This is a genomic window from Streptomyces sp. NBC_01334 (genome assembly GCF_035983595.1).
Lineage (GTDB): Bacteria > Actinomycetota > Actinomycetes > Streptomycetales > Streptomycetaceae > Streptomyces > Streptomyces coriariae.
In genome coordinates, this window is sequence record NZ_CP130718.1 from 628,574 (window position 1) to 686,244 (window position 57,671).

Here is a 57,671-nt window from a genome sequence, read left to right on the forward strand (position 1 = left end):
ACCGCGTTGAACCACTTGCGGCAGCCCGCCGCGTGGCTCCACCGTTCGGCGAACGGGCCCTTGGGGTTGTCGCGGAAGAAGAGGTAGCGCGCCCACTCCTCGTCGGTGAGGGCGGCGGGGTCCTCGGGGTAGGGCACGTGCGCCTGGCCGCCGTAGTGGAACTCGGCCTCGTCGCGGGGCCCGCACCACGGGCAGGAAATGAGCAGCATCGTTCGGCTCCCTAGTGGGCCACCGCGGCCGCGCCGTGCTCGTCGACGAGCGCGCCGGTGGTGAAACGGTCGAGCGAGAAGGGGGCGTTGAGGGAGTGGGGGGTGTCGTGGGCGATGGTGTGGGCGTAGACCCAGCCGACGCCCGGAGTGGCCTTGAAACCGCCCGTGCCCCACCCGCAGTTGAGGTAGAGGTTGCCGACCGGGCTGAGGCCGACGATCGGCGAGGCGTCCGGGCTGACGTCGACGATGCCGCCCCAGGTGCGCAGCACATGGGCGCGGGCGAAGACCGGGAAGAGTTCCAGGGCGGCGGACATCTGCTCTTCGATGATGTGGAAGGCGCCGCGCTGGGTGTAGGAGTTGTAGGCGTCGATGCCGGCGCCCATCACCAGTTCGCCCTTGTGCGCCTGGCTGACGTACACGTGGACGGCGTTGGACATGACCACCGTGGGGTGGACCGGCTCCAGGAGCTCGGAGACCAGTGCCTGCAACGGGTGACTCTGGAGGGGGAGTTCGATGCCGGCCATGGCGGCGAGGACCGAGGTGTGGCCGGCCGAGCACAGGGCCACCTTGCCCGCGGCGATGGGTCCGCGCGTGGTCTGTACGCCGACCACCCGGCCGCCGACCACGTCCAAGCCGGTGACCTCGCAGTTCTGGATGATGTCGATGCCGGCGGCGTCCGCGGAGCGGGCGAATCCCCAGGCGACGTAGTCGTGTTTGGCGATGCCGGCGCGCGGCTGGTAGGTGCCGCCGAGGACCGGATAGCGCACGTCGGGCGAGATGTTGACGATCGGGCAGACCTCTTTGACCTGCTCGGCGTCGAGCCACTCGGCGTCGACGCCGTTGAGCCGGTTGGCCTCGACCCGCCGCACACTGTCGCGGACGTCCTGGAGGCTGTGGGCGAGGTTCAGCACGCCGCGCTGGGAGAAGAGGATCGGGTAGTCGAGCTCTTCCGCCAGCCCCTCCCAGAGTTTGAGGGCGTGCTCGTAGATGCCGGCGCTCTCGTCCCACAGGTAGTTGGAGCGGATGATCGTGGTGTTGCGGGCCATGTTGCCGCCGCCCAGCCAGCCCTTCTCCAGGACCGCGACATTGGTGATGCCGTGGTTCCTCGCCAGGTAGTGGGCGGTGGCCAGACCGTGACCGCCGCCACCCACGACGATCACGTCGTACGACCGCCTGGGCTCGGGGTTGCGCCAGAGCCGGTCGGGGTGGTCGGGGAGATCGGCGCCGGGGGTGCTGGGGCTCATCGGACAGCTCCGTCGTGCGAGGGCGGATAGAGCGGGTGCTGGGCCACGAGGGCCTCGATGCGGGCGGTCGCCCTGCCGTCAGGCAACAGTGCGGTCACTGACCGTGCTCCTTCCTGCGAGCCTGTGCTGCAACGCCCCAAGGGACGCGGGGAACTGCGCGACCGGCCACGACGGACCCGCAGCGCAACGACGACCCGTCGCGGGCATCCCCGATGCATCGCTCAGCCACGGAGGCGGGACATCGTCGGGTCGAACAGCGGCTCCTCGGCCACGACCGCCTCCACCCGCCGGTCGAAGTAGCCGATGTGGACCGCCGTCCCGGGGACGGCGAGTTCCGCGGGGAGCCAGGCGTAGGCGATGCCCTTGCCGATCGTGTAGCCGTAGGCGGCACTGGTGACGTAGCCGACCGCGCGGTCGCCGTCGTAGACCGGCTCCTTGCCCAGGACGACCGACCGCGGGTCGTCGATGGTGAGACAGGTCAGCCTGCGCCGGACGCCTTCCTTGCGGCGCTCCAGGGCGGCCTTGCCGAGGAAGTCGCCCTTGTCGAGCTTGACGGCGAAGCCGACGCCGGCCTCGTAGGGGTCGTGCTCGAAGGTCATGTCGGTGCCGAAGGAGCGGTAGCCCTTCTCCAGGCGGAGGCTGTTGAAGGCGCCGCGGCCGGCGATGACGCCACCGAGCGGCTTCGCCGCCCGCCACAGGGTGTCCCACAGTTTCAGGCCCTGGTCGGCGGTGGTGTAGAGCTCCCAGCCGAGCTCGCCCACGTACGACAGCCGCATCGCGGTGACGGGCACCGAGCCGATGTAGGCGCGCTTGGCGCGGAAGTACTTCAGGCCGTCATTGGAGAAGTCCTCGTCCGTCAGCGGCTGGAGGACCTTGCGGGCCAGGGGGCCCCACAGGCCGATGCAGCAGGTGCCGGGGGTGATGTCGCGCACCTGGACGGTGCCGTCGGCGGGGAGCCGGCGCGCGAACCAGTCGAGGTCCAGGTTGCCGTTGGCGCCGACCTGGAAGAGGTCGGGGGCCAGGCGGGCGACGGTGACATCGCTGCGGATGCCGCCGTCCCGGTCCAGGAGCAGGGTGTACGTCACCGAGCCGACCGACTTGGCGACCTTGCCGGTGGTCAGCCCCTCCAGGAAGTCCGCGGCGCCCCGGCCACTGACCTCGAGCCGCTTGAGGGCGGTCATGTCGTACATCGCGACGGTCTCGCGGGTGGCCTGTGCCTCTGCGCCGACGACGGGCGACCAGTACCGCGCGGCCCAGTCGTCGGGCGTGGGGATGTTGCGGCCCTCGGCCAGTCCCGCGTTGGCCTCGTACCACTGCGGGCGCTCCCAGCCGTTGGCCTCCAGGAAGAACGCGCCGTGCTCCTGCTGGCGGGCGTGGAAGGGGCTCGTGCGGATCGGACGCGGGTCGCCCGAGGGCTGGAGGGGGTGGAGGATGTCGTAGACCTCGACGAAGTTGCGGCAGTCGCGGGCCAGGACGTACTCCGGGGACAGCTGGTGCGGCTCGAAGCGGTTGACGTCGCACTCGTGCAGGTCGAAGGACGAGCAGAAGCCGTCGACCAGCCATTCGGCCATGGCCCGGCCGACGCCCGCCGAGTGCGTGACCCAGACCGCCTCGGCCACCCAGAAGCCCTTGACGTCCGGGGACTCGCCCAGCAGCGGGAAGTTGTCGGTGGTGAAGGAGAACAGGCCGTTGATGCCCTCCTCGACCTTGGCCTCCTGCGTCGCGGGGAGCAGGGACCGGGTCTCGGTCCAGGCGTCGGCGAAGTCGTCCTCGGTGAACTTCAGGACCGACGGCATGTCGTCGGCCTCGTCGACGGAGAGGATGTCGTCGGCCGAGACGGGCATCGGCCGGTGCCCGTAGTAGCCGATGCCGATGCCGTCGAAGCGCTCGCGGTAGTAGAGGTCGGCGTCCTGGTGGCGCAGGATCGGCCGCACCGCCTCCTGCGTCCGGCCCGCGAGCGCCGGGATCGGGCCGGTCCAGGCGAGCTGGTGGGCGAGCGGGGTCAGCGGGAGGTTCATGCCGACCATGCGGGCGATCCTCGGGCCCCAGATGCCGGCGCAGCACACCACGATGTCGGCCGCGATCTCGCCGCGGTCGGTGAGGACACCGGTCACCCGGCCCTCGCTCTGCTGTATGTCCAGCACTTCGTGGCGGGCCAGGAAGGTGACGCCGCGCTCGGTGGCCCGGCGGATCTGCGCCTCGACGGCGAGGACGGCCTTGGCGATCCCGTCGGTCGGGATGAGGAGGCCGCCGAGGATCCGGTCCGGGTCGACCAGCGGGTGCTGCTCGACGCACTCGGCGGCGCTGAGCAGGCGCGCCTCGATGCCCCAGGCGGTGATCCAGCCGAGGCGGCGGTGCAGCTCCGCGAGGCGTTCGGGGGTGGTGGCCACTTCGAGGCCGCCGACCTGGAGGAAGCAGGGCTTGCCGTCGACGTCGAGGGAGCAGAACTTCTCGACGGTGTAGCGGGCCAGCTCGGTCATGGTCTTGGAGGAGTTCGTCTGGAAGACCAGGCCCGGGGCGTGCGACGTGGAGCCCCCGGTCGCGGGGAGCGGGCCCTGGTCGACCACGGTCACATCGGTCCAGCCGCGCGCGGAGATCTCGTCCGCGAGTGCCGCTCCCACGACGCCCGCTCCGATGATCACCACTCGGGGTCCCGCCATCGCCGCACCTCCGGATCGAAAACCAGTCGAGTTGCTTTCTGCGCAACATAGTTCAGGTTGCGCAACTCAATGTGCCTGTCGCGGACAGGGGGTGTCAAGAGGTCCGGTGACGTCGGGAAACAGCCCGAAACGCGGCAATGCCCGGCGGGCGGCGCACACAGGTGCACACCGCCCGCCGGGCATCTCCGACCGTCCTGCCGACGTGGGTTACTTGATCCAGGCGTCGACCTTGGCGCGGTTGGCCTCCACCCACTTCTTGGCCGCAGCGTCCGGCGACAGCTTGTCCACCGCGATGTACTTGGCCACGGTGTTCTGGTCGTCGTTCGTCCAGTTGAACTTCTTCACCAGGTCATAGGCCGGGCTGCCGGACTTGGCGAACTCGGCGCTGACGATCTTGTCGAGGTCGTAGACGGGATAGTCGCAGGCGATCTTCGCCGCATCGGCGTCGCACCCCGTCGTGTAGGCGGGCAGATCAACCTTGACCAACGGCACCTCGGACAGGAACCACTGCGGCTCGTAGAAGTAGCCGATCACCCATTCCTTGTTCTTCTCGGCCTTGCGGAAGGACTGGATGAGCGCGGTCTCGCTGCCCGCGTACACCACCTTGAAGTCCAGCTTCAGGTTCTTCACCAGCGCCTCGTCGTTGGTGACGTACGACGGGTCCCCGTCCAGCAGCTGGCCCTTGCCGCCGGACTCGGAGGTCTTGAACTCGGCCGCGTACTTGTTGAGGTTCTTCCAGTCGGTGATGTCCGGGTGCGCCTTGGCCAGCCACGGCGGCACGTACCAGCCGATGATGCCCTTGTTGCCGGTCGAGCCGGCCGCCACGGCGGTCTTCTGGTCGGTGATGTACTTCTTCTTCAGATCGTCGTGGCCCCAGTTCTCCAGGACGGCGTCGACCTCGCCCGTCCCGAAGCCCTGCCAGGCGATCTCCTCCTTCAGGTCCTTCTTGTTGACCGTACAGCCGAGGTCGTGCTGCGCGACGTAGGCGACGACGGCCGCGTCCGCCTCGTAGCCCACCCACGGATTGACGGCGAGGTTGAAGGTTCCGCACTTGCCCGAGCTGCCCGCATCCGCGGAGTCGTCACCGACCTTCGCGCCGCCGCAGGCGGTGAGGGTCAGCCCGATGACAGTCACGACGGCTATGCCGGCCACGCCGGTTCTCCACGGTCGTACTTGTGTTGCCATGCTGGTGCTCCTTAAGCGCTCGCGCGTCGCGCCGCTGCCTGGGTGATCCGGTCGAACATGACTCCGAGAAGGACGATGGCGAGTCCCGCCGCGAGCCCCTTCCCGTACAGCTGCCCCTGCGAGAAGCCGGCCACGACGTCGTAGCCGAGGGCGCCCGCTCCTACCAGGCCGCCCACAACAACCATCGACAGCACGTAGATCAGGCCCTGGTTGGTCGCGAGCGTCAGGGCACTGCGTGACATCGGCAGTTGAACCTTGGTGATGATCTGCCAGGTGTTGCACCCGGCGGACGTGGCCGCCTCGACGGTGGTCTCGGGCACGGCCCGCACCCCATCGGCGATGATCTTGATGGCGACCGGCGCCGCGTAGACGATCGCGGCGACGATGGCCGTGAAGCGGGTCGCGCCGAACAGCGCCAGGAACGGCACGAGGTAGACGAACGGCGGCATCACCTGCGCCGCGTCCAGCGTGGGCCTCAGCAGCCGGTCGACGAGCGGACTGCGCCCCATCCACACCCCCAGGACCATGCCGAGCAGCATGACCAGCACCGTTGCCACGAGGGTCGACGCCAGCGTCGTCATCGCGTCCGACCACAGGCCGGTGCCGAGCAGCAGGCCCAGGCAGACGGCCGTGGTGATGCCGGCCCGCCCGCCGCCGAGCACGGTGCCCAGCGCGATCAGCACTGTGGCGACGAGCCACCACGGTGAGTCGGTGAGCAGCGACTGGAACGGGTTGAGCAGGCCGTTGGAGATGCCGTCGCGGAAGGCGTTGGTGAGGCCCGACAGGTTGTCCTGCGCCCAACCGGTCGCGGTGTCGGCCGCGCTCGCGATGGAGCTGCCGGTGCCGCCGTCGCCGGGGAACTCCGCCGCCCAGAGATAGGTGTGCGACAGATAGACGAGGACGGCCGTGACCGCCGCGCCCGCACCCAGCAGCGGCCTGCGCCACTTGAGGAAGCGGTTCTTCGAACGCCGGGCCGTCTCCGCACGGGCGCTGGCCGCGGTGGTGACCCGGTCGAGGACGATCGCCATGACGACGATGGCGAGCCCCGCGTTGAAGGCCGTTCCCACGTCGAGCGACTGAAGAGCCTGCACGACGGTCTTGCCGAGGCCGGGCGCGTCGATCAGCGCCGCGATGGTCACCATGGCCAGGGCGGCCATGATCGACTGATTGACACCCATCACCACGGTCCGCTTGGACATGGGCAGCAGGACCTTGAGCAGTGCCTGCCGTCGGGTCGCACCCAGCGATTCGGCGGCCTCGACGGTGGTCTCCGGCACGGAACGGATGGCGTGCGCCGTGATGCGGATCGCGGGCGGTGCCGCGTAGATCACGGTGGCGATCGTCGCGGAGGCCCCGCCGATCAGGAAGAACAGGGTCAGTGGGGCGAGGTAGACGAAGGTCGGCATCGTCTGCATGAAGTCCAGAAACGGCGTCACGATCCGGTTGACCCGGTCCGAGAGCCCCGCCCACACACCCAGCGGGATCGCGAACAGCAGCGCCACGAAGACCGCGGAGAGCGTGAGCGACAGGGTGTCCATGCTCTCCTGCCACAGACCCTGCAGGCCCAGGAAGGTGAAGCCCGCGACGGCCAGCAGGGCGACCCGCCAGTTGCCCACGGCCCAGGAGACGTAGCCCACGATGCCGACGACGCCGAGCCATCCGATCTGCGGAAGGGGGCGGCCTGCGGAGGGTTGTGAGATCAGGTGCTGGATGAAGGTCACCAGGTTGTCGATGACCAGGCGGATCTCGTTGAAGAAGTAGAGGAACAGCGGGTTGGAGTTGCGGTCCGCGCCGATCGAGTCGTTGACGTCGTTGAACCACCGGTGCAGGTCGGTGAGGTCCGCCGCCGCCAGGGTCAGCGTCTGCTTTCCGCGCAGGACGACGAAGAGGAGCAGCCAGGCCACCAGGATCGCGGCCACCACCGTGCGCCGGCGGACCTTGCGCACGGCGGCCAGGGGAGCGGACTTCTCCAGGGCGACGGCCATCACGCCCCGCCTTCGTGCCCGGCGACCACTGCGAGGATCTCCTCGTCACCGACGATGCCGAGCAGCTTGCCGTCCTCCACGACCTTGACCGGCCTGTCCGCCGCCAGCACCGCCCGGGTGGCCTCCTTCACCACGACGTCCGGGCCCAACTCGGGACCGTCCAGGGCGTCGTCGGGCTCCGCCGGGCGCATGATCCACCGCAGGGTGAGCACATCGCCGCGCGGCACGTCCTTGACGAACTCGCGTACGTAGTCGTCGGCCGGGGCGCCCACCAGCTCGTCGCCGGTGCCGCACTGGACCATCTTGCCGTCGCGCATGATCAGGATGCGGTCGCCCAGCTTGAGCGCCTCGGAGAGGTCGTGGGTGATGAACACCATGGTCTTGCCGACCTCGTGGTGCAGCCGGATGACCTCGTTCTGCATGTCGCGGCGGATCAGCGGGTCGAGCGCCGAGAAGGGCTCGTCGAAGAAGAGCACGTCCGGGTTGCCGGCCAGCGCCCGGGCCAGGCCGACGCGCTGCTGCATACCGCCCGAGAGCTGGTCGGGGTAGGAGTTCTCGTAGCCGGAGAGGCCGACCAGTTCGACGACCTCCAGGGCCCGCTTGTTGCGTTCGGCCCGGCTCATGCCGCGGATCTCCAGGCCGAAGGCCACGTTGTCGACGACCCGGCGGTGCGGCAGCAGTCCGAAGTGCTGGAAGACCATGGAGAACTTGCGGCGCCGCAGGTCGCGCAGGCGTCTGGGGTCCGCCTCGCGGATGTCCTCGCCCTCGAAGACGAGCTCTCCGGCGGTGGGTTCGATCAGCCGGGTCAGACATCGCACCAGCGTGGACTTGCCCGAGCCGGACAGGCCCATGACGACGAAAACCTCGCCCTGGCGGACGTCGAAGTTCACGTCGCGTACGGCGGCGGTGCAGCCGGTACGGTCCATGAGCTCGCGGCGGGTGAGGCCGCACAGCTCCTCCGAGTCCGGCACCTGGTCGGCCTTCGGCCCGAACACCTTCCACAGCCGGCGCACGGATATGACCGGAGTACCGTCCGAATCCTCGGGCGCGCCGCGCCGCTGCGGCACCTCGGTCTGTGTTGGGGTCATGATCGACCTCTCTTCGGCATTCAGCCGCGGAACCAGTGTTGCGGCCGGGGTTGGATGTTCTGCCAGATGTGTTTGGGCTCTCGGTACTCGTCCAGGCCGGTCGGTCCCAGCTCCCGGCCCACGCCCGAATGCCCGAAGCCACCCCATTCCGCTTGCGGCACGTAGGGGTGGTAGTCGTTGATCCACACCGTGCCGTGACGCAGCCGCCGGGCCACCCGCTGGGCCTTGCCCGCGTCCTGCGTCCACACGGCCCCGGCCAGTCCGTACTCGGTGTCGTTGGCGATCCGCACGGCGTCGTCCTCGTCGGTGAAGCGCTCGACGGTGAGCACGGGCCCGAAGGACTCCTCGTGCACGACGCGCATGTCCTGCCGGCACTCGTCGAGGACGGTCGGCGGGTAGTAGAAGCCGTCGGCGAGGGCCGGGTCGTCGGGCCGTTCACCGCCGCAGCGCAGCACGGCCCCCTCTGCGAGGCCCGCCGCGACATACGCCTCGACCTTCTCCCGGTGCTGTGCGGAGATCAGCGCCCCGGTCTCGGCCTCGGGGTCGAAGGGCCCGCCGAGGCGGATCCGCCGGGCGCGGCGGACGACCTCGTCGACGAGCCGGTCGTGCAGCGAGTCCTCCACGATCAGCCGGGCGCCGGCCGAGCAGACCTGCCCGGAATGCAGAAAGACGGCCGTGAGAGCGAAGTCCACGGCCGTCTCGAAGTCGGCGTCGGCGAAGATGACGTTGGGGTTCTTGCCGCCGAGTTCCAGCGCCACCTTCTTCACGGTCGCCGCGGCGGTGGCCATGATCCGTTTGCCGGTCTCCAGGCCGCCGGTGAAGGAGACCATGTCGACGGCCGGGTCCTCGGAGAGCGGGGCGCCGACCTCGGGCCCGGTGCCCAGGACGAGGTTGGCGGCACCGGCCGGGAGTCCGGCCTCCGCCAGCGCCCTCATCAGCAGGATCGAGGTGGAGGGGGTCAGCTCACTGGGTTTGAGGACGATCGTGTTGCCGGCCAGGAGAGCCGGTGCGACCTTCCAACTCGCTTGCAGCAGAGGGTAGTTCCAAGGGGTGATCAGCCCGCACACGCCGATCGGCTCGTAGACGACGCGGCTGACGGCGTCGTCGCGGCCGGTGTCGATCACCCGGCCGGCGTCGGTGCCGCCGATCCCGCCGTAGTACCGGAAGCAGGAGATGACGTCGGCGATGTCGTACTCGCTCTCCACCAGCCGTTTGCCGGTGTCCAGCGACTCCGCGCGGGCGAACTCCTTGGCATCGCGCTCGATGAGGTCGGCGGTGCGCAGCAGCAGCGCGCCGCGCTCCCGCTCGGAGGTGCGCGGCCACGGTCCCTCGTCGAAGGCGCGGCGGGCGGCGGCGATCGCCGCCTCGGTGTCGGGACGCGTCCCTTCCGAGACGGTCGCGGTGAGGGAGCCGTCGGCGGGGCAGCGGATCTCCCGGCGCCCACCGGCCGACGGGTCCCGCCATTCCCCAGCCACATACAGGTCTGCCACGCGCCAATGCCCTTCAGCCCGAAATGCGTTGCGCATCATGCATTCAATTGCTTGTGGTGGAACACCTTGACGAACGCCACAGACCTGCGTCAAGGGGTTGGCGGATGACGATTTCGCCATGCGGGTACTTATGCGGCCGCCCTTGACCGCAAGCGGAGTCGAGCCGACCATGTTGCGTATCGCTCACCATGTTGTGCAATACGCACCGACGGAGGTCGCTGTGTCCGCTGAGTACCCTGGTCCGCAGCCCGGTCGTGAGTACGTCCTCACCCTCTCCTGTCCCGACAGCGCCGGACTGGTCCACGCGGTGAGCGGCTTCCTCGTCAGGAACTCGGGCAACATCCTGGAAAGTCAGCAGTTCGACGATCGGCTGCAGGGCCGCTTCTTCATGAGGGTTCACTTCGACGTTTCCGACCCGGACGCGCAGGTGAAAACACTGCGTTACCGATTCGGTCCCGTCGCCGAGGCGTACGGCATCACCTGGACGCTGAGCGAGGCGTCGACGCCGACCCGCACGCTGATCATGGTGTCCCGGTTCGGTCACTGCCTCAACGATCTGCTGTTCCGTCAGCGCACCGGCGCACTCAACATCGAGATCCCGGCGATCGTCTCCAACCACCGGGACTTCGAAGGCCTGGCGCAGACGTACGGCATCCCCTTCCACCACATCCCCGTCACCAGGGACACCAAGGCCGAGGCCGAGGCGCGCCTGCTGGAGCTGGTGAGGGACCTGGACGTCGACCTGGTGGTGCTGGCCCGCTACATGCAGATCCTCTCCGACGACCTGTGCAAGCAGCTCGAGGGTCACGCCATCAACATCCACCACTCCTTCCTCCCCAGCTTCAAGGGCGCGCGACCCTACGACCAGGCCTACGACCGTGGCGTGAAGCTCGTCGGCGCGACGGCGCACTATGTGACCCCGGACCTGGACGAGGGGCAGATCATCGAGCAGGACGTGGTCAGGGTGGACCACTCGCTCGGCCCCGGGGACCTGGTCACGGTCGGTCGGGACGTGGAGGCCCAGGTACTCGCGCACGCGGTGAAGTGGCACAGCGAGAGCCGCGTCATGGTGTACGGCAACCGCACGGTGGTCTTCCGCTGAGCGATACGACACGAGGGGGCGGGGCCGGACTTCCGGCCCCGCCCCCTTTCCGTACGCGAAGGCTCCGTACACGAGGGTCCGTATACGAAGGGTCCGTATACGAAGGGCGTTTCAGCTTTCCAGCCGCTCGAGCACAGCGCGGCGCCACCGTTCCGTCTCCGCGATCTGGTTGAACGTGAACAGGTGCAGCCCCGCGACGCCCGCCGACGGCGCGGTGAGCGCCTTCTCGGTACGCGCCAGCAGCCTGTCGGGCGAGTACCCGCCGGGTGCCGCGAACCGCAGGAACCACGAGGCGTGCCCGGTCAGGAACCGGGTCGACTCCCCCACGCCGATCTTCGCCGCCATGGACAGCAGCTTGGCCCGTTGCACCGGCCCCGCGACGCCCAGGTGGACGGGCAGGGTGATGTCCCGGCGCCGGATCCGGACGAGCCACTCCCCCAGCACCCGTGGGTCGAAGCAGAGGTTGCTCACGAGGTAGGTGGCGTGCCGGCGCTTGTCCCACATGGCCTGCACGGTGATGTCGTCGTGGATGAGCGGATGGCTCTCGGGATAGCCGGCGATCCCGACGCGGGCGAAGGGCCTGCCCAGCTCGCTCAGCCGGCGCAGCACCGGCAGCGCCCCGTCGTAGGCCCCGGCCGGCGGGTCGGCGTCACCCGCCGGGACGAACACGTCGTCCACGCCCACCTCGCGCAGCCGATCGGCGACCTCCTTCAGGTGCACTTCGTCGCGCAGCAGCCGCGCGGGCACGTGCGGGACGACGCGGAAACCGTGCGCCGCGAGCCGGGTGGCGAGGTCGAGGGTCGGTTCCAGGCCCTTGACCGGCGACGCCGTCACGGTGACGACGACCTCGCGCGGGACGTGGGCGAGGACCTTGTCCTCGGTCGCCTTCGCGGGCAGCACCTCGTAGCGGACGCTCTCCAGCAGCGTCCTCAGCCCTGAACCGGCCAACGTCTACCCGGCCTGCTGGGCATCGCGGTGACGGTAGTACGCGGCCTTCGACGGCGGCTGCGGCTCCTTGCCGAGGATCAGGTCGGCGGCCTTCTCGGCGATCATCATCACCGGCGCGTAGATGTTGCCGTTGGTGACGTACGGCATCACCGAGGCGTCCACCACGCGCAGCCCCTCCATGCCGTGCACCCGCATGCTGGTCGGGTCGACGACGGACATCTCGTCGGTGCCCATCTTGCACGTACAGGACGGGTGCAGGGCGGTCTCGCCCTCCTTCGCGACCCAGGCGAGGATCTCCTCGTCCGTCGCCACCTTCCGCCCGGGCGAGATCTCCCCGTCGTTGTAGGGGGCGAGCGCGGGCTGGTCGAGGAGCTTGCGGGCCACCCGGATCGCCTCGACCCACTCGCGTCGGTCCTGCTCGGTGGAGAGGTAGTTGAAGCGCAGGGCCGGGTGCTCGCGCGGATCCTTGCTCTTGATCTTCACCGAGCCGATGGCGTCGGAGTACATCGGGCCCACGTGCACCTGGTAGCCGTGGCCGCCGGCCGGTGAGGAGCCGTCGTAGCGGACCGCGATCGGCAGGAAGTGGAACATCAGGTTGGGGTAGTCCACGTCCTCGTTGCTGCGCGCGAAGCCTCCGGCCTCGAAGTGGTTGGTCGCGGCGGGCCCCTTGCGGAAGAGCCACTGGAGCCCGATGAAGGGGGCACGCCACTTGGCCATGTACGGCTGCATGGAGACCGGTTGCTTACAGGCGTACTGGACGTAGACCTCCAGGTGGTCCTGCATGTTCTCGCCGACGCCCGGAAGGTCGTGGACGACGTCGATGCCGAGGGCGCTCAGCTCCTCCGCGTTGCCGACGCCGGAGAGCTGGAGCAGCTGCGGGGAGTTGATCGCGCCGCCGCAGAGGATGACTTCGGCGGCGCGGACCCGCTGGGGTGCGCCCTTGCCGCGCCGGTACTCGACGCCGACGGCCCGCTTGCCCTCGAAGAGCACCCGCGTGACGAGGGCGCGGGTCCTGACCGTGAGGTTGGGCCGCTTCCTGGCGGGCTTGAGGTACGCCTTCGAGGCCGACAGGCGGCGTCCGCGGTGGACGTTGCGGTCGAACTTGGCGAACCCCTCCTGCCGGAAGCCGTTGACGTCGTCGGTGGGTGCGTAGCCTGCTTCCTGGGTGGCCTCGAGGAAGGCGCCGAAGAGCGGGTTGGTCGCGGGCCCGCGTTCGAGGACGAGGGGGCCGTCGTGGCCGCGGAACTCGTCGTCCGGGTCGGCGGCGAGACAGTTCTCCATGCGCCGGAAATACGGCAGACAGTGCGCGTAGTCCCAGGTCTCCATGCCGGGGTCGGCCGCCCAGCGCTCGTAGTCCATCGGGTTGCCGCGCTGGAAGATCATGCCGTTGATGCTGCTGGAACCGCCGAGCACCTTGCCGCGCGCGTGGTAGACGCGCCGGCCCCCCATGTGGGGCTCGGGCTCGGACTCGTACTTCCAGTCGTAGAACCGGCTGCCGATCGGGTAGGTCAACGCCGCGGGCATGTGGATGAAGACATCCCACGGGTAGTCGGAACGCCCGGCCTCCAGCACCAGCACGCGGTTCGCCGGGTCGGCGGAGAGTCTGTTCGCCAGTGCGCTGCCGGCCGATCCGCCGCCGACGATGACGAAGTCGTATTGCAGGGGAGCCATGGTGCCTCGTCTCGCTCGCGCCGTAGATACGCGAGGCATGCTAATAGAGGTAGCGTCATGCGCACCAGGTTGCGAACGACGCAACTTGCAAGGTCTTTGTTTCGGCTTCGTTGCTTGCCGTCGTGTTGTTTACTGCGCGTATAGTTGTGTCGTGAGCAACCACAGCCAAGACACCGAAACGACAAGTTCGCAGGCCGGCGGAGTGCAGTCGGTGGACCGCGCCATCAGCGTCCTCGAGATTCTCGCGCAACGCGGCGAGGCGGGCGTCAGTGAGGTGGCCGCCGAGATCGACGTGCACAAGTCCACCGCGTTTCGTCTGCTCGGCGCCCTGGAGACGCGCGGTCTGGTGGAGCAGGCGGGCGAGCGCGGCAAATACCGTCTCGGCTTCGGGATCGTACGCCTGGCCGGTGCGGTGACCGGCCGCATCGACATCACCCAGCAGGGCCGCCCCGTGTGTGAGCGTCTGGCCGAGGAGATCGGCGAGACGGTCAACATCGCGGTCATGCAGGAGCACTACGCGATCAACCTCTACGAGGTGCGCGGCCCCGGCGCGGTCACCGCGCACAACTGGGTCGGCGAGCTGACCCCGTTGCACGCCACCTCCAGCGGCAAGATCCTGCTGGCCCACCTCCCCGCCAAGGAACGCGCCGCGCTGCTGGCCGAGGCCGGGATGAAGAAGGTCACCCCGCACACCATCACCGCCAAGACCAAGATCGAGAAGAACCTCGCCGAGGCCCGGGAGCGCGGCTACGCCTGGACCCTGGAGGAGCTGGAGGTCGGCCTGCACGCCATGGCCGCACCGGTCCGCAACCGTGACGGAGAGGTCATCGCGGCGCTCAGCGCCTCGGGGCCCGCGTACCGCTTCACCGAGGAGCGCCTGCACGAGCTCTCACCGGTGCTCCTCAAGGGCGCCCAGGAGATCAGCCACCGGATGGGCTACCTGGGCTGACCGTCCCGACTACCGCGGGCGGCCGCCCAGGCGCTCGTTCACCCAGTCGTGGAAGGCGCCGATGTGGTGCTCGCTGGGTACCAGCACCCCGCCCTTGGCGTACATTCGGGAGCTCATCCCGGGCTGGGTGCGCTCGCATGCGTCGAAGTCCTGCCGGTTGACCCGGTCGAAGAGTTCCACGGACCGGCTGACGTCCTTGCCGCTCTCGACGACATGCGGGAGGTAGAGCCAGTCGCACTCGACGATCGTGCGGTCGACGGCCACCGGGTACATCCGGTGGAAGATGACATGGTCGGGGACGAGGTTGACGAAGACCTGCGGCCTGACGGTGATCGCGTAGTAGCGGCGGTCCTGGTCCTCCGCGACCCCGGGGATGCGGTCCAGCCCCTCGGAACCGTCGACGGTGAACCCCTGGACCTCCTCACCGAACTCGGCGCCGTGCCCGACGTAGTACTGCGCGGCGTATCCGTCGGCGAACTCGGGGAGCACCTCGGTGAGTTCGGGGTGGATCGTGGCGCAGTGGTAGCACTCCATGAAGTTCTCGATGATGAGCTTCCAGTTCGCCTTCACGTCGTAGACGATGCGCCGGCCGACCGAGAGGTTGTCGATGTCGTAGCGCTCGATCGACTCCACGTCACCGAGGCGGGCGACGACATCGCCGATGACGGCCTCCTCGAAGGACGGCGGGTCCTCCGCGAGGCACACCCAGACATAGCCGAGCCATTCGCGCACCGCCACGGCGACCAGACCGTACTCGGTGCGCCCGACGTCGGGCATCTTGGTGAGGTTGGGCGCCGCGACGAGCTTGCCGTTCAGGTCGTACGTCCAGGCGTGGTACGGGCACTGGAAGGCCCGCTTGACCTCGCCGGCCTCCTCGGTGCAGAGCTTGGCTCCGCGATGCCGGCACACGTTGAAGTAGGCACGAACGGCGTTGTCACGCGCGCGGGTGACGAGGATGCTCTCCCGGCCCACGTCCACGGTGCGGAAGGCACCGGGCTTCGCCAGCTCCGAGGCGCGCGCGACGCAGAACCACATGGTCTCGAATATGCGCTCCTGCTCCTGGGCGAAGACCGCCGGATCCGTGTAGGAGGAGCCGGGGAGGGTGGCGATCAGGCTGTCCGGCAGACTGGTCGAGGTCACAGGGCACTCCTCGGGAAACGTCGTGGAGGGGACATTCACGCGCCGGGAAGAGCGACTCCGGACGGCGTTGTGTATGAGGCAACGCTGCGTGCCATATGCAACCGCAGCATGGGATGCCACAGGGGCGGTGTCAAGACGTGGCGGCGGCGAGCTGCTTGCGCCAGCGCGTGAACAGCCGCGGCTGGTTCATACCGAGCACCGCGACCGGATCTCCGGCACGCCGGTAGACGGCCAGGACGTTGCGTTCGTCCACGGCGCCTTCCTCGACGGTCACGCTGTCGGCGCCGGCCGCGTGTCCGGTGAACTGGATCCTGACGCCGTACTGGTCGGACCAGAAGTACGGCGGCCGGGGCACACCCGGCACCACCGCGCCCCCCGCCAGCAGCGTGGCGACGGCGGCGTCGGGGCGCTCCCGCGCGCCGGTCCAGTGCTCGACGCGGCGGTGGGCGCCGGCGCGGGGGTCATACCAGTTGGCACAGTCGCCGACCGCGACCACCCCGGCCAGGCCGGTGCGACCGTCGGCGCCGCATTTGACGCCGTTGTCGAGCTCGACACCGGATCCCTCGAGCCACTCCACGCACGGGCGGGCGCCCACACCGACGACGACGATGTCGGCCGGGATACTGCGGCCGTCCTCGAGCAGAACGGCGTCCACGCAGCGCTCCCCGCTCAGACCCTTGACACCCACACCGCACAGCAGCCGTACGCCGTGATCCGCGTGCAGGCCGGAGACGATGCCGCCCATGGTCGCGCCGAGCGGCCCGGCCAAAGGCGTCGGAGCCACCTCGACAACCGTCACGTCGAGCCCCAGGGCGTAGGCGGTGGAGGCCACCTCGGCGCCGATGAATCCGCCGCCGATCACCACCAGCCGTCCACCCCGGGCCAGTTCGTCGCGCAGGACGCGGGCGTCGTCCAGGGTCCGCAGGACGTGCACGCCGGCCAGGCCGTCGGAGCCGGGGAGCCTGCGTGCGGCGGCGCCGGTCGCGATGACGAGGCCGTCGACGCGGACCTCCCGCCCGTCGGCCAGCCGCACGGCACGGTCGGTGCGGTCCAGGCCGGTGGCGCGGGCGCCGAGCAGCCACTCCGCGCCCAGGTCCTCGTCCTGTGCCTCCAGCGCGAGGTCGGCCTCGCCGAGGGTGCCGGCCAGGAACTCCTTGGACAGCGGCGGCCGGTCGTACGGGCGATGGAGCTCGTCACCGATGACGACGAGCCGTCCGTCGTAGCCCTGCTTCCGCAGCGAGCGCGCCGCCGACAGTCCGGCGAGCGAGGCGCCCACCACGGCCACGGTCCTCACGCGGCACCCCCGGCGAGCCGGGACGCGACACAGGGCGGCAGGTTGGGGGCGTCCGTCGACACCCGGACATGGATCACGCCGTCCTCGACGACGACCTCGTGCGTGCGCACCGGGAGCTTGGCCGGAGGGGCGTCGACGGCGCCGGTGCGCAGGTCGAACTTCGAGGCATGCAACGGGCATTCCACCTCGCAGCCCTCCAGCCAGCCGTCGGCGAGCGATGCGTCCTGATGGGTGCAGGTGTCGTCGATGGCGAAGAGCTCGCCGTCGTCGGTATGGAACACCGAGACCGGCGGATCGATGTCGAGCCGGAAGGCCTCACCTCGCGGGAGATCCGCGAGACGGCACGCGGGAATCTTCATGACACCTCGGTGCGTATGACGAAACGGATTGCGGTAAGCGCAACATCAGTCTGAAGTCGGCCCGAATCCTTGTCAAGGCATTCACGAGCCGTACAACTCGGCACTTGACGTTGCCTCTGACGCAATACAGTGCGCCATAGGCAACGCCACGAGGGACTGCCCCACCCGTGCCGGGGACATGAAGGCGGCCCGCCTCCTCGCCCCGTGACGGGCGAGGAAACGGGCGCGTCGCCCTCTGCCTACCGGGGGTTCAGAAGCCCCGGTCGAGCCATTCCTGAAGGTGCGGAGCCTCGGCGGCGACGGTGGTCGTCTCCCCGTGCCCGGTGTACACGACGGTGTCCCGGGGCAGCGTGAGCAGCCGGTCCCGGATCGAGTCGACGATGGTGGGGAAGTCGCTGTACGACCTTCCCGTCGCCCCCGGCCCGCCCGCGAAGAGCGTGTCGCCGCCGAAGAGCGCCGTCAGCGCCGGCGCATGAAGGCAGACCGCGCCGGGGGCGTGGCCGGGGGTGTGCAGCACGGTCAGGGAGACGCCGGCCACCTCGAGGACCTGCCCTTCGGCCAGTTCGCCGTCGGGCGCGCGGTCGGGGTGGGTCTGCTTCCACAGCGGCAGGTCGTCGGGATGGAGCAGGACCGGAGCTCCCGTGCGCGCGGCGAGGGCGGGCGCGGCGTCGATGTGGTCGTTGTGGGCATGGGTGCACACGATGGCCCGCAGGGTGCGTCCGCCGAGTGCCTCGGCGATGGCCCCGGCGTCGTGCGCGGCGTCGACGACGATCACCTCTTCGTCGTCCCCGATGATCCACACGTTGTTCTCGACGTCCCAGGTGCCGCCGTCCAGCGAGAACGTCCCCGAGGTGACCAGGTGTTCGATGCGCGCGCCGGCCATCAGAGGACCACCACCGAACGCAGGACCTCGCCACCGTGCATCCGGTCGAAGGCCTTCTCCACCTCGTCCAGCCCGATGGTCTCCGTGACGAAGGCGTCCAGATCCAGCCGCCCCTGCAGATGGAGGTCGATGAGCACGGGGAAGTCGCGGGAGGGCAGGCAGTCTCCGTACCAGGACGACTTCAGCGTGCCGCCGCGCCCGAAGACGTCCGACAGCGGCAGCTCGAGCTTCATCTCCGGGGTCGGCACGCCGACCAGGACGACCGTGCCGGCGAGGTCGCGGGCGTAGAAGGCCTGCCGGTACGTCTCCGGGCGGCCCACCGCCTCGATGACCACGTCGGCGCCGAAACCGCCGGTCAGCTCGCGGATCGCCTCGACCGGGTCGGACTCCCTGGAGTTGACGGTGTGGGTCGCGCCCAGCCTCCGGGCCGTGGCCAGCTTCCGGTCGTCGATGTCCACCGCGATGATCGTCGCGGCGCCCGCCAGCCGCGACCCGACGACCGCCGCGTCCCCGACGCCGCCACACCCGATGACGGCCACGCTGTCACCGCGTCCGACGTTCCCGGTGTTGATGGCGGCGCCGATGCCCGCCATCACCCCGCAGCCGAGCAGCCCCGCGGCGGCCGCCGACGCGGCCCGGTCGACCTTGGTGCACTGTCCGGCCGCCACCAGGGTCTTCTCCGCGAACGCGCCGATACCGAGCGCCGGGGACAGCTCCTGCCCGGTCGAGGCGAGGGTCATCTTCTGCTCGGCGTTGTGGGTGGCGAAGCAGTACCAGGGCCGTCCGCGCCGGCAGGCGCGGCACCGGCCGCACACCGCACGCCAGTTGAGGATGACGAAGTCGCCGGGCGCCACGTCGGTGACACCCTCCCCCACCGACTCCACCACCCCTGCGGCCTCGTGCCCCAGCAGGAAGGGGAAGTCGTCGTTGATGCCGCCCTCGCGATAGTGCAGATCGGTGTGACAGACCCCGCAGGCTTCGATCTTCACCAGCGCCTCGCCCGGCCCGGGATCCGGAACGATGATCGTCTCCAGGCTGACGGGGGCACCCTTGCCCCGCGCGACGACAGCACGGACCTGGTGCGTCATGGCCACTCCTCGGCTGGTACGAGACCTCGACTGATGTTGCTCATTACGACACTCATCTCGCGTGTCGCAACGAGCATGGTTGAGCGCCCACCGGAGGTCAAGGCCCCTGCGGCCGGACGCCACTCGCACGACGAGCAGAGATCCGGGCCGGTTCACCCCTGGTTCACGAAAAGGCCGCACCGGGGCGATCCGGAACAGGAAAAGCAGAGCTCTGCTTGATTTGCAAAACCCGGGAAAGTGTGGGCAATGCCCTTCCCCTGCAATTCTCGTTGCCCACATCCAGCCGGAAAAAGCAAATCCCAACAGCGCATGCTGACAGGCCTGTTGAACGGAAGCCGACGTAAACGTCAAGGGCGAGAATGACCACATCCACCGGACCGCTTTTTGGGCCCCCATCGGAATCGAAAGGGGTGTTATGGTCTGGCTCGCACATTCCCACGGATCAGCGGGGCGTTCTCCCCATCCGACGCTCTCGGGAATGTATTCACCCACCACTCTCTGGAGTTCTGTCATGCCTTCCGACAGCGCGACCGCCATCGCTGAGGCCGACGCGGACACGCGTTCCGGCTCCCCCGGCGGACGCCATCTGGGCCTCGCCCTGATCGTGATCGCCGCCGCCCAGTTGATGCTGATCCTCGACGCCACCATCACCAACATCGCCCTGCCGAGCATCCAGACCGAACTCGACGTGTCCGACGCGAACCTCGCCTGGATCGTCAACTCGTACGCCCTCGCCTTCGGCGGGCTGCTGCTGCTCGGCGGCCGGGCCGGTGACCTCTACGGACGGCGGCGCCTCTTCCGCGCCGGCATCGCCGTGTTCACCCTGGCCTCCCTGCTCGGCGGCCTCGCCCCCGACGAGGGGCTGCTCATCCTGGCCCGCGTGCTCCAGGGCGTCGGCGCGGCGCTCGCGGCGCCCAGCGCGCTGGCCCTGATCACCACCACGTTCCCGGCGGGCAGGGAACGGAACAAGGCGATGGGTGTCTACGCGGCCATGGCCGGCATCGGCGCCACCATCGGTCTGCTGCTCGGCGGGGTGCTGACCGACGTCCTGGACTGGCGCTGGGTCTTCTTCGTCAACATCCCCATCGGTGCGGCGGTCCTGGCCGGCACCCGGCTGCTCGTCGAGGCCGAGCGCCACCCCGGACGTCTGGACGTGCCCGGCGCGGTCACCGGCACCGGCGGGCTGATCGCCCTGGTCTACGGCATCACCCGGGGCGGCGAGCACGGCTGGACCGACAGCCTCACGCTCACGTCCTTCTTCTCGGCCGTCGCACTGCTGGGCGTCTTCCTCCTCGCCCAGCGGCGTGCCGAGCACCCGCTGATGCCGTTGCACCTGTTCAAGGACCGTACGCGAACCGGAAGTTACGCGACGATGCTGTTCATCGGCGCCGGCATGATCGCCCTCTTCTACTTCCTCACCCTCTACATGCAGCTGATCCTCGGCTACAGCGCCGTCAAGACGGGGTTCGCCTATCTGCCCTTCAGTCTCGGCATGGGCATCGCCGCCGGCGCGAGCTCCCGGCTCGTCACCCACGTCGCCCCGCGTCTCGTGGCCGCACCCGGTCTGCTGGTCGCCGCCGGCGGCATGTTCTGGTTCACCACCCTCACCCCGGACTCGTCCTTCACGACCCACCTCATGCCCGCGATGTTCGTGACCGCGCTCGGTCTCGGCATGAGTTTCGTGCCGATGACCCTCGGCGCGGTGCACGCCGTGGAGCGTCACGAGACGGGCATCGCCTCCGCGCTGCTCAACACCGCCCAGCAGATCGGCGGCGCGCTCGGCCTCGCCGTCCTGTCGACCGTCTCCACCAACGCCGCCGACGACCGGCTCCCCGGCGCGGCCTCCGCCCTCTACCGGGGCCTGGCCACCGGCGACGCGGCCCTGATCGGGAAGGCGAGCGAGGCACTGACACACGGCTACACCGCGGCCTTCGCCATCACCGCGGTCATGTTCCTCGCCGCGCTGGCCGTCACCGCGGCCGCCGTCAACGCAAAGAGGCAACAGCACGTCGAGGGGGCACCCGCCGTCCACCTGGGCTGACTTCAGCCCCGCGCACCGGCGGTGGCCGGTCGGCCACGACGGGCCGGCCGGCCGACGACCGGACGACCCTTCGCCGCCCTCCCGAGAGCCGCGCCCAGAACGACGACCGCCACCGACCCCGCCCCGGCCGACTACAGTCCGCATGACTACAGCCGCGTAGACGGTCCACCGCACCGTGGACGATCGAGAGTCGAGGGCGTTCCCATGCCAGAGGGGCACGAAGACCGTCCGGTCGGCGGACGACCGGACCGTCGTCCTGCGGGTGAGCTGGAGGCGAGTGTCCTGGCCGCACTCCGGGCCGCCGACGGCCCGCTCACCCCGAACGCGGTCCGGCTGGCACTCGGAACGGACCTGGCACGCACCACGGTGACGACGATCCTGACGCGCCTGCACACCAAGGGGGCGGTCACCCGCACCCACGCCGGCCGGGGCTACGTCTACGCCCCCGCCCAGGACCCGCCCGGCCTCACCGCCCGCCGTATGCACGCCGAACTGAACAAGGACGCCGACCGGGACACCGCCCTCGCCCGCTTCGTCGCCGACCTCGGCCCGCGGGACAGGGAACTCCTACGGACGCTGCTCGACGAGGGGCACGACGGCGCTGCGAAGCACGGCGGGACGACGCTCCGCACATGAACGAACCACCTGGTCGTCCGGGTTCTACGCGACCGCACTCGCACTCGGCCGGGCGCACCGGGGCGTCACGGGTTGGACGGCGTCCCAGGTACTGCCCGATCGCCGCGATGTTCGCGCCACGCAGTCCTGAGGCCTTCGAGCTCGATACGGGGGAAGTGCTCACCCCACTTGCCGCGGTAGGCGCTCTCGCCGTAATGCCTCGCCACCTCGTCGAAGCAACGGATCACTGCTCGGGCAACGGCGTCGATGCTCTGTCGGGTGGACCAGATCTCGGTCCCGTTGTTGTCGTGGTCGCTGCCGCCGGCCAGCTGAAGGAGGCGGATCCACACGTCGGTGCCTTCGCGGTAGAAAATCCATCGGAAGGCGGTGGGCTCGGCCTCGAACTGTGCTCGGCATTCGGTCTCGCCGGCGATCAGACGTGTCACCGCCGTCAGGAGATCCTCGGGGGCAGTGGTGATGTAGGAGGCCGTGACTTCGGCCTCTGCCAGGTGGTCGCTGACGATGCAGTCGGCCCAACCCCGTCCGGACAGCACCCAGACGAGTCGCATACGGGCCATTCTCGTTCCCCCCGCTGACGATTTCCTCGCGCTGAACACCGACGCAGCTTCCGCGCACGTGGTTCGCAACCATCAGCGTGACGGCTTCGAAGCGTAAGACACTCAGGAACCGGACAGTTCCTCCAGTGCCTCCCCGATCCCCGACAGGAACGGGGCGTGGTCCGGTGAGCCCGCCGGCCATGGCAGGAGGAAGGTCCACAACTGCGTCACGCGGTCTGCCGAGAGCCAGTCGCGGTCGGTCGCGCCCAGCGCCTCGAACCCCGCCGTCGCCGCCACGATCACGGTCGTCGTGGCGTCGACCGAGAGGTCCTGGGCGAGCTCCCCCTCCTGCTGCGCCTGGACGATGAGATCGTGCACCCACGCCCGCCACCATTGCAGCATCTGCGCCCCGTTCTTACGGGACGGATCACCGCTGAGCCGGAACCCCGCCCTGATCACGGGATCGGTGACCACGGCCAGGAGCAGGCTGCACGCGGTGTGGACCAGGGACTGCAACAGCGTGTCCGCCGTGCTGCTGCATCGCTCCGCCAGCTCCTCCACGGATTCCGTCGCCGCCCTCTCCACCTCTCCGGCGAGATCGCTCTTGCTCGCGAAGTGGAAGTGCAGGGCGCCGGTACTGACACCGGCCCGCTCGCTGATGACGGGAAGGGAAGCCCGCGCGTACCCCTCGGCGGCGAACAACTCGGCAGCCGCTCGGACAAGAGACTGACGTGTGTGCGCCGCTCGCGCCTGTGAGCCCATCAGATCTCCCTCCCCAGCCCGTACAGGACGACGCGGGACCGGGCCCGCCGCCCCGGAACGTGGAGAGCATCCCACCCGGCGACCTCAAGTAAACCGCGCGTTTGGTATTTTTGTATAGGACGATGCGTTCCCGATCGCCACTGGGGGCAAAGCGCGAGACGGGCAGGGTGGGTCGAGGTATCAGGCGATGCCGCCGTTCACGAACAGGACCTGCCCGTTGACCCAACGCCCCGGGCCCGCCAGGAAGGCCACGGTCTCGGCGATGTCGTCGGGCGTCCCGAGACGCTCCAGCGGGGGCTGCGCGGCGAGGCGGTCGATCGCTTCCTGGTCCTTGCCCTCCAGGAAGAGCGGGGTCGCGGTCGGCCCGGGCGCGACGGCGTTGACGGTGACGTCCCGACCGCGCATCTCTCGGGCCAGCACCAGCGTCATGGCCTCGACGGCCCCCTTGCTCGCCGCGTAGGGCGCGTACCCGGGGAAGGCCAGCCGCGTCACCGAGGTGGAGAAGGTGACCACCGCCCCGCCGTCGCGGACACGGCGCGCCGCCTCGCGGGCCACGACGAAGGTGCCCCGGACGTTGGTCCTCATCAGCCGGTCGAAGGCGTCGAGATCGAATTCGGCGATCGGCGCCAGGGTCATCACACCGGCGGTGTGGACGACGACGTCGATCCCACCGAACGCCCCCTCCACCGCCGAGAAGGCGTCGGCCACGGCTCCCTCGTCGGCCACGTCCCCGGTGACCGCGATCGCCCGACCGCCGGCCGCCTCGACAGCGGCGACGGCCTCCTCCGCCGCCACCTTGTTGCCCGCGTAGTGCACACCGACGGCCATGCCCTCGGCCGCGAGCCGCCGGGCCACGGCCCGACCGATCCCTCCGGATGCGCCGGTGACGAGTGCGACGCGTGCGGTCTCGGACATGATGCTGCCTCCAGCCATTTATGAACGTTGAGTCCATATAACCACGTTGTGAACGCTGCGTCCATATGCCAGGCTGTGGGCCTGTCGGACGATGCCTGGAGGTCGGCGCAATGCAGGAACGGTCGGAACCCGAAGCCGCCCCCAGACCACGGCGCGGTCGGGGCCGGCGGCCTGCCGCCGAGGTGCGGGCGGACGTCCTCGACGCGGCCGGCGCCCTGCTCCTCGACAGGGGCATGGGCACGTTCACCATCGAGGCGGTCGCCGAGCGCGCCGGGGTCAGCAAGACGACGATCTACAAATGGTGGCCGTCCAAGGGCGCGCTCGCCCTTGACGGCTACTTCCACGCCGTGGAGTCCGTGCTGGCCTTCCCGGAGAGCGACGACGTCGAGGCCGACCTCACGGCGCAGCTCCGCGCGTTCGTGCGGATACTCACCGAGACGCCCGCCGGGCGGGTGATCGCCGAGCTCATCGGCCAGGCACAGACCGATCCCGAGCTGTCCGCCGCCCTGCTGGAACGTTACTCGGGCCCGCGGCGGGAACTGGCGGTCCGGCGGATGCGGCGGGCGCAGGCAGAGGGTCAGCTGCGCCCCGACATCGATCCCGAGGTTCTCGTCGACCAGCTCTGGGGTGCCTGCTACCACCGCCTGCTGATGCCCAGCCTGCCCGTCACCGAGGAGTTCACGACGAGCCTGATCGCCAACCTGCTGCGCGGCGTCCGCGCCTGACGAGGGACGAAAGACACGGACGCGACTCTCCGCCCCGGACGCGGTCCCCCCGCTTCTTTCCGGCAACGCGTTCACTCCTGGCTCTGGCCCCGGCGACCTACCGGACGGTATACAAGCCCAGTCGAACGGTACGCCGACCGTACGGGACGGCGTCGTCGACGGGGCGTGGGCTTCAAGGGGGAGGAACTCGATGCAGCGCGACGTTCGCACGGGAGGACCGGCCGGTCACCGCCGAAAGGGCGTCACCTTCCTGGCCGCACTGGGCAGTTGTGCGCTGGTCGCCGCTTCCGCGGCACCGGCCGCGGCGCACGGCGGAGGCGGGGGCGGCGGCAACCGGTACGTGGCGCTCGGCGACTCCTACACCTCCGGCCCCCTCATCCCCCGGCAGGTGGACGCCAACTGCGCCCGCTCCGACCACAACTACCCGTCGATCGTGGCCGCGCGGCTTCGAAACGCCACGTTCAAGGACGTCAGTTGCGGCGGGGCGACCACCGAGCAGATGTGGAAGGCGCAGGGCACCAACGGCCCCCAACTCGACGCGGTGGGCCGGAACAGCGACCTCGTGACCGTCCAGATCGGCGGCAACGACATGGGCTTCGGCTCCATCATCGGCACCTGCGCCCAGCTGTCCGCGCAGGACCCGACCGGCAACCCGTGCCAGCGCCACTACGGCGCCTCGGGCGTCGACCAGCTCACCGTGGCGATAGCCAAGACCGGTCCCAAGGTCGCCCGGGTGCTCCAGGCCGTGCGCGACCGGGCCCCCCACGCCCGGATCCTCGTCGTCGGGTACCCGGACCTGCTGCCCGACGACGGCAGCGGCTGTGCGCCCTCGGTGCCGTTCGCCACCCAGGACTTCCCCTACCTGCGGGACACCGGAAAGCGGCTCAACCTGATGCTCCGTCTGGTGGCGCGCTGGAACCACGCCGAGTACGTCGACACCTACGGCCCGACCATCGGCCACGACATGTGCAAGCCCCCGGCGGAGCGGTGGATCGAGCCGTTGCAGCCCACGTCCCCCGCGGCCCCCGCGCACCCCAACGCCAAGGGTGAGGCAGCCATGGCGGGGGCCGTGTGGCAGCGCCTGACGCACGGCCGGGGCGGTCACTGACCGACGGACGGTCGACGGCGGACGGCGGATGTCCGGCGCCGTCCGGCTTCGCGTCGGTCCGCTCGGCCGGGGCCCCACCGCGGCCCCTGTCCGCGCGGTCGGCTCACACGTCGGAGTCGATGCCGGTGACCACCGCCGGTCCGAGCGGCGCGCTGGTGCCGTCGAGCCCCGCGGCGTGCAGGGCGGAATCCGCGAGCCTGCGGGCGTCCTCCTCCGCGTGCGGACCGCTGTCCGCTTCGACGGCCAGCCGGATCGTGAACGTGTCGTCCTCGTTCACGGTGAGCGGGTCGAGGTCCTGCGCGTTTCCCATCCGCGTGTGGTGCGGATCGGCCGGGCGCAGGGCCCGACTCAGCCGCGCTCGCGTCTCGTCCTCGACCCCGGCGGTGAAGGTGCCGGGCACAGTGATCACGTACGTCGTCATGGTGTTTCTGTTCCTTTCCTCGGGTCCTCGAGTCCTCAGGTCCTCGGGTTCCCTCCCGCATACCCCGGAGCGGGGCGATCGATCTCCGCTCTCCTCGGGTAGGTCCCGCCGGCCCGCCCCTGTCCCCTCGGGACGGGCCCAGCACGGCCCGGCCCCCGCGCCCGACTGCGTGACCACCCGACCCGCGCGACACTGAAAGCCGCGGATGATCCTCGGGTGGCGCGCGGAGAGGAGCGCTGATGCCCAAGCGGCCGTCGCTCGCCGAATCCGTCCGGGCCGGCCGGCGAGCGACGCGTGTCACGGTCGCCGCGGCGGCCGGGTTCTATCCGGCCGCGTATCTCCTCGACGAGCCGGTGACCGCGGTCTACGCCCTGTTCACGCCGATCGCGTTCGGCGTCCTCTCGCCGGTGCCGGGATCCGGTCGCCGACGTGCCGTGACCGTGCTGCGCGCCTTGCCGCCCGCCGCTGTCCTCACCGCCGCCGGCACGGCCCTCGCCGTGCAGACCTGGTCGGCCGTGGCGGGCATGCTGCTCGTCGGGTTCGTGCTGATGTTCGGCTCGATGTGCGGCCCGCGCCTGGCCGGCACCGTCCCCGGGCTTCAGCTGTTCTACATCCTCGCCTGTTTCCCGCCCTTCGCCCCGGAGACGCTGCCCCAGCGGTTGACCGGGGTCGCCATCGGCGGGGTGTCCCTCGTCCTGTGCGAGGTGGCGGTGCTCCCCGATCCGCCGGATCCGTCGTACGGCGACCGGATCGCCGACACCCTGGACCTCGCGGCCCGCGCCACCCGCTCCCTGATCCATACCGAAGGCCCGGAGCCCGGTCTGGCCGGACGGCTGCGGGCCGCCGGCCGGGGCCTGCGCTTCTCTCAGCAGCCTGCCGGTTCCCGCCCGACCGGAGCGGGACGGACGGACCGTGCGCTCGCCCAGGCGGGATCCGCGGCTCGGCGCCTTGTCGACCAGCTGGCAGCCCTCACCGAGATGCACTCCACTCCCTCGGACACGGCCTCGCAGAACCTCCTGCACGGCACCGCGGCGGCCTGCGCCGAGACGGCCGGCGCGCTGCGCCGGTCCCGTCCCGCGGTGGGGCCCGAGCTGATCGAGGAGATGATCGCCCAGTTCCTGGCCGCACGCGACGGCGACCCCGGCGGGCGCGTCCCCCGCCCGCACCAGGTGCTGTTGCGGCAGTCGACGGTGCTGACGATCGCGGTCTCCGCCGTGACCGTGCGCACGGCCGTAGCCCTGGCGCTCGACGGCCGTCAGCCGGTGTACGGCCTGCCCCGGGAGCAGTTCTGGTACGCGCGGATGCCGACGGTCCGCCTGTTCACCATCCGCCTCACCGGCAATCTGACGCGGCGTTCCGTCGTCTTCCAGAACGCGCTGCGCAGCGCGTTCGGTCTCGCACTCGCCCGCCTGGTGGCGGGCTCGCTCGACCTGTCGCACGGCTTCTGGGTGCTGCTGACCGTGCTGACCCTGGGCCGGACCACGGCGGGCGCCACCTGGTCCGCCGTCCGCGCGGCCGTCGTGGGCACGCTGGCCGGCGCGCTCGCCGCCGGTCTGCTCCTCATCGGGGCGGGCCGGGCCACCGACGTGTACGCGTACCTGCTCGTACCGATGATGCTGATCGCCTTCGCAGTGGGGCCCCTGGAGGGTCCGGCCTGGGCGCAGGGACTGTTCACCCTGGTCGTCTCCACGGCGTTCGCACAGATCGCACCCGTGACGTGGCGGCTCGCGGAGATGCGTGTCGTGGACGTGCTGACCGGGAGCGCGGTCGGTCTGCTGTGCTGTGTGCTCGCCTGGCCGTTCGGGGCCCGCGCCGAGACGCGGCGCAGCATGGCGGCGCTGCTCCGGTCCGCAGCACCCGTGGTGCGGACCACCACCGCCGCCGTGGCCGGCGACGGCCCGGCGGGTCGCGACGACGCCGCCCACCCGGCCGTCCGGCTGACGTTGCACCGGCTTCGCATCGCGGAGGGCTCTTACGCGCAGTACCGCACCGAGCCCGCCTCCCCTGCCCACGAGCCCGAAACCGACTACCTGGCCGCCCTCAACTTCGGCTCCCGTGTCCTGGTCGGCGCCTACTGGCTGCCCCGGACGGACCCTTCGCTCGAGCTGCCGCCCGCGGCCCTGCACTGGGTCCGGCACGTCGGCGAGGAGGCGGAGACAGCCATCGTCCGGGCGGCCGAATTCCCCCCGGGCGGCATCCACGTCCGGCTGACCCCGCCGCCCTTCCTGCCCTCCGAGGTCCCGCCACGGGTCCAGTCCCTCCTGGTCGACATCGAGGTATGGCTCGACGCGCTCGCGGCGGACCTCCGAACGAGCACCACCACCGGCGCCGGCCCACCGGTCGTGACCCGGGCGTCCTAACCCACCAAGGTCGCGACGGTGGGCCCGTCGGGACGGACGGTGATGCCGTACGCCGCCTTGGTGGGGGTGGAGGAGAAGGCCAAGGTATGGGCCGGCAGCAGGTGTTCGAGCAGGACGGTCGCCTCGCGGAGCGCGAACTGCACACCGAGGCAGGCACGGGGACCGATACCGAAGGGGAAGTAGGCCCCCAGGTGCGCGGGCCGCCCGCCCGGGGTGACGAACCGCCCCGGGGCGAAGTGCTCCGGGTCCGGCCACAGTTCGGGATCGCGGTGCGTGAGGTACGGGCAGACGAGGAGGTCGGTGCCCGCCTCGACGGTGTAGCCGGCGAGCATGTCGTCCTCGGCTGCGTGGCGGGGCATGATCCACGCGGACGGGTACAGCCGGAGTGTCTCGTGGATCAGGGCCTGGATGGCCTGACGGCGCTCCGGCGATCCTTCGCCGCCGGCACCGAGCGCCTGTTCGCGGGCCGCGGGGTACCGGTCGAGGAGCAGATACAGCCAGGTCAGAGTGGTCGCGGTGGTCTCGTGTCCGGCCGCGAGCAGCGTGACCAACTCGTCACGGATCAACTGGTCGGTGTATTCGGGGTGTTCGGCTCCGGCGTCGGTCAGGACATGCAGCAGGCCCGGACCCTCCGGGCCGGGCGCCCCGTTTCGGGCGGCCTCGATGGCGTGCCCGGCGACCGCGTCGATCCGGGCGAGATCGGCGGCGACGGCGTCCCGGGCCGCGGAGGCGTCCGCGGGCAGCGTCGGAAGGACGGTCGCCACGGCTGCCACGGCGTCCAGTTCGCGCTCGGTCCCGTCATCGAGGGGGTGCCCGGTGAGAGAGCGCCAGATGGCGTCCAGGGCGAAGCGGCGCATCTCCCGCCCCACATCGAGGCTCTGCCCGGTACGGGCGTACCCGGCCCAGCGCTCGGCGGTGGTCCGGGCCGCCTCGGTGATCCGCTGTTCGTAGCGGCGCATGCCGGTGCCGGTGAACTGGGCCTGCAACAGGCGGCGTTGGCGCTTCCACGCCGTACCGGTGGCGGCGAGGACCCCGTCGCCGATCAGCAGACGGGCGCGGTGGGAGCGCTTGACGTACCGCTCCGGGTACCGGGCCAGAACGTGCTGGACCGCCGACGGGTCGGTGACGAGCACGGTGGGGGACGGCCCGAGCCGGAACGCGGCGACGCCGCCGCCCCGCTCACGCACCTGGGCCAGCAACTCGACCAGCTCGCCTCGCTCCGAGCGCCACCGCTGCACGAGTCCGGGCTCGACTTCGGGCACCGGCCGCCCCGTTCCGGAAACGAGCGGGAGTGAGCCGTGACCGGCTTCGGATTCCATGATTCTTCTCCTGGTCAACCGCCGTACCGGGCTGCGACGGAGCACTTGTGCTGAACGGACTGTACGGGATCGGACACCATCGGTGACAGCGCGCCGGACCCGCCCCGCGACTGCGGCGCGTGGCTCCGCGCTGTGCCCGGCGCACCGCAATGCCAGGACGGCGCCGAGGTGTTGGACAGGCTCGCCTAGGATGATCCCGATGAGGAGTCGCGAGCAGCAGTACCCGGCGCGACCGCCCGTGCGGCGGTGGCGGCCGCTGCTCGTGCTCGGACTGCTCGCCGGGCTGCTGGCCATGCACGCCCTGTCCCCCGGCGGCACCGCCCACGAACACGCCGTGTCCCGGCACATGACGGCCGTCTCGGTCAGCGCTGTCTCGGTCAGCGCTGTCTCGGTCAGCGCTCATGACGACTGCGCGGGGGACGGCGGGGACTGCGGTGGCGGACACCTCCATCACGCCGACCCGACCTGCCTGGCTGCCGCGGTGAGCGGTGCGCCGGCTCTGCCCGCGCTCGTTCCCGGCCCGGTGACCGTCCCCGTACGCGCCGACGCGGTCTGCTCGTACGCGGCCGGGGCCCCGGACAGCGCACGCGCGCCACCCTCCCTGGCGGAACTCCAACTCCTGCGGATCTAGACACCGCGCGGCTCCGCGTCACCACCACGGCGACGCGGTGCGCCTCGACAGGTCCAGATCCCCTTTCGCACAGCAGGAGTTTCAGCATGCGCAACACCCGTACCCTGACCCGCCGCGCCGCTCTCACGGCCGCCACTGTCACCGCCGCGCTCGTCCTCGCCGCATGCGGCGAGGACAGCGGCAGCGGACACACGGGCGGTCACGGCTCCGCGTCGTCGTCGAAGAGCGCCACCGCCGCGGCCGGAACGCACAACGCCCAGGACGTGTCCTTCGCGCAGGGCATGACTCTCCACCACCGGCAGGCCCTCGAGATGGCGGAGCTCGCCGCCGACCGGGCCTCGTCCGCCGGGGTCAAGAGCCTCGCCTCGCGCATCGAGAAGGCGCAGGGCCCGGAGATCAGGACCATCGGCGGTTGGCTGACGTCCTGGGGCGAGGACGTCCCGGCGTCGTCCGGCAGCACGACGGAATCCATGCCCGGCATGAACCACTCGGCCGGGTCCGGGCTGCCCGGCATGATGGACGGCTCGGACATGGACGAACTGGACAAGGCGTCCGGCACGGACTTCGACACCATGTTCCTCACCATGATGATCGACCACCACGAGGGCGCCGTGGCCATGGCCACCACCGAGAAGAGCAAGGGCGCGTACGGCCCCGCCACGTCCCTGGCCGACGCCGTCATCACCGCGCAGACGGCCGAGATCGCCGAGATGAACAAGCTCCTCGGCAAGAGCTGACGAACGGAGGGCGGGGGCCGGATGACACACCGGCCCCCGCTGCCCCCGTCGCCCGAGTTGCGGGTCGAGGTCGCAGGCCGGCTCGGCCGAGCACCCACCTGGCAGGCCCGTGGACGGAGAGATCATCATGTGAGGATGCCTCAGAATCAACCATCCTCCGCGGCTCCGACCGCAGTACGGCTCCTTCGGTACACCAGGGCGGAGCAGGACGAGATCCTCGGCGGTGGCGACGACCCCTTCGGTGTCGCCGCGACCGGTCTGAGCTGGCTGCCCAAAGAAGATCACTTCGGTGTCAGACACGGCGACCGACTGGTGGCACACACCGGCCTGCTACGGCTGTCCGTCGCGGTCGGCGGCACCGAGACGGGGGTCGTTGGGGTGGGTGGAGTGGCCGTCGCACCCGACGTGCGGGGCCAGGGGCTGGCTCGGCTGGTGATCGCGGCGGCACTCGAGCACGCTCGCACGATGGGTCCTTCGCACGCGCTCCTGTTCTGCCGGCCTCCGCTCGTGCCGCTGTACCAGCGCCTCGGGTGGCATCCGCTCGACGAGGACGTACTCGTCGAGCAACCCGAAGCCCGCCTGGTGACCATGCCATTGCGCACGATGGTGACGCCCCTGCGGGACAACGCGCGCTGGCCTTCGGGGCCGGTACGCCTGTTCTCCCTCCCGATGTGACGCCCTACGGACGTCGGCCCTGGACCGCCCAGGCGCGGGCGGTGAGCGCGATCGATGCGTCCGGCCGCACGGGCACGGTCGCGCGCAGCACATCACGCAACCGGTCCCGAGCCGTTGGAGCGAGGGCAGCGACGTAGTCGGGGGCGGGGCCCTGACCACCGAGGAACGGCTCCCACAGATCCGTGAAGTCGGCGAAGACGGTGAGCACCTCGACCGGGGCGACCTTCACCTCGTCAAGTCCCGCCTCCCTCCACAGCGTTCTCAGTCGTCCCGGCCGGCACAGCGGGAACCTGCGTCCCTCGTCCAGCGCGGCGGCGGAGGGGTCCACCGAGATCGCGGCATCCCAGAAGCGCCGCAGAAACGTCATTCCCTCGGCGTAGTCCCACACATACGCGGCGACCAGGCCGCCCGGCCGAACCACCCGGACGGCCTCGGCCACCGCCGCGCCCTGCGTGGGAAGGAAGTTGAGCGCCAGTCCGCTGACGACTACGTCGCACGTCCGGTCCCGCACCGGCAGCGACAGCGCGTCACCGCGCACGCAGCAAGCCGGTGCCGGAAGGGTGTCACGGGCCGAGGCCACGAACCCCGCCGACCTGTCCATCGCGACCACGGCCGAGGGCCGGCACCGCGCGGCCACAACCGCCGTCAGAGCTCCCGTCCCGCACCCCACGTCCAGCCAGCGCAGACCGTCCCCGCAGCCGAGCCACGCCACGAACCCCTCGGCGACCGGACGGCTCCACCGGCCCATGTACCGCTCGTAGGCATCCCCGACCGCCCACATGTCACGCCGCTCCCACATGCCACCACGATCCCCCACCAGGTCCGCGCCGACCACGGACCCGCAGGCACCGCGCGGTCGGGCGACCGGGTCGGAGATGGTGCATCCGAGGCGGAGCCGTCCACCCGGTGCCGGTTTCACCGGGCCGTACCGCTTCTTCGAGGCCACACGCCCGGTTCCGCAGCTCTTCAGGGCGGCCTCCACCGCGACGGCCGGCCTGTGCAGCCTGGCGGGCTGCACACCGCGGGTGGCTCAGCGCGCCGTAGCCCTGACAGCCCCGCTGCCTCAGGAATGGTCGATCGGGCCGGTGCGGTCGATGAAGCGTCCCGAGCCGGCGCCGGGCCCCTCGGTCGCGAGGCGGACGATCGCGTCGGTGCCCTCGGTGACGGACTGCGGGCCGCTGTGGCCGTTGAGATCGGTGGCGGTGTAGCCGGGATCGGCGGCGTTGACGCGGATGTCCTTCAGCCCCTTGGCGTACTGGGTGGTCAACATGGTGAGGGCCGCCTTCGAAGCGGCGTAGAGAGGGGCGACGGCGGAGGACTCGGCCCGCGACGGGTCGTGTGTGAGGGCCAGCGACCCCATGCCGCTGCTGACGTTGACGACGACCGGGTCGGACGACCGGCGCAGCAGCGGGAGGAAGGCGGTGGTCGTCCGGACCACGCCGAAGACGTTGACATCGAAGACGCCCAGCGCGTCCGCGCCGGTCAGTTCGCCGGGATCGCCGTGCGGACCGTGCACACCGGCGTTGTTGATCAGGACGTCGAGTACGCCTTCGTGGGCGGCGACATCGGCCGCCGCGGCGGCGACGGAGGCGTCGTCGGTGACGTCGATACGGACGCATCGCGCGCCCAGTGCGGCCGCGGCCGCGGCGCCCCGCTCCGGGTCCCGGGCTCCGAGGATCACGGTGTGACCGAGTTCGATGAGGCGGCGGGCGGTCTCGTGGCCGAGGCCCTTGTTTGCTCCGGTGATGAACGTGGTGGTCATGCGTCGATCGTGCCCACCTCGGCGGGCGCCGGCCAGGGACGCTTCGACCGTAGGAACGGCAGTACCACGATCACCGCGACCACGGTCGGGGAGGGAGTGGGGCAGGATGGACGCCATGGCGACGAGAGCGGGAGCTGGACTGGGCGCGACGATCCGCGCCTGGCGGGAGCGGCTGTCCCCGTCGACCGTGGGGCTGCCGTCGGCCCGGACCCGCCGCGCGGTCGGGCTGCGTCGCGAGGAACTCGCGGAACGCGCCGGTGTGTCGGTCGACTACGTGGTGCGCCTGGAGCAGGGGCGGGCCACGGCCCCTTCGGCCCAGGTCGTCGCCTCGCTCGCACGCGCCCTGCGACTGACCGTCCCCGAGCGGGACCACCTGTACCGCATGGCCGGGCTGGTCCCCCCGCGCGACGACGTGATCCCCGATGACCTCCCGCCGGGCGTGCACCGCGTGCTGAACCGGCTCGGAGACGTCGCGGTCGCCGTGTTCGCGGCGGACTGGCGGATGATCTGGTGGAACCGCGGGTGGGCGGCGCTGCTCGGCGATCCGTCGACCACGCCGCCGGAACTGCGCAACTTCGCCCGTGAGCGGTTCCCGGTCGGTTCCGACGCCGTGCGCATCGCCTCCTGGCCGGTGGTCGTGCGGAACAGCGCCGACTCGGACCTCGCCATCGTGTCCGACCTGCGCCGCGCCACCGGTCGCTTCCCCGACGACGCGGGCCTGGCCGAGTTGATCCGTGCCCTCACCGTCGGCAATCCGACGTTCGCCCGGCTGTGGGCGAGCGGCGCGGTGGGGGCGCACCGCGAGGACCGCAAGACGATCGAGCATCCCGAGGTGGGTCCCGTCGAAGTGGACTGCGACGTCCTGACCGACGGCGAGTCGGACCTCAAGATCGTGATCTTGAGCGCGCTGCCCGGCAGTGCGCACGCGATAAGGCTGCGGCTCGCGTTGGCTGCCGACCTCGACAGCGCACCCACGCGCAGCCGCTGACCACCCTCGGACGTGCTCAGGTGAAATGGGGCAGGTCGGGCGGGTCCGGCTGCCGCCGGTCGCGCCGGGAAGCCGTCCGGTGACATGCCTCCGGCCGTCCGCGGAGCGATCCGCGAACGGCCGGAGGGATCAGGAGAGCCTGCCGTCAGCGCGCGGCGAGGAGTTCGAGGGTGTCGATCACACGGTGGGAGAAGCCCCACTCGTTGTCGTACCAGGCGACCACCTTGACGTGGCGGCCTTCGACACGGGTGAGGGCCGAGTCGAAGATCGACGAGGCCGGGTTGCCGACGATGTCGGACGACACGAGCGCGTCCTCCGAGTACTCGAGGACACCGGCGAGCGGGCCCTCGGCCGCGGTGCGGTACGCCGCCAGCACGTCCTCACGCGTCACGTCGCGGGCGACGGTCGTGTTGAGCTCGACGATCGAACCCACCGGGATCGGCACCCGGATCGAGTCCCCCGACAGCTTGCCGTCGAGGTTCGGCAGCACGAGGCCGATCGCCTTGGCGGCGCCCGTCGTGGTGGGCACGATGTTGACGCCGGCGGCACGGGCGCGGCGCGGGTCGCGGTGCGGACCGTCCTGGAGGTTCTGCTCCTGCGTGTAGGCGTGCACCGTCGTCATGAAGCCGTGCTCGATGCCGGCGAGGTCGTCGAGTACGGCGGCCAGCGGGGCGAGCGCATTGGTCGTGCACGAGGCGTTCGAGACGATCGTGTGCAGCTCGGGGTCGTAGGCGTCGGTGTTGACGCCGTACGCGAGCGTGACGTCGGCGCCGTCCGAGGGTGCGCTGACCAGGACCTTCTTCGCACCCGCGTCGAGGTGGGCGCGGGCGTCCTTGGCCGAGGTGAACCGGCCGGTCGCCTCCAGCACGATGTCGACGCCGAGCTCGGCCCAGGGCAGACGCGCCGGCTCACGCTCGGCGAGCACCTTGATGCGACGGCCGTCGACGACAAGGACGTCGCCGTCGACGTCGACCGGGCGACCGAGGCGGCCGGCCGTCGAGTCGAAGGCGAGCAGTCGCGCGAGCGTGGCGGGTTCCGTGAGGTCGTTGACGGCGACGATCTCGAGGTCGCTGTCGCGCTGGAGAAGCGCGCGCAGCACGTTGCGTCCGATGCGGCCGAATCCGTTGACGGCGATGCGAGTCATGAGTGGTGTCCCTTCGGTTCGCCTCCAGCCTCGCGTGTGGCGCCCATCGGTGACCTGGGCGTGAGCGCCATGGTTCGAAAGGATCTCGCCACCGGCGTCCCCGGCCTTTCCGGTCGTGCCCCGCCTGTCCGGTCGTGCCCCGCCTGTCCGGTCGTGCCCCGCATGTCCGGCGGCCCGGCTACTCGCCCTTCGCGAAGGTGCGTCGGTACTCGCTCGGTGTGGTGCCGAGGATCTGCTGGAAGTGCGTCCGGAGGTTCGCCCCCGTACCGAGTCCGACGTCGCCGGCGATCTGCTCGACGCCGCGTTCGGAGCGTTCGAGCAGCTCACGGGCCATGTCGATACGGGCGCGCATGACCCACTGCATGGGCGTGTAACCGGTGTCCTCGACGAAGCGCCGCGAGAAGGTGCGTTCCGAGACGGCGGCGTGCCGGGCCATCGTCTCGAGGGTGAGGGGCTCGTCCAGTCGGTGCAGCGCCCACTCGCGGGTGGCGGCGAACCGCTCCCCCAGCGGCTCCGGCACGCTGCGCGGCACGTACTGTGCCTGACCTCCGCTGCGGTAGGGCGCGGCGACCAGGCGCCGCGCCGCGTGGTTCGAGGCGGCCACCCCGAGGTCGCGGCGCAGGATGTGCAGGCACAGGTCGATCCCGGAGGCGGCGCCGGCCGACGTCAGCACGCTGCCCTCGTCGACGAACAGGACGTTCTCGTCGACCTGGACGAGCGGATGCTTCGCCGCCAGCGCCCGGGTGTAGTGCCAGTGGGTCGTGGCGCGCCTGCCGTCGAGCAGGCCCGTGGCGGCGAGCGCGAAGGCCCCCGTCGAGATGGCGGCCAGCCGGGCGCCCCGGGCGTGGGCGGCCAGCAGCGCGCGCAGGACGGCCCGAGGCGGGTCGTCGAGGTCCGGAAACCGGTAGCCGGGAAGAAAGACGACGTCGGCCCATTCGAGCGCGTCCAGGCCGTGGGCCACGTGATACGACAGCCCGTCCCCGCCGGTCACCAGCCCGGGGGCCGCGCCGCACACCCGCACCTCGTACGGCATGCTCGCGCGGGTCGCGAACACCTGTGCGGGAATGCCGACGTCGAGCGGCTTGGCCCCCTCGAGCACAAGGACGGCGACACGTTGCAGGCGGGAGGAGGACGACACCCGGAACAGGGTACGGGGGTACGGGCCGCGGAACCGGCGGCACCGCCCGCGCCCACCGGCGCCGGGTGGTCGGGCGGATCCCCGATGCGGCGGCGTCCCGCGGTGCGCCGCGCTATACGTGCGCCCCGGGCACGTGCCGCGGCTCGGCGACCAGCCCGTAGATGACCAGCGCGGACACGACCATGGTGGCCAGCGACCAGAACGGGTAGACCGGCAGGAAGATCATCTGCCCGACCAGGCAGAACACCGCCAGACAGAGGCCCGTCAGCCGTGCCGCCCTGGAGCCCACGAGCACGCCGATACCCGCCAGGGCCATCACGATGCCGATGACGACCCAGATCCAGCCCCAGGCCGTGTAGTTGAAGATGAGCAGCCGGTTGCCCTCGGAGTAGACCTTCGAGTAGTAGCCGTGATTGAAGATCGCCACGAATCCGTTGAGCAGGTTGAAGAGAGCGCTGACCAGCAGCAGGATCCCGGCGAAGGCCACCCAGTGCGAGCGCTCCATCGGGGGTATGGCGTCGTCTGAGAGAGAGGCTTGTCGCTGCATGGGATCCATGAGACGCAGCACCACGGCAGGTCGCAATCGGTGGTGGCCCGTTGGGGTCGCGCGGCCGACGGTGCCCTCGGGCGCCCGGCTCGTGGGCCCCGGCGGGGGCTCCGACAGGCGCCCCCGCATGGCCTGCCGGATAGTGGACGGCGACGGCACCCTTGGGATTGGACGCTCATGGACCGCTATCCCCCCATCGCCGACCACGGTCTGGTCGGCGACCTGCAGACCGCCGCACTGGTGTCCTCCCAGGGCGTGGTGAACTGGTTCTGCTCGCCGAGGTTCGACTCGCCCAGTGTCTTCGCCTCACTGCTCGACCACGACCGTGGCGGGTACTTCCGGCTGGCGCCCGAGCATGCCGACATGACGTGCAAGCAGCTCTACTACCCGGACACCGGCGTGCTGGTCACGAGGTTCATGTCACCGGAGGGCGTCGGCGAGGTCATCGACTGGATGCCGGCGATCACGAGCCGTGTCCCCACCGACCGCCACTGCCTCATGCGGGTGATTCGCGTGGTGCGCGGCACCGTGCGGTTCGTGCTGGAGTGCAGGCCGCGCTTCGACTACGGCCGGGCCGGGCACGAGCTCGATCTGCGGCCCCAGGAGGCGGTGTTCCGGGGCCCCGGGATCGCCGGTCATCTGCAGGCCAGCTTCCCGCTCACGCGGGACGGGCAGGACGTGCGGGGTGCGGTCACGCTCGGCAGCGGCGAGTCGGCCGTCGCCGCGTTCACCACGTGCGCGGTCGACGGTGAGGCACCGCCGCCGCCCACGGTCGAGGGCGTGACGTCCGCTTTGTGGCGCGAGGTGGACTTCTGGCAGAAGTGGCTGCGCACCTCCCACTACCGGGGCCGTTGGGGCGAGATGGTGAACCGCTCCGCCATCACGATCAAACTCCTCACCTACCACCCGACCGGTGCGCCGGTCGCCGCCGCCACCATGGGCCTGCCGGAACAGGTCGGCGGTGAGCGCAACTGGGACTACCGGTACTCGTGGGTGAGGGACGGATCGCTCTCGGTACGGGCCCTGCTCGACCTCGGGTTCACCGAGGAGGCCTCGGCGTTCACCAAGTGGCTGGGCGACCGGATGCACGACCGGGCGGAACTGCCCGGCGAACGCCTCCAGATCATGTACCGGGTCGACGGGGACCCGCACCTGACCGAGGAGACCCTCGATCACTGGGAGGGCTACCGGGGATCGAGGCCGGTCCGGGCCGGCAACGCGGCCGCCGACCAGTTGCAGCTCGACATCTACGGCGAGTCCCTCTACGCCATGGCCGAGGGCATGGACATCGGCGTGGAGCTGGGCTACCACGGCTGGAAGGGGCTGGCCCGGACGCTGGACTGGCTGTGCGACAACTGGGACCGTCCCGACGAGGGCGTCTGGGAGACCCGCGGAGGCCGTAACGACTTCACGTTCAGCCGGGTGATGTGCTGGGTCGCCTTCGACCGAGGCATGCGCATGGCGACCGAGCTGAGCCGCCCCGCCGACATCCCGCGCTGGCGCAACGCCCGCGACAGCATCCTCGACCAGGTGATGGACAGGGGCTGGAGCCATGCCGAGCAGGCCCTGGTGCAGCACTACGGCGGGGACGTCCTCGACGCCTCCCTCCTGCTGATCCCGCGCGTGGGATTCCTCGCCGCGAAGAGCCCCGGCTGGCTCTCCACCCTGGACGCGATGGAGCGCAAGCTGGTCTCGGACAGCCTCGTGTACCGGTACGACCCGGCCGCGTCCCCGGACGGCCTGCGCGGCTCGGAGGGCACCTTCAGCCTCTGCACCTACCTCTACGTCGACGCCATGGCCCGGGCCGGGCGCGTACGGCCGGCGCGCTACACCTTCGAGAAGATGCACACCTACGCCAACCATGTCGGCCTGTTCGCCGAGGAGATCGGCCCGAGTGGCGAGCAACTCGGCAACTTCCCGCAGGCGTTCACCCACCTGTCCCTCATCATGGCGGCATCGACCCTGGACGAGGCCATCGACCGGCAGCGCCAGCTCGGCTGAGCCGGAGTCGGCGAGTTCGCTCCCGCGGACTTCGAGCCCCACGGGCCGTGGTGACCGCGCCCGCCCGCCGGGAGGGGACGACGCCCGGCCGGGGTGAGGTCCTACGGGCCGGGCTCGTCGGGCGGTGCAGCACCGGGGGCAGCGTCCCGGGTGCGCCGTCCCCCGATGCCCTGGGAGTCGGCCGTCCGTGCCTCGGCGCGGCGGAGGTCGTCTCCGAACTCCCTTTCGACGGCGTCGTCGAGGAGGCGGAGTTCGGCGTGCAGCGCGGGCCCGCACTCGTCCGGCATGTTCGCGAGGAGACCTTCGAGCAGGGCCCGGAGCCGTCGGCAGACCTGGACGGAGGTCGCGCCGTAGTCGCGGATCTCGGTGATCGCGAGCTCCAGATAGTCCTCCCAGGGCCGGCCGGACAGCACGAGGCGCAGCCGGCCACGGTCGTCGGCGAGCTCGTAGTGGCCGCGGGGTCCGGCGCGGCCGACGGTGTGCAGGAACGCCTCGATGTGGTTCAGCACCTGGACGGCGGTGGTGGGGTCGTTGACGGCGGGTGAGAGGGCGCGGATGGCGATGTCGACCAGGATGCGCAGGGCGAAGGCCGGGTCCTGCTCGATCGTCCGCTCCGCCCCGAGGGCGAGCAGGTCTGTCACCCGTTGCGGGTCGGGCGGGGACGCGGCGCCGTGGACCTCGACGACGGTGCCGCCGGGCGGCACGAAGTCGCCGACGGAGGCCGCCAGCACGAACACGCAGTCGTGCCGGGCCGCGAGCGAGACCATGCCGGGTGCGTTCAACGCCTGGACGACACCGCCGCGTTCCGACCGGATACGGGTCACCGAGCCGGTCGTCGGCGGCGCCTTGCCGGGTGCGGCGGTGCTCCGCAGGTGTGCCGCCGCGTGATGGATGACCTGTTCGCCCGAGCGTCCCACGATGTCCGCGATCGCCACCGGCCGCAGGTTGTGGGTGAAGCGGTTGAGGTAGATCAGCAGGAGCAGGAGGCTTGCGGAGACGGCGATACCGGCCATGGACACGCCGAGGTTGGGCACGGAGTCCGTCTCGATGCTCCGCAGCAGCGTGTACGCGAACGCGAAAGTGCCGGTGAACGTGCCCAGCACTGCCTTCTGCAACCGGTCGCGGTACCAGAGCCGCATGTACCTCGGTGAGAGGGTGCCGGTGGCCTGCTGGATGACGAGGACGCCGATGGTGACGACGAACCCGAGCAGCGCGATCATCGATCCGACCACGGAGCTGAGGACACTGGTCGCGGTCGACGCGGAGTAGTCCCAGGTCGTCGGCAGCCAGGACGCCCCGTCCACGGAGGCTGCCGCCTCGGCCAGGGCGACGCCGAGCACGAGCCCGAACAGCGGGACGATCCAGAGACTGGCCTTGACGTACTGCCGAAGTCGGAAGCGGGCGGCCCAGGAGGTCATACGGAACCCATCAGAACGGCGGTGTCGCCCGGCAGCGGGGTGACGGTCTGGGTCCCGGTGACCGGGGCCAGCCGGCCGTCGGCGCGGACGACGAACAGGATGTCGTGGTCCGGGGGGACCGGCGTGGATCCGGGCTGCACATGGAAGCGGGCACCCCGCTCGTAGCGGGCCGCGAGGCGCTGCCGGACGAGTGCGCGGCCGAAGAGGATGTCGCCGCCGGTGTAGGGGGCGACCACCCCGTGGCTGTCCCGCGGCGGCCCCACCCGGTAGACGGGCCCCTGCACGTTGTCCTTGATGACGACCGAGGCGAGGGCGTTGAAATCGTCGTCGTCGGTGAGCAGGAACACCGCCGTCACGCCCTCGAGGCGGGCTCGGGGGTTGGTCGCGGTCGCCAGCATCTCGCCATGGGCGAGTTCGATCCCGGCCGAGGTGATCCGCTCGCGTTCCTCGTCGAGTCCGGCCCACATCAGCACGTCGAGTCCCGCGGTCTTCAGGGCCTGTCCCAGGCCGATCACCCACGGGGCCCCGCCGACCAGAAGAGGGCGCGTCCGCGCCGACCGGACGACCCCCAGTTTCCGGGCCACGGGCGAGGCGGTCAGGGCGTAGAGCAGAACCGTCCCCACGATCACGAGGAAGGTGATCGGAAGGATCTTGGACGCGCCGGGCAGCCCCTTCTCCACCAGGGTGGCGGAGAAGGCGGACGCGGTCGAGGCGGCGACGATGCCGCGCGGTGCCATCCACCCGATGAAGCCCCATTCGCCCACGGTGAGATCGGACCCCCGGGCCGCCGCGTACGCGACGAGCGGCCGGATCAGGAGGACGAGCACGGCGATCAGGATCAGGGAGGGGACGAGCACGGGCACCACGGACGCGGGGGTGACGGCGGAGGAGATGGAGATGAACAGCAGACCGATGATCATCTGGACGAGTGTTTCGAGGAACGGTCTGCGGGCCGGCATGTCCATCCCCGGCAGGTTGGTGATGGCGAGTCCGGTGACGATGGCGGCGATGAGGCCGGTGTCGTCGCGGACGATGTCGCAGAGCGCGGAGACGAGGATGACCGTCGCCAGCTGGGCGAGGGTGCCGAGCGTCTCGCCGAGCCTCAGCTTGTGCAGCGCCAGCCACAGGACGACGGTGGCCACCGCACCGCCCGCGAGGCCCACGCCCATGCTGAGGAGGAACTGCCCGATCTGGTAGCCCCGGCCGATGTCGATCTGATGACTGGTCGCTACCGCGTGGAACACGATGGCGCCGAGAATGCCGCCGATCGGGTCGGTCAGCGTTCCTTCCCAGATCAGGATGCGCCGCAGCCTGTCCGTCGGTCTGACGTATTCGAGCAGGGGGCCGACGACGGTGGGGCCGGACACCACGAGGATCACGCCGATCATCGCCGCCACCCGCAGTGGGATGCCGAACAGGGCCGGTCCGATGCCCGCGACGGCGAAGAAGGTGACCAGGATGCCGATGATCAGCAGGCGCACGACGGTGCCGCGGGTACGGCCGGTGAGGTTGCGCAGGTTCAGCCCGAGGCCGGCGTCGTAGAGGATCACGGCGACGGACAGCGAGACCAGCGCGGGGAAGTCCGGGCCGACGAGCTGCCCGGGGTGGATGACGTCGGTCACGGCCCCCGCCGCGAAGCCGACCGGCAGCAGGACGATCAGCGCGGGGACACGCAGCTTGTTCGCCAGGATCTGCGAGCCCGTGGCGAGGGCGACGGTCAGGGCGATACCCAGGAGGATGTCCTCGCCGGTCATAGCGGTTGTCCTCCTCTTGACGCTCAGACCGGTGGGATTCAACCGCGTCCGCACGTCCCGCACCCGCCCATCCCGGCCGGACACGGATCCCACCACCCCATCGGCCCCACAGAGACCCCACCGCGGTCCCACCACCCAGGCCCCGCCCAGGCCCTGAGCGGACTGCTCGTCGGCCGGAGGCGGGACGAAAACAGGGCTCACATTGGCCTAGACCTGACAAGCAGACGCGGCTAGGCTCTGCCGCGCCACATCTGAGAGCGCTCTCACCCGTCCGCTGTTCCACCCCACTTCCTGGAACGACGAAGGGCAACTCCCATGAGACGCACAAGGTTCAAGCACGTCTGCCTGGCCGCGCTCCTCACGCTGGCCGGGCTAGGTGGCGCGGGCACGCTGCCCGCGGCGGCGAGCGGGGGCGGTGCCACGGCCTCCTCCCCGTCGGCCGCCGACGCCGCCCCCGCCTCCGCCGCACTGCTCGACGGCATGCGGCAGGAGTTCGGACTCACACGGGAGCAGGCGGTGGCCCGGCTCGAGGCCGAGCGCGACGCCACCGCGCTCGAGCCGAGGGCGCGCCGCACGGCGGGGACGGCGTACGCGGGGTCCTGGTTCGACGCCGCCGACGGCCGCCTCACGGTGGCCGTCACCTCAAGGAGTTCGCAGGCCACGCGCGCGGCGATCCGCGCCCAGGGAGCCGGCGTCCGGGTCGTCGAGCACAGCGCACGGATGCTGGACGCGGCGAAGTCACGCATCGACCGGCTCTCCGCCCCCTCGGCGGTGGGTGGTTGGCACGTCGACCCGGCGGCGAACACCGTGGTGGTCACGGTCGTCCGCGGCAAGACCTCCGACAACGATGTCCAGCGGTTCCTGGCGCAGGCCCGTGCCGCCGGTCCCGTCACCGTCGAGACGGTCGCCGCGGCCCCGCGCACCTTCGCGGCGGGCACCGTCGGCGGCGACCCCTACTACACGGGCAACGTCCGCTGCTCGATCGGCTTCTCGGTCCACGGCGGGTTCGTCACCGCCGGTCACTGCGGCCAGGCCGGTGCGGGTGTCCGGGGCTGGGACGGCTCGTACATCGGCAACTTCCAGGGCTCCTCGTTCCCCGACAACGACTACGCCTGGGTCAACGTGGGCAGCGGCTGGTGGACGGTGCCGGTCGTGCTCGGCTGGGGCACGGTCTCCGACCAGTTGGTGCGCGGCTCGGCCGAGGCGCCGGTGGGCGCCTCCGTCTGCCGGTCCGGGTCGACCACGCACTGGCACTGCGGCGCGGTGCTGGCGAAGAACGAGACCGTCAACTACAGCCAGGGCGCGGTGCACCAGATGACGAAGACGAGCGTCTGTGCCGAAGGCGGCGACTCCGGCGGCTCGTTCATCAGCGGTGACCAGGCACAGGGCGTCACCTCCGGCGGCTGGGGCAACTGCTCGGGCGGCGGCGAGACGTGGTTCCAGCCGGTGAACGAGATCCTCAACCGCTACGGGCTCACCCTCCACACCTACTGACCGCGAAGGACGGCCCGGGGGTTCCGTGCTTCCGGCGTACGCCGGTGTGCGTCCGGCGTGCGTCCGGCGTGCGGAGCCCCTGCCGGGTCGCTCGGACCTCGGGGACGCCCTGCCCGGGGGCAGTCGTCGCCGTACCGCGCAGGGGCCCGACGACCTTCTGGCGTACGGCAGTTGAACACTTGACGTGCGGCCTGACCAGCCGCCGGAGCGTCCATACGCTGACGCGCGTGCGACAACAGAGACAGGCGGGCGACGACCGTCACGGCAGTGCCCTCGAACGGTCCCCGCGGGCGACGCGGGCGCCCCACGTGGCCGGTCGGAGCAGTGGCCCGAACCCTCTCCTGGGGCTTCAGCAGACCGCGGGCAACGCGGCGACCGTCGCCGCGCTGCACGGGGCCGGCCCGTCCACCGCCCGTCGCAGGCCCCCGCAGGTGCCGCCCGCCATCGAGGAGGTCGAGAACGACGCCCTCGAACTCCCCTCGTATCTGCGGGACATGGAGGCGGCGGGGCTGTCCACTGCGTACGGGCTCACCGGCCACGAGTTCGTCACCACCACGCTGGCCGATGCCGTCGGGCGGCGCGACGGGGTGGTCGCCGAGATCGCCGCGGAGCTCGCCGGGAGGCCCGAGTCCTTCTTCGGGCGCGGCCGGGCCTTCGCCGTCACCGGGGTGCGGGGTACGGACCGATACGACGTCACGGTGCGCGTCTCGCCCGCCGACGACGACCGCCCCGGTGTCTTCTCCGCCGCGGGTCCGGACAGCGAGGGCGCGGCCACCAAGGTCGACGTGCAGCACAACACGGCCGCCACCGTGGCACAGAGTACGAGCGGGTCCGCGTCGAAGGGCGTGGCGTTCACCGGGTTCGGTCTGGCCCCCGTCGCACCCGGCGTCTGGGTCGGCGGGGCGGCCACCGTCAACGCCCAGCCCTTCCAGTCGTCCCGGGACTCCCGCACCCAGCGGAACATGGCGGAGCCGCGGGTGCTGCGCAGCGACAAGGGGTCGGTCGAGGTACCGCGCCGGGTCCGCTACCACGTGCGGATCATGAAGGACGGCGAACGCTCGGCCCGCGACGCCGCCGGGTCCGGCGCCCTGACCATGCGGGTGCCGGTGGAGCATCTGGTCCCGACGACCGCCGGGCCTGTGCCCCGACCGCGTCCGGTGGCGCCCGAGACCGCCCGGGCGGTGTCGCTTGCCGATTCCATGGCCCCGCTCGCCGTCTCGGACCGAGCCGCGCCGCACCAGGGCGGCGGGGGGCTCTTCGACGCCGTCGCCTCCGCGCTGCATCCGTCCCTGACCTGGCCCGGTGCTCCCGGCCGGGCCCGGCTGTACGAGGCCACCGCCACCGCGACCGTGCTGGAGGACCTGCCTCGGCTGCTGCGTGACGGGGTCGTCGGCGAGGATCTGACCAGCAGGGACGGCAGCACCACCGGCACCTACCGGATGCGGGCCGCGTTCACCGAGCTGGCCCCCGGGTGGAGCACCGGCAAGACGCAGTTGCGCACCCATCAGCAGTCTCAGCACGCGGTGACGGACACCGCGGGCAAGGGCCGGGGCGGTGCCTTCGGCGTCGGTCCGGCGGCGGGGTTCGGAGTCCTCGGCAACGCGGCCGCCGTCCGCGGCACCGTCATGCCGGTCGCCGGGGCGCGCAAGGCGCGGTTCAGCGTGGCCGAGCAGACCGTGTCCAGCCGGCAGGGCGCGGAGGTACGGGGCGAGAAGGTGCTCTATCTGGGCACCGTGCTGTTCACCGTCGAGGGCACCGGTCCGACCTCGCCGCTGACCAGGGCACGCGGCGGCGGCCGTACCGCGCACCACACGATGCGGGTGTGGGTCTCGCTGCGGGCCGACGAGGCCCAGGAGCTGGGACTGCCGCTGCCCGAGGGGGTGACAGCGGGCGAGTTCGTCAAGCGTCCGGAGCGTGCCGGGAAGGACGCCAAGGGCAAGGGGAAGGCCACCGCGACCGAGCTGGACCTGGCGGAGAGCGGCGAGAGGGAGGGCGAGGACGGCGCCGCCGAGCACGACGTGCGGCACCTGCCGTTCGGCGCGATGGGCTCCAGCGTGGCGATCAGCAGGCTGGACACCGCGCCGATGATGCGGGCCGTGACGCGGCTGTTCGCCACCGATGCGCGGCTCGCCGGGTATCTTCCCGCCTTCGGCGAGGAGGAGCAGCCGCGTGATCTCAGCCCTGAGGAGGCCGAGGTCCAGCGGCGCAACTACCGCGAGCTGGTGACCGTACTGTCGGAGACGAACCTGCGCGTCAACAAGGACCAGTTGCTGTCCACCGGCGTCCGGGTGCGGTTGCGCCGCAAGTCCCGCTTCCACGCGCACGACGTGCAGCTGAAGGTCACCGGTTCGCTGCGGGAGACCGGTCACCTCGGTGAGACCAAGGACTGGCTCGTCCGCAGCCACGCAGGCGTGACGAGCAACCTCCAGAGCGGGCGGGCGAGTTCACGCACGGTCGGCGGGATGGCACTCGGCCAGTTCCGGCTGATCCCCGGCGCCCTGACCCTGTCGGCGCGTGCCGAGAAGGGCCGTACGACGACCCGGCGCGGCCTGGCCGGGCCGACCCTGCGCACCGACGTCCTCACCAACGGTTCCGAGGACGCCGCCGTGTTCGGCGGGGCGTTGAGTCTGAACGTCGACGTCACCATGACGTCCCGGCAGCGCAAGGCGGCCCGCGCGCTCACCCCCGGCGCGCCGGGCCGGGACGCGCCCGCCGCCGAGCGGGTCGGGACGCTGCCCCTCGACGCGCAGGACGTGCGGCTGCTCACCCCGACCGCGTTCACCCTGGACGGCGATGCCAAGCGGCAGCTGGACGAGGCGACCGCCGCCCGCAGGGCGGGCCACCGTGACACGCGCACGGAGTTCGCGGCGGCGGGCATCGGTGACCTGGCCGGTCTGGCGTCGCGCCAGCTGGGCGGCAGGCGGGGCGTGCGGGACTGGACGCTGGTGGAGACCGTGGGCGACGGGCAGCCGGTGCGGGACCTGGCCTTCGAGCTGCTGGCGCGGGCCGCCGCCCGCAACAAGGAGGCGCGGGAGGACCGGGCGCTGGAGACGGAGGGGCTCGCGCCACGGCTCGCGATCGAGGACCGGTTCAGCCCGCAGGCGGTGACGGCGGCGCTGCGGCAGGCCGTCTCGGCGGGCTGGGTGGTGCAGAACCTGCGGCACGCGCGGCGGCTGACCGGACTGACCGGCGCGGTCGGCACCCGGTTCGCGCTGACCGGTGGGCGGGTCGTCCACCAGGGCACGGGGGCGGGCACCGAGACCTTCGTGCTGGGCGGGCATCAGGTCACCGGGCAGGAGGGCACGAGTCACCACGTCTCGGTGCAGGGCGGCCTGACGGGCGCGGAGAACGGCGCCGAGTGGCGGCTCGCCGAGGGGGTGGCGGCCGGCCGCAGCCTGGGCAGCGGCGACACGACGGCGTCCACGCTGGTCGGCACCGTGGAACGCAACGCGCACACCTCCCGCAAGAGCCCGCTCTATCTGGTGCAGTGCGATCTGGTGGTGCGCATGGTCGCCGAGGTGGCGGTGACGGGCGGAGGTCCGTACGTGGCGCGCGGTGGCCGTACGGTGCCGGGGGCGGTCTCGGTGTGGCTGACCGAGCGTCAGCTGCGGGCGGCGGGACTGAAGGTACCGGGCGAACAGGGGCGCGAGGACACGGCTTCCGGTGCGGGCACGACGTCGGCCGGGACGTCCGGTGGGTCCGGGAAGAACGGGAAGTCCGGGCAGTCCGCGCGACCCGCCGGGACGGTACGGGCCGGCCAGGAGGCGGAGACCTCGGAAGCGGCCACGTCGGTCTCCGGCGGTGCCCCGAAGAGCGCGCCCCTGGTTCCCCCGGCCCCGGTTCCCGCCCTGGCCGAGTCGCTCCCGCTCGGCTTCGGCATGATCGAGGACCTGCCCGACTTCGTGCCGCTGCTGGAGGGGATCCGGGGCCGCCTCGGCGCCTCCCTCGCGGACGAACTCCTGCCGCGTACCCGCCTGACGGACCGCAACGACAACGTGCAGCGGCTGCTGCGGGTGCTCGACCGGGACGGCTCGGCGGGCCTGTTGTCGAGCGCGATGGACGGCGGGGTGGGCGTCGAGCTGCTCGACGGGCGCAAACGGCCCTACCGGGCGCTGTTCCGCATCCGCAGGACCGGGCGCGGCAGCTATGCGGAGACCGCGTCCGACGGCCGGGACATGGAGTACATCACCTCCGCCGCCGCCCAGCGGGCCGGCGCACACGACGAGAGCGACAGCCGGGGCGTCGAGGCGGTCCTGGCCGGTTCGGGGAAGCCCGACGGGGGCGCGGGCCAGTTGAAGAGCGTCGGCGCCGCCGCGGGACTCGGTCTCGGCGCGAGCGACTCGCGCCGCTCCGTGGGGGTCGGGCGTGCCCAGCTGGGTGTGAAGACCGTCGCGGAGGCGGCGTCCGCCCCGTCGGCCCGGATGAACGTGCCGATCGAGGCGACTCTGGAGGTGTTCTCCGGCAACCGCCGGGTGGCCCTCGCGCCGCTGAAGGGCCTGAGCCTGACCCACCGGGTGCTCGCCGCGGATCTGCGTGCGCTGTCGCAACTGGCCCCGGTGCCGCCCCAGCAGGTCGGTGTGCACGCGGTGGACGCGGCGGACGCCGGTGCCGAGCGGCTCGGTCCCTGGCGTGACTCCGGGGTCCGGCTGCCGATGGAGGCCCAGGTCAACGGGTTCCGGGGCACGCCCCGGGTGCAGCAGGCGGTCGACGACGCGGTCCGGCGGGCGGGCGGCGGCGCGCGGTTCCGCACCGGCGGCGAGGCCGCCTCTCACCTGCTCCGCGAGGCCGTCTCCACGGAGTGGCTGATCGCGGCGCTGCCGCTGCTGACCGCCGCGGGCGTCGACCTTCCGCCGGTGCACGCGACCGGCGCGTCGGGCCAGGATCTGCGCGCCTCGCTGCACGCCCGGCTGCGCGGCGGCCGGGTGCTGGGCGTGGGCGACAAGATGACGTTCGAGACGGTCGCGCAGAGCGGGCTGGACGCGCCGCGCCCGGCGGGTACGGACAGCCAGCAGGCCAACGAGCACGGCCGGTCGGCGCGCGGCCTGATCGGCGCGGGGGTGCTCAACGCGGACGAGTTCCGGATGAACCAGCTCCTCGGCACCGTGGACGGCTCCGGCAGTGCCACCGCGACCGCCGCCGACGCCGCCGGTTCGATACCGCTGCACAAGCCCAAGGCCGAGTCGGTACTGGTGCAGTTCACGCTGGACGTGCGGGCGGTGGCGGAGGTGAGCGACCGGGTGCGTTCGGGTCGGCGCGGGACGGCCGTACAGGAGGTCACGCTGCCGGAGCCGGTGGTCGTCCGGATGCCCGCGCCCGCGGTGCGGCGCATGCTGGCCGACGCGGCGAACGCCGGGCGTCTGCGGGATCCGGGGGGCCACCTGGCCTGACGCGTCGGTCGCGGCGGCACCGTCCTGCCGGGGCGCTGCGGGGGTGGACGACGGTCCTGCCGCCTTCCGCGGGACCAGGTCCCCCGGCGGCCGGTGCGCCGGTGCGCCGGTGCGCCGGTGCGCCGGTGCGCCGGTGCGCCGGTGCGCCGGTGCGCCGGTGCGCCGGTGCGCCGGTCAGAGTTTGGCGCCGAAGTTCTGTGTCCACCACGGGCCGCCGGAGCCGTCGTGGATTCCGATGCCGATGTTCTTGAAGGAGCAGTTCAGGATGTTGGCCCGGTGACCTTCGCTGTTCATCCAGGACGTCATCACCGACGAGGCCGTCTGCTGCCCCTTGGCTATGTTCTCGCCGTAGGTGGACCAGCGGTACCCGGCGGCCGTGATGCGCCGGCCGGGGTCGGCGCCGTCGGGGTTGGTGTGGTCGAAGAAGTCGCGGGCGGCCATGTCGTCGGAGTGGCCCTGTGCGGCGTCACGCAGCAGGCTGTCGTCCGTGAGGGGGCCGCAGCCGGCCGTCGCCCGCTCCTTGTTGACCAGGGCGATCACCTGGGTCGCGAGATCGGACGAACCCGTCTGCGCGGTCGGGGTCTTGGAAGCGGTCCTCTTCGGCTCGGCCGACTTCGCCGGGGCCGCCGCGACCACGGTCCTGCTGGGGCGGGGAGACGGAGAGGCGCTCGCACTCGGCGACTTCGACGCGGACGCCGTCGGGGACGGGGACGGCGACGGCGAGCTGCTGCGGGCGCTGTCCGGCGTGGGGCGGTCCGAGGCGAGTGCGTCGTCGGCGGGCTGTACGGCGATGCTCTCCCCCGTCCCGCCGTCCGGCTGGGTGCCGAAGTAGTAGATGCCGCCGCCCGCCACGCAGGCGGCCACGACCGCGCCGCCGACCGCCCGTCGTCGGTTACGCCGCCGGCGACGGGCGTCGGTGCGGGAGGTGGTCCGGTCCTTCGGGGCACGGCGGTTCACCGGCGGGAGCGATCCGCCCGGTTCCCCGTCCCCGGCGAGCGGGGAGGCCGAGCCGACCACGGCGATGGTGTCGGTGGCGGAGTTCGTCCTCGCCAGCAGCGCGGACGAGGCCGCGACCAGCGCCAGCCCGGCCAGTAGACCCTCGGCGGGCATCAGCCCGCTCCACAGGCCCGAGCAGCGTGCGCAGCCGCGTGCGTGCCGGGCGGTGCGCTTGCGCCACAGCGCCGAGGGCCGGCCGTCCCAGCCCGCGAGCGCGCCGCGCAGTTCCGGGCACTGCGGCCGCGAGTCCAGCGCCCGCACGACGACCCGGGCCGCCTCCAGCTGCGCCTTCATCCGCTGTACGCGGACCGCTGTGTGCTCCGGCGTCAGGTCCAGGGCCGCGGCGATCTCGGCCCGGGTCAGTTCACCGGCGCACTCCAGCCACCACAGGGACAGCAGGCCCCGGTCGTCGGGCTCCAGCCAGCGCGTAGCCCGCGCGGTCTCCTGCCGCTGGCCGGACAGCTGGAGTTGCACGATGGTGAGGTCGACGAAGTCGGCCCCCGGATCGGCGAGGTCGTCGGCCTCCTCCATGGCGCCCTGGACGGGCTGCTGCCGGTTCCAGTGCGCACGGACCTGGTTCATCGCGATGGCCACCAGCCAGGAGCGGAAGCTCGCGGGATCCCGCAGCGAGCCCAGCGAGTCGAGGGCGCGCAACATGGTGTCCTGCACGACGTCGTCGACGTCCACCGAACCGTTCAACGCCCGGCCCACGATGTTGTAGACGAGCGGCAGGTACGCGCCGACGAGCGCGTCCTGGGCCGCCTGATCGCCCGAGCGGGCGGCGGTGACCAGCGCCACCGCCTCCACCGTGTGCCGTGTACTCATTGAAACTTCCCTGTCCTCGACGCCGAACGATGCAGTCCGTCATATGGGGGATCTCTGCGGAAGCAACGGATAACAGTTCCTCGGAAATTCGTGCGAGGAGAGGTTCACCGGTTCGGGGCCGTGAGTGCAATGGGACCCGTCACATCGCGCGCGGGACGTCGGCCGTGGTGTCGCGATTCCAGGGATGCGCGACGGGTCGTCGCCCCCGGTCGTCACAGGGGTGTCGCCCTGATGGCCAGGGCGATTACGGTGACCCGGCCGGCCCGCCGTGTCCCACGCACCCGGCGACCGACGTCCGCACGGCACAAGGAATCCCTATGACTCGAATGCCTGTTACGGCCAGATATGCCCGCGCGCTGCTCGTGGCCCTGGGCCTGTCGGGCATCGCCGGCTCGGTACGACTCGCTGCGGCCGCGGCCGTCTTCGAGTCCGGCGCGCTGGGCGGGCTGGTCGTCGGGATGCTGCTGCTCGCGGCGACGGGGTGCGCGGCGCTCGCCGTGACGTCGCTGGTCATCTCGGCGAGATTCGCCGAGGGTGGCGGCGCGGTGCGCAGGGGCGCGGTCGTCGTCGGCTGGCTGATCGCCCTGGGCAGTCTGGCCGCCGCCCTGACCCAGCACTTCGCCTGGAGCGCCGGCGCCGCCGCGGGTGCGCTGCTGGTGACCCTCTCCAGCGGTACGGCGACCAGGGAGTGGTTCGGCCGGGCGCGGCTCTCGAACGCCTGATGCGGCATCACGTCCGCTTCACTTGCGCCCGCCCCCGGCCTGCCGGTCTCCCCTGACCGGCGGAACGGTCGGCCGAACCGGCCGAGGCGTAGGCGCATGCCGACCCGGCGCACCGGTGCCGCCCCGGCACTAACTGGCGGTGCGCCGGATCCGTCCGGCGTACCGCCGCTCCAGCTCCAGGTTGCCCTCGAAGCCGCCGGGCACGTTGGCGGAGACGTAGACCGGGGGACGGTCGCCGGAGGCGAGGAGCTGGGCGGCGGCCTCGGCGACCGTCATCTGCACCAACAGGGCGCCGGTGAGCGTGGACAGGGCGCAGACCGCGCCACCGCCGGGCAGCGGGAGAAGGGCGTCGCCGGGCGGGGCCGCGTTGTCGAGGGCGACGTCGGCGAGGTCGGCGAGCTTCCTGCCGCTGGGGTGGACGGCCGGCACGGCCGCGGTGTGGGCGAGGGAGGTGATGGCGAGGAGCCGATGCCCCCGCTCCTTGGCGTGCAGGGCCATCTCGACCACGACGCTGTTGACCCCGGAGTTGGAGATGACGACGAAGAGGTCCTGGGGGCGGGGCGCGGCGAGTTCGTAGAGGCGCAGCGCGATGCCGGGCCGCCGTTCGAGAAGCGGGTCGTCGAGGACGCCGGGGCGGTCGCCGCCGTGCAGGACGAGGTCGGCCATCTGGAGCCGGTTGGTGGGTACCAGTCCGCCCGCCCGTCCTGCGAGTTCGAGGACGAGGGCCTGGGAGTGGCCGGTGCCGAAGGCCTGGACCACGCCGTCCTCGCGGACGCAGTCGGCGATCAGTCCGGCGGCCGCGCTCACGTCGACGCGCGCCGACTCGGTGAGGCCCTGCAGGACGGCCAGGCTCTCGCGCGCGAAGGTCTCGGCACTCACGGACTCGACGGTCACGTCACACTCCCCACTGGTGGATTGAACCACCCCACAGACAGCTATCGGTGAATCAATAAATCATAGGACGAGTGCCGCGGGCAACGGGCCCGACCGGGGCGGCCCAGCGGCGGCACCCCTCGGCCCGGTTGCGCGAAGCACCCTCGGTCCTGGTATTCAAAGGTCGCACGAACGGGTGGCTGGTACCTTCTCTGCATGCCCTCGACCGATGTCACCACCCTGATCCGCACCGAGTTGCCCCGGCTGGCCGGCTCCCTGCGGAAGGTCGGTGAGCTGATCCTGGAGGATCCGGCCGCCGTCACCCACTGCTCGGCCGCGGAGCTGGGCCGTCGCACCGGCACCTCCCAGGCCACCGTCACCCGGTTCTGCCGGGCCATCGGCCTCGACTCCTACCAGCACCTGCTGATCGAACTGGCCCAGGAGCGCGGCCGCGGCGAGTCCTCCGACTGGGGCAGCGCCGAGATCGGTCCGGACATCTCCCCCGACGACAGCCTGGAGCGGGTCGTCCAGGTCGTCGGCACCGCCGACCTGCGGGCCGTCCAGCAGACCATCGACCGGATCGACCTGGACGCGATCGAGCGCGCGGCCCAGGCCGTCGCCCGTGCCCGGCGCATCGACGTCTACGGCGTCGGCGGCAGCGGCGCGGTCGCCCAGGAGACCGAGACCCGGCTGTTCCGGATCGGCTGCGCGGTGCGCGGCTGGACGGAGGTGCACGCGGCCACCACCTCGGCCGCCCTGCTGACCCCGGCGGACGTGGCGATCGGCATCTCCCACTCCGGGGCGACCCGGGAGACGATCGAACCGTTCGAGCTGGCCAAGGAGCGTGGCGCCACGACCGTCGCCCTCACCGCCGACTCGCGTTCGCCACTGGCCCGCACCGCCGACGTGCGGCTGATCTCCTCCTCCTCGGAGACCAGCTTCCGCACCGGCAGCATCGGGGCGCGTCACTCGGTGCTCATGCTCATCGACTGTCTCTATGTACGGGTCGGCCAGCTCTCCTATCAGCGGGCGAGCGCCTCCCTCGCGCTGACCGACCACATCGCCGGGGCACATGCGGTGAAGGCCCGGCGAACTCGCTGAGCCGACCGGTCATGCATGGATGAGCCAACCAAAGTGACAAGAGATGGTTGATTGAACCACCCAGCGGTGCCAGGATGGGGCTCCCCCGCGCACTCCTAGGAGCCCCATGCGTGTCATCTCCGTCGAGTCGACCGAGCTCTTCACCGGCACGGAGGACGAGCCGCACCAGGTGGTCGCCGTCGACATCGGGCACGACCCCGGCCGGTCGGTCCGGCTGAGCGTGGCGGGCCCGGGCGTCCGCAGTGTCGGCGAGACCGCTGTCACCGTCGGCGAGGACGGCACCGTACGCGCCGAGATACCCGTGGCCGTCGACGGCCTCGCCCCCGGTGACCACCGCGAGATCACGGTCACCGCCGCCGACGGATCCCGAACGGCCCGGCACACCGCCCGGTTCACCGCCGCCGAGCCCGGCTGGACGATGTTCATGGTCAGCCACTTCCACTACGACCCCGTCTGGTGGAACACCCAGGCCGCCTACACCGAGACCTGGGACGTCGCCGACGACCCGGCCGTCACAGGACTGCCCGCCCGGACCTTCGACTCGCGCGGTCAGTCCGGCATGAGCCTGGTGCGGGCCCACTGCGACCTGGCCCGGCGCGACCCGGCCTACACCTTCGTGCTCGCGGAGGTCGACTACCTCAAGCCCTACTGGGACGCCTTCCCCGAGGAGCGGGCCTTCCTGCGCCAGCTCATCCGCACCGGCCGGGTCGAGATCATGGGCGGCACCTACAACGAGCCCAACACCAACCTCACCGGCGCGGAGGCGACCGTACGCAACGCGCTGTACGGCGACGGTTTCCAGCGCGGGATCATCGGGGCGGCTCCGGAGACCGCCTGGCAGCTGGACGCCTTCGGGCACGACCCGCAGTTCCCGGGGCTGATGGCGGACGCGGGGGTCACCTCCAGTTCCTGGGCGCGCGGCCCCTTCCACCAGTGGGGGCCGGCCCTGTCGGTGTTCGGCGAGGAGCCCCGCGACCCGCAACGCATGCAGTTCCCGGCCGAGTTCAGCTGGATCGCCCCCTCCGGACGCGGGCTGCTGACCGCCTACATGGTCAACCACTACGGCGCCGGCTGGGCCATCGACAACGCGCCCACGCTGCCCGAGGCGGAGGCCGCCGCGCTCAAGCTCTTCCGGGGCCTGAAGAAGGTCGCGCTCACGCGCAACGTCCTGCTGCCCGTCGGCGGCGACTACGCCCCGCCGTGCCGCTGGGTGATGGGCATCCACCGCGACTGGAACGCCCGGTACGCATGGCCCCGGTTCGTCAGCGGCGTGCCCCGGGACTTCTTCGCCGCCGTCCGGGCGGAGTTGGAGCGGGAGGGGCGGACGGCGTCCCCGCAGACCCGGGACATGAACCCGGTCTACACCGGCAAGGACGTCTCCTACATCGACACCAAACAGGCCCAGCGCTACGGCGAGACACTGCTCGCCGACGCCGAGGCCTGGGCGACCCTCGCCTCCCTCGTCGTCGGGCACCCCTACCCGGACGCGGCCCTGGACAAGGCCTGGCGACAGCTGATCTACGGCGCCCACCACGACGCGATCACCGGCTCGGAGTCGGACCAGGTCTACATCGACCTGCTCACCGGCTGGCGGGAGCTGTACGACCTCGCCGGGGCCGTGCACACCGAAGCGACCGACGCGCTGGCCCGCGGGGTGGTCGCGCTGCCCGGCGGCGCGCCCGACCTCGTCGTCTTCAACTCCGCGACCTGGCGACGCAGCGACGTGCTGACCGTCGCCGACCCCGGTCTGGTCCCGCTGGACGTCGACGGCCTGCCACTGCCCGCGGTGGTCGAGGACGGCGCGCTGCGGGTCGTCGTACCCGAGGTGCCGGGCATGGGTCTCAAGGCGCTCTCCCTCGCCGAGGGCCGGACGCCCGGCTGGACGGTCGGCGAGGGGGCCACGATCCGCAACACGTTCTACGAGGTGACGGTCGACCCCGCGCGCGGCGGAGGCGTCAGCAGTCTGCGCGCGCTCACCGAGGGCGGCCGGGAGCTGCTGCGGCCCGGGGACATCGGCAACGAACTGGTGGTTCAGGAGGAGTATCCGCGGCATCCGCGCTTCGGGGAGGGCCCCTGGCACCTCACGCCGACCGGCACCACCGCGGCCCGCAGCCGTGACGTGACCGCCGACATCGATGTCGAGCACTCGGCGGCCGGCTCCCGCATCACCGTCCGGGCCGACCTCGGGCTGTTCCGGTACACCCAGCGGCTCACCCTCTGGGCGGGCGTGGACCGGCTGGACGTGACGACGACCGTCGACGGCTACGACGGCGCGGACCGGCTGATCCGGGTGCGCTGGCCCTCGGACGTGCGCGGCGGGCTGCCGGTGCACGAGGTCGCGGACGCGGTCGTCGGGCGCGGCTTCGGGTTCGTCGAGGTGGACAGCGAGCGGTTCCCCTGGACGCTGGACAACCCCGCGAACTCCTGGTTCGGCCTGGGCTCCACGGCCCGCGTCGCCGTCCACGACGGCGCGGGCCGACTGCTCGACCACCGGTCGATCGGCGTCGCAGAGCTGGTGTTCGCCGACTGGGACACCGCCGGCGCGCTGGGCACCCCGCTCGCCGCGGCCCTGGTGCGGGTGGGCGTCACGGCCACCTCGACGATCGGGGGCGGCCCGCGCTACGGCGACCTGGAGGTCGACTCCAACCTGCCCGACATCCGGATCGCCGTGGGCGGACCGGAGCGCAACCCCGTGGTCGCCGAGGCTCTGGGCTGGGACCCGGCGGCGGCCCGCGAGGTGCGCCGCCAACTGGCCGAGGAGGGCCTGGCCGTCGTGTGGGTGGCGCCCCGCGCCTCGCTGCGCGAGGAGTGGGTGCCCGGCGCCGACCTGCGTGATCTGGAACGGCTGCCGCTGCTGGTGGTGGCGGGCGTCGGCCCCGAGGACGACGTGAAGGCCGTCGACGCGCTGGTCGCCGACCTGGACGACGCGACCGTACGGGCCACCGCCGCCGGTGGCGGGGAGGCGCTGCCGCCGGGCGACGCGTGGGACGGCCGGGGCTTCGCGGTCCTCAACCGGGGCACGCCGGGCTGTGTGGTCACCTCCTCCGGCGACCTCTGCATGTCCCTCATGCGCTCGTGCACGGGCTGGCCCTCCGGAATCTGGGTCGACCCGCCCCGGCGTACCGCGCCTGACGGCTCCGCCTTCCAGCTCCAGCGCTGGTCGCACACCTTCGAGTACGCGGTCGTCGCGGGCGAGGGCGACTGGCGCGAGCTCGGCTGGCCGCGCGCCGGGCATGCCTTCAACCATCCGCTCACCGCGCGACTGCGCGAGCCCTGCGAGACGCCGGCCGACCTGCCGAGGAACGCGACCCTGCTGACGCTGCGTCCGGAGGGCCGGGTGGTGCTGGACGCGCTGAAGCC

At 71.4% G+C, this 57,671-nt stretch carries 45 protein-coding genes (2 of these 45 running past the window's edge); 17 read left to right on the top strand and 28 right to left on the bottom strand.

Annotated features, from left to right (window positions below; translation table 11 throughout):
• The 7 genes from OG736_RS02870 to OG736_RS02900 all read right to left on the bottom strand — a co-directional run.
• Positions 1-209, bottom strand: the beginning of a protein-coding gene (locus tag OG736_RS02870; protein WP_327180975.1) for a sarcosine oxidase subunit delta family protein. Its footprint begins 3,097 nt before the window's first position; the window shows 209 of its 3,306 coding nt (coding positions 1-209); its start codon is at positions 207-209; the stop codon falls past the left edge of the window.
• 11 nt (positions 210-220) lie between these two features.
• A complete protein-coding gene (locus tag OG736_RS02875; protein WP_327180976.1) occupies positions 221-1,453 on the bottom strand; it encodes a sarcosine oxidase subunit beta family protein in 1,233 nt (410 codons plus the stop codon).
• A gap of 221 nt (positions 1,454-1,674) precedes the next feature.
• Positions 1,675-4,113, bottom strand: coding sequence for a GcvT family protein (locus OG736_RS02880; RefSeq protein ID WP_327180977.1), 2,439 nt, complete (start codon positions 4,111-4,113; stop codon positions 1,675-1,677).
• A 207-nt stretch (positions 4,114-4,320) separates the two neighbouring features.
• A complete protein-coding gene (locus OG736_RS02885) occupies positions 4,321-5,298 on the bottom strand; it encodes an ABC transporter substrate-binding protein (RefSeq protein ID WP_327180978.1) in 978 nt (325 codons plus the stop codon).
• A gap of 11 nt (positions 5,299-5,309) precedes the next feature.
• Positions 5,310-7,283: an ABC transporter permease gene (locus OG736_RS02890; RefSeq protein ID WP_327180979.1), complete on the bottom strand. Its 1,974-nt coding sequence runs from the start codon at positions 7,281-7,283 to the stop codon at positions 5,310-5,312.
• Entirely contained in the window at positions 7,283-8,371 is a 1,089-nt protein-coding gene (locus OG736_RS02895) for a quaternary amine ABC transporter ATP-binding protein (protein ID WP_327180980.1), read from the bottom strand. Before OG736_RS02895 ends, OG736_RS02890 begins: the two co-directional genes overlap by 1 nt.
• A 20-nt stretch (positions 8,372-8,391) precedes the next feature.
• Entirely contained in the window at positions 8,392-9,861 is a 1,470-nt protein-coding gene (locus OG736_RS02900) for an aldehyde dehydrogenase family protein (protein ID WP_327180981.1), read from the bottom strand.
• A gap of 220 nt (positions 9,862-10,081) precedes the next feature.
• On the opposite strand from OG736_RS02900, the gene purU reads away from it, so the two are divergent.
• The gene (gene purU / locus OG736_RS02905) at positions 10,082-10,963 is read left to right on the top strand and encodes a formyltetrahydrofolate deformylase (protein ID WP_327180982.1); all 882 of its coding nucleotides are present in this window, start codon (positions 10,082-10,084) and stop codon (positions 10,961-10,963) included.
• Between the two features lie 111 nt (positions 10,964-11,074).
• On the opposite strand, the gene OG736_RS02910 is transcribed toward purU, so the two are convergent.
• The gene (locus OG736_RS02910; protein ID WP_327180983.1) at positions 11,075-11,911 is read right to left on the bottom strand and encodes a methylenetetrahydrofolate reductase; all 837 of its coding nucleotides are present in this window, start codon (positions 11,909-11,911) and stop codon (positions 11,075-11,077) included.
• A gap of 3 nt (positions 11,912-11,914) precedes the next feature.
• Positions 11,915-13,582, bottom strand: a complete 1,668-nt coding sequence (betA, locus tag OG736_RS02915; protein ID WP_327180984.1) for a choline dehydrogenase — start codon at positions 13,580-13,582, stop codon at positions 11,915-11,917.
• Positions 13,583-13,784: 202 nt separating this feature from the next.
• On the opposite strand from betA, the gene OG736_RS02920 reads away from it, so the two are divergent.
• On the top strand, positions 13,785-14,531 hold the full coding sequence (locus OG736_RS02920) for an IclR family transcriptional regulator (RefSeq protein ID WP_171401807.1): 747 nt from the start codon (positions 13,785-13,787) through the stop codon (positions 14,529-14,531).
• 9 nt (positions 14,532-14,540) lie between these two features.
• On the opposite strand, the gene OG736_RS02925 is transcribed toward OG736_RS02920, so the two are convergent.
• The 5 genes from OG736_RS02925 to OG736_RS02945 form a co-directional block, all read right to left on the bottom strand.
• Entirely contained in the window at positions 14,541-15,671 is a 1,131-nt protein-coding gene (locus OG736_RS02925) for an aromatic ring-hydroxylating oxygenase subunit alpha (protein WP_327180985.1), read from the bottom strand.
• 130 nt (positions 15,672-15,801) lie between these two features.
• Positions 15,802-16,965, bottom strand: a complete 1,164-nt coding sequence (locus OG736_RS02930) for an NAD(P)/FAD-dependent oxidoreductase (RefSeq protein ID WP_327180986.1) — start codon at positions 16,963-16,965, stop codon at positions 15,802-15,804.
• Complete coding sequence (locus OG736_RS02935) at positions 16,962-17,324, bottom strand: bifunctional 3-phenylpropionate/cinnamic acid dioxygenase ferredoxin subunit (RefSeq protein ID WP_327180987.1); 363 nt, start codon at positions 17,322-17,324, stop codon at positions 16,962-16,964. The genes OG736_RS02930 and OG736_RS02935 overlap by 4 nt, the downstream gene beginning before the upstream one ends.
• Before the next feature lie 250 nt (positions 17,325-17,574).
• On the bottom strand, positions 17,575-18,207 hold the full coding sequence (locus OG736_RS02940; protein WP_327180988.1) for an MBL fold metallo-hydrolase: 633 nt from the start codon (positions 18,205-18,207) through the stop codon (positions 17,575-17,577).
• Positions 18,207-19,295 carry an S-(hydroxymethyl)mycothiol dehydrogenase gene (locus tag OG736_RS02945; RefSeq protein ID WP_327180989.1) on the bottom strand — a complete coding sequence of 363 codons (1,089 nt, stop codon included), beginning with the start codon at positions 19,293-19,295 and terminating at the stop codon, positions 18,207-18,209. Before OG736_RS02945 ends, OG736_RS02940 begins: the two co-directional genes overlap by 1 nt.
• 511 nt (positions 19,296-19,806) lie before the next feature.
• Between OG736_RS02945 and OG736_RS02950 the strand changes: the two genes are divergently transcribed.
• Positions 19,807-21,336, top strand: a complete 1,530-nt coding sequence (locus OG736_RS02950; RefSeq protein ID WP_327180990.1) for an MFS transporter — start codon at positions 19,807-19,809, stop codon at positions 21,334-21,336.
• A 204-nt stretch (positions 21,337-21,540) separates the two neighbouring features.
• Positions 21,541-21,972: a BlaI/MecI/CopY family transcriptional regulator gene (locus tag OG736_RS02955; protein WP_327180991.1), complete on the top strand. Its 432-nt coding sequence runs from the start codon at positions 21,541-21,543 to the stop codon at positions 21,970-21,972.
• Between the two features lie 65 nt (positions 21,973-22,037).
• On the opposite strand, the gene OG736_RS02960 is transcribed toward OG736_RS02955, so the two are convergent.
• From OG736_RS02960 to OG736_RS02970, 3 genes are all read right to left on the bottom strand, one after another.
• Positions 22,038-22,520, bottom strand: a complete 483-nt coding sequence (locus tag OG736_RS02960; RefSeq protein WP_327180992.1) for a hypothetical protein — start codon at positions 22,518-22,520, stop codon at positions 22,038-22,040.
• A gap of 111 nt (positions 22,521-22,631) precedes the next feature.
• The gene (locus tag OG736_RS02965) at positions 22,632-23,270 is read right to left on the bottom strand and encodes a ScbR family autoregulator-binding transcription factor (protein ID WP_327180993.1); all 639 of its coding nucleotides are present in this window, start codon (positions 23,268-23,270) and stop codon (positions 22,632-22,634) included.
• A 180-nt stretch (positions 23,271-23,450) separates the two neighbouring features.
• The gene (locus tag OG736_RS02970; RefSeq protein ID WP_327180994.1) at positions 23,451-24,185 is read right to left on the bottom strand and encodes an SDR family oxidoreductase; all 735 of its coding nucleotides are present in this window, start codon (positions 24,183-24,185) and stop codon (positions 23,451-23,453) included.
• Positions 24,186-24,295: 110 nt separating this feature from the next.
• Between OG736_RS02970 and OG736_RS02975 the strand changes: the two genes are divergently transcribed.
• Positions 24,296-24,910, top strand: coding sequence for a TetR/AcrR family transcriptional regulator (locus OG736_RS02975; protein ID WP_327180995.1), 615 nt, complete (start codon positions 24,296-24,298; stop codon positions 24,908-24,910).
• Between the two features lie 190 nt (positions 24,911-25,100).
• Positions 25,101-26,018: an SGNH/GDSL hydrolase family protein gene (locus OG736_RS02980; RefSeq protein ID WP_327180996.1), complete on the top strand. Its 918-nt coding sequence runs from the start codon at positions 25,101-25,103 to the stop codon at positions 26,016-26,018.
• 103 nt (positions 26,019-26,121) lie between these two features.
• On the opposite strand, the gene OG736_RS02985 is transcribed toward OG736_RS02980, so the two are convergent.
• Positions 26,122-26,439: a hypothetical protein gene (locus OG736_RS02985; protein ID WP_327180997.1), complete on the bottom strand. Its 318-nt coding sequence runs from the start codon at positions 26,437-26,439 to the stop codon at positions 26,122-26,124.
• A gap of 239 nt (positions 26,440-26,678) precedes the next feature.
• Here OG736_RS02985 and OG736_RS02990 point away from each other — a divergent pair, with 239 nt between their 5' ends.
• Positions 26,679-28,799 carry an FUSC family protein gene (locus OG736_RS02990; protein ID WP_327180998.1) on the top strand — a complete coding sequence of 707 codons (2,121 nt, stop codon included), beginning with the start codon at positions 26,679-26,681 and terminating at the stop codon, positions 28,797-28,799.
• Here OG736_RS02990 and OG736_RS02995 read toward each other — a convergent pair.
• On the bottom strand, positions 28,796-30,118 hold the full coding sequence (locus tag OG736_RS02995; protein WP_327180999.1) for a cytochrome P450: 1,323 nt from the start codon (positions 30,116-30,118) through the stop codon (positions 28,796-28,798). The two genes, OG736_RS02990 and OG736_RS02995, sit on opposite strands and share 4 nt — an antisense overlap.
• Positions 30,119-30,317: 199 nt before the next feature.
• On the opposite strand from OG736_RS02995, the gene OG736_RS03000 reads away from it, so the two are divergent.
• The 3 genes from OG736_RS03000 (at position 30,318) to OG736_RS03010 (ending at position 32,161) form a co-directional block, all read left to right on the top strand.
• The gene (locus tag OG736_RS03000) at positions 30,318-30,749 is read left to right on the top strand and encodes a DUF6153 family protein (RefSeq protein WP_327181000.1); all 432 of its coding nucleotides are present in this window, start codon (positions 30,318-30,320) and stop codon (positions 30,747-30,749) included.
• Positions 30,750-30,835: 86 nt separating this feature from the next.
• A complete protein-coding gene (locus tag OG736_RS03005) occupies positions 30,836-31,486 on the top strand; it encodes a DUF305 domain-containing protein (RefSeq protein WP_327181001.1) in 651 nt (216 codons plus the stop codon).
• A gap of 135 nt (positions 31,487-31,621) precedes the next feature.
• On the top strand, positions 31,622-32,161 hold the full coding sequence (locus OG736_RS03010) for a GNAT family N-acetyltransferase (RefSeq protein WP_327181002.1): 540 nt from the start codon (positions 31,622-31,624) through the stop codon (positions 32,159-32,161).
• A gap of 4 nt (positions 32,162-32,165) precedes the next feature.
• Here OG736_RS03010 and OG736_RS03015 read toward each other — a convergent pair whose 3' ends face one another.
• Together OG736_RS03015 and OG736_RS03020 are read right to left on the bottom strand one after the other, a co-directional pair.
• Complete coding sequence (locus OG736_RS03015; RefSeq protein ID WP_327181003.1) at positions 32,166-32,960, bottom strand: class I SAM-dependent methyltransferase; 795 nt, start codon at positions 32,958-32,960, stop codon at positions 32,166-32,168.
• Between the two features lie 264 nt (positions 32,961-33,224).
• Entirely contained in the window at positions 33,225-33,923 is a 699-nt protein-coding gene (locus OG736_RS03020; RefSeq protein WP_327181004.1) for an SDR family NAD(P)-dependent oxidoreductase, read from the bottom strand.
• A 106-nt stretch (positions 33,924-34,029) separates the two neighbouring features.
• Here OG736_RS03020 and OG736_RS03025 point away from each other — a divergent pair, with 106 nt between their 5' ends.
• Positions 34,030-34,911 (top strand): helix-turn-helix transcriptional regulator, encoded by an 882-nt coding sequence (locus OG736_RS03025; RefSeq protein ID WP_327181005.1) that lies wholly within the window; start codon positions 34,030-34,032, stop codon positions 34,909-34,911.
• 145 nt (positions 34,912-35,056) lie between these two features.
• Here the strand turns inward: OG736_RS03025 and gap are convergent, their stop codons facing one another.
• The 3 genes from gap to OG736_RS03040 form a co-directional block, all read right to left on the bottom strand.
• Positions 35,057-36,055, bottom strand: a complete 999-nt coding sequence (gap, locus tag OG736_RS03030) for a type I glyceraldehyde-3-phosphate dehydrogenase (protein ID WP_327181006.1) — start codon at positions 36,053-36,055, stop codon at positions 35,057-35,059.
• Positions 36,056-36,233: 178 nt separating this feature from the next.
• Positions 36,234-37,193 (bottom strand): GlxA family transcriptional regulator, encoded by a 960-nt coding sequence (locus tag OG736_RS03035; protein ID WP_327181007.1) that lies wholly within the window; start codon positions 37,191-37,193, stop codon positions 36,234-36,236.
• 112 nt (positions 37,194-37,305) lie between these two features.
• The gene (locus OG736_RS03040; protein ID WP_327181008.1) at positions 37,306-37,698 is read right to left on the bottom strand and encodes a DUF7144 family membrane protein; all 393 of its coding nucleotides are present in this window, start codon (positions 37,696-37,698) and stop codon (positions 37,306-37,308) included.
• Between the two features lie 219 nt (positions 37,699-37,917).
• Between OG736_RS03040 and OG736_RS03045 the strand changes: the two genes are divergently transcribed.
• Complete coding sequence (locus OG736_RS03045; RefSeq protein ID WP_327181009.1) at positions 37,918-39,741, top strand: glycoside hydrolase family 15 protein; 1,824 nt, start codon at positions 37,918-37,920, stop codon at positions 39,739-39,741.
• Positions 39,742-39,842: 101 nt separating this feature from the next.
• Here OG736_RS03045 and OG736_RS03050 read toward each other — a convergent pair whose 3' ends face one another.
• Complete coding sequence (locus OG736_RS03050) at positions 39,843-41,159, bottom strand: DUF2254 domain-containing protein (RefSeq protein ID WP_327181010.1); 1,317 nt, start codon at positions 41,157-41,159, stop codon at positions 39,843-39,845.
• Positions 41,156-42,913 (bottom strand): cation:proton antiporter, encoded by a 1,758-nt coding sequence (locus tag OG736_RS03055; protein ID WP_327181011.1) that lies wholly within the window; start codon positions 42,911-42,913, stop codon positions 41,156-41,158. The genes OG736_RS03050 and OG736_RS03055 overlap by 4 nt, the downstream gene beginning before the upstream one ends.
• 315 nt (positions 42,914-43,228) lie before the next feature.
• On the opposite strand from OG736_RS03055, the gene OG736_RS03060 reads away from it, so the two are divergent.
• A complete protein-coding gene (locus OG736_RS03060) occupies positions 43,229-44,407 on the top strand; it encodes a S1 family peptidase (protein WP_327181012.1) in 1,179 nt (392 codons plus the stop codon).
• A 227-nt stretch (positions 44,408-44,634) separates the two neighbouring features.
• Positions 44,635-49,794 (top strand): hypothetical protein, encoded by a 5,160-nt coding sequence (locus OG736_RS03065; RefSeq protein ID WP_327181013.1) that lies wholly within the window; start codon positions 44,635-44,637, stop codon positions 49,792-49,794.
• A gap of 174 nt (positions 49,795-49,968) precedes the next feature.
• On the opposite strand, the gene OG736_RS03070 is transcribed toward OG736_RS03065, so the two are convergent.
• Positions 49,969-51,615 carry a sigma-70 family RNA polymerase sigma factor gene (locus tag OG736_RS03070; RefSeq protein WP_327181014.1) on the bottom strand — a complete coding sequence of 549 codons (1,647 nt, stop codon included), beginning with the start codon at positions 51,613-51,615 and terminating at the stop codon, positions 49,969-49,971.
• Positions 51,616-51,932: 317 nt separating this feature from the next.
• Between OG736_RS03070 and OG736_RS03075 the strand changes: the two genes are divergently transcribed.
• On the top strand, positions 51,933-52,337 hold the full coding sequence (locus tag OG736_RS03075; protein ID WP_327181015.1) for a hypothetical protein: 405 nt from the start codon (positions 51,933-51,935) through the stop codon (positions 52,335-52,337).
• A 129-nt stretch (positions 52,338-52,466) separates the two neighbouring features.
• Here OG736_RS03075 and OG736_RS03080 read toward each other — a convergent pair whose 3' ends face one another.
• A complete protein-coding gene (locus OG736_RS03080) occupies positions 52,467-53,231 on the bottom strand; it encodes a sugar isomerase domain-containing protein (protein ID WP_327181016.1) in 765 nt (254 codons plus the stop codon).
• Between the two features lie 195 nt (positions 53,232-53,426).
• Between OG736_RS03080 and OG736_RS03085 the strand changes: the two genes are divergently transcribed.
• Together OG736_RS03085 and OG736_RS03090 are read left to right on the top strand one after the other, a co-directional pair.
• The gene (locus tag OG736_RS03085) at positions 53,427-54,311 is read left to right on the top strand and encodes a MurR/RpiR family transcriptional regulator (RefSeq protein ID WP_327181017.1); all 885 of its coding nucleotides are present in this window, start codon (positions 53,427-53,429) and stop codon (positions 54,309-54,311) included.
• A gap of 106 nt (positions 54,312-54,417) precedes the next feature.
• Positions 54,418-57,671 carry the 5' portion of a glycoside hydrolase family 38 N-terminal domain-containing protein gene (locus OG736_RS03090; RefSeq protein WP_327181018.1) on the top strand. 1,012 nt of this gene lie beyond the right edge of the window, so only the first 3,254 of its 4,266 coding nucleotides appear in the window; its start codon is at positions 54,418-54,420; its stop codon lies off the right edge, out of view.

What these genes read in the sequence shown, in the direction of transcription:
- OG736_RS02950 (WP_327180990.1), top strand. Translation starts at nt 19,807, where the DNA reads ATGCCTTCCGACAGCGCGACCGCCATCGCTGAGGCCGACGCGGACACG.
- OG736_RS03060 (WP_327181012.1), top strand. Translation starts at nt 43,229, where the DNA reads ATGAGACGCACAAGGTTCAAGCACGTCTGCCTGGCCGCGCTCCTCACG.
- OG736_RS02985 (WP_327180997.1), bottom strand. Translation starts at nt 26,439, where the DNA reads ATGACGACGTACGTGATCACTGTGCCCGGCACCTTCACCGCCGGGGTC.
- OG736_RS03020 (WP_327181004.1), bottom strand. Translation starts at nt 33,923, where the DNA reads ATGACCACCACGTTCATCACCGGAGCAAACAAGGGCCTCGGCCACGAG.
- gap (WP_327181006.1), bottom strand. Translation starts at nt 36,055, where the DNA reads ATGACTCGCATCGCCGTCAACGGATTCGGCCGCATCGGACGCAACGTG.
- betA (WP_327180984.1), bottom strand. Translation starts at nt 13,582, where the DNA reads ATGGCTCCCCTGCAATACGACTTCGTCATCGTCGGCGGCGGATCGGCC.
- OG736_RS02980 (WP_327180996.1), top strand. Translation starts at nt 25,101, where the DNA reads ATGCAGCGCGACGTTCGCACGGGAGGACCGGCCGGTCACCGCCGAAAG.
- OG736_RS03000 (WP_327181000.1), top strand. Translation starts at nt 30,318, where the DNA reads ATGAGGAGTCGCGAGCAGCAGTACCCGGCGCGACCGCCCGTGCGGCGG.
- OG736_RS02975 (WP_327180995.1), top strand. Translation starts at nt 24,296, where the DNA reads ATGCAGGAACGGTCGGAACCCGAAGCCGCCCCCAGACCACGGCGCGGT.
- OG736_RS02955 (WP_327180991.1), top strand. Translation starts at nt 21,541, where the DNA reads ATGCCAGAGGGGCACGAAGACCGTCCGGTCGGCGGACGACCGGACCGT.
- OG736_RS02895 (WP_327180980.1), bottom strand. Translation starts at nt 8,371, where the DNA reads ATGACCCCAACACAGACCGAGGTGCCGCAGCGGCGCGGCGCGCCCGAG.
- OG736_RS02970 (WP_327180994.1), bottom strand. Translation starts at nt 24,185, where the DNA reads ATGTCCGAGACCGCACGCGTCGCACTCGTCACCGGCGCATCCGGAGGG.
- OG736_RS02880 (WP_327180977.1), bottom strand. Translation starts at nt 4,113, where the DNA reads ATGGCGGGACCCCGAGTGGTGATCATCGGAGCGGGCGTCGTGGGAGCG.
- OG736_RS03025 (WP_327181005.1), top strand. Translation starts at nt 34,030, where the DNA reads ATGGACGCCATGGCGACGAGAGCGGGAGCTGGACTGGGCGCGACGATC.
- OG736_RS03075 (WP_327181015.1), top strand. Translation starts at nt 51,933, where the DNA reads ATGACTCGAATGCCTGTTACGGCCAGATATGCCCGCGCGCTGCTCGTG.
- OG736_RS02890 (WP_327180979.1), bottom strand. Translation starts at nt 7,283, where the DNA reads ATGGCCGTCGCCCTGGAGAAGTCCGCTCCCCTGGCCGCCGTGCGCAAG.
- OG736_RS03005 (WP_327181001.1), top strand. Translation starts at nt 30,836, where the DNA reads ATGCGCAACACCCGTACCCTGACCCGCCGCGCCGCTCTCACGGCCGCC.
- OG736_RS02935 (WP_327180987.1), bottom strand. Translation starts at nt 17,324, where the DNA reads ATGAAGATTCCCGCGTGCCGTCTCGCGGATCTCCCGCGAGGTGAGGCC.
- OG736_RS03010 (WP_327181002.1), top strand. Translation starts at nt 31,622, where the DNA reads ATGCCTCAGAATCAACCATCCTCCGCGGCTCCGACCGCAGTACGGCTC.
- OG736_RS03055 (WP_327181011.1), bottom strand. Translation starts at nt 42,913, where the DNA reads ATGACCGGCGAGGACATCCTCCTGGGTATCGCCCTGACCGTCGCCCTC.
- OG736_RS03040 (WP_327181008.1), bottom strand. Translation starts at nt 37,698, where the DNA reads ATGGAGCGCTCGCACTGGGTGGCCTTCGCCGGGATCCTGCTGCTGGTC.
- OG736_RS03015 (WP_327181003.1), bottom strand. Translation starts at nt 32,960, where the DNA reads ATGTGGGAGCGGCGTGACATGTGGGCGGTCGGGGATGCCTACGAGCGG.
- OG736_RS02965 (WP_327180993.1), bottom strand. Translation starts at nt 23,270, where the DNA reads ATGGGCTCACAGGCGCGAGCGGCGCACACACGTCAGTCTCTTGTCCGA.
- OG736_RS03045 (WP_327181009.1), top strand. Translation starts at nt 37,918, where the DNA reads ATGGACCGCTATCCCCCCATCGCCGACCACGGTCTGGTCGGCGACCTG.
- OG736_RS03085 (WP_327181017.1), top strand. Translation starts at nt 53,427, where the DNA reads ATGCCCTCGACCGATGTCACCACCCTGATCCGCACCGAGTTGCCCCGG.
- OG736_RS02960 (WP_327180992.1), bottom strand. Translation starts at nt 22,520, where the DNA reads ATGCGACTCGTCTGGGTGCTGTCCGGACGGGGTTGGGCCGACTGCATC.
- OG736_RS02885 (WP_327180978.1), bottom strand. Translation starts at nt 5,298, where the DNA reads ATGGCAACACAAGTACGACCGTGGAGAACCGGCGTGGCCGGCATAGCC.
- OG736_RS02875 (WP_327180976.1), bottom strand. Translation starts at nt 1,453, where the DNA reads ATGAGCCCCAGCACCCCCGGCGCCGATCTCCCCGACCACCCCGACCGG.
- OG736_RS02995 (WP_327180999.1), bottom strand. Translation starts at nt 30,118, where the DNA reads ATGGAATCCGAAGCCGGTCACGGCTCACTCCCGCTCGTTTCCGGAACG.
- OG736_RS02940 (WP_327180988.1), bottom strand. Translation starts at nt 18,207, where the DNA reads ATGGCCGGCGCGCGCATCGAACACCTGGTCACCTCGGGGACGTTCTCG.
- OG736_RS02990 (WP_327180998.1), top strand. Translation starts at nt 26,679, where the DNA reads ATGCCCAAGCGGCCGTCGCTCGCCGAATCCGTCCGGGCCGGCCGGCGA.
- OG736_RS02945 (WP_327180989.1), bottom strand. Translation starts at nt 19,295, where the DNA reads ATGACGCACCAGGTCCGTGCTGTCGTCGCGCGGGGCAAGGGTGCCCCC.
- OG736_RS03050 (WP_327181010.1), bottom strand. Translation starts at nt 41,159, where the DNA reads ATGACCTCCTGGGCCGCCCGCTTCCGACTTCGGCAGTACGTCAAGGCC.
- OG736_RS03070 (WP_327181014.1), bottom strand. Translation starts at nt 51,615, where the DNA reads ATGAGTACACGGCACACGGTGGAGGCGGTGGCGCTGGTCACCGCCGCC.